The sequence below is a fragment of the Frigoribacterium sp. ACAM 257 genome (genome assembly GCF_007954365.1).
Classification (GTDB): domain Bacteria; phylum Actinomycetota; class Actinomycetes; order Actinomycetales; family Microbacteriaceae; genus Frigoribacterium.
In genome coordinates, this window is record NZ_VOLO01000003.1 from 398,530 (window position 1) to 455,158 (window position 56,629).

Annotated in this window: 54 protein-coding genes and 1 tRNA gene (2 of these 55 running past the window's edge); 31 read left to right on the top strand and 24 right to left on the bottom strand. The window is 72.9% G+C overall.

What is annotated here, in order from left to right; translation table 11 throughout:
* The 5 genes in view from ES689_RS15655 to ES689_RS11715 are tightly spaced (at most 58 nt apart) and all read left to right on the top strand, a layout consistent with a single transcriptional unit that may run on beyond the window.
* Positions 1-2,374: the 3' portion of an Rne/Rng family ribonuclease gene (locus ES689_RS15655; protein ID WP_223269580.1), read on the top strand. 596 nt of this gene lie to the left of the window's left edge; only the last 2,374 of its 2,970 coding nucleotides appear in the window; the start codon falls outside the window, past its left edge; its stop codon occupies positions 2,372-2,374.
* Positions 2,375-2,392: 18 nt separating this feature from the next.
* Positions 2,393-3,262 (top strand): hypothetical protein, encoded by an 870-nt coding sequence (locus tag ES689_RS15915; protein ID WP_223269563.1) that lies wholly within the window; start codon positions 2,393-2,395, stop codon positions 3,260-3,262.
* Positions 3,263-3,320: 58 nt separating this feature from the next.
* Positions 3,321-4,376, top strand: a complete 1,056-nt coding sequence (locus ES689_RS11705; RefSeq protein ID WP_223269564.1) for a permease — start codon at positions 3,321-3,323, stop codon at positions 4,374-4,376.
* Entirely contained in the window at positions 4,369-5,277 is a 909-nt protein-coding gene (locus tag ES689_RS16060) for a TIGR03943 family protein (protein WP_305038355.1), read from the top strand. Before ES689_RS11705 ends, ES689_RS16060 begins: the two co-directional genes overlap by 8 nt.
* Positions 5,258-6,664 (top strand): hypothetical protein, encoded by a 1,407-nt coding sequence (locus ES689_RS11715; protein WP_146904543.1) that lies wholly within the window; start codon positions 5,258-5,260, stop codon positions 6,662-6,664. The genes ES689_RS16060 and ES689_RS11715 overlap by 20 nt, the downstream gene beginning before the upstream one ends.
* A gap of 43 nt (positions 6,665-6,707) precedes the next feature.
* On the opposite strand, the gene ES689_RS11720 is transcribed toward ES689_RS11715, so the two are convergent.
* Complete coding sequence (locus tag ES689_RS11720; RefSeq protein WP_146904546.1) at positions 6,708-6,980, bottom strand: DUF4031 domain-containing protein; 273 nt, start codon at positions 6,978-6,980, stop codon at positions 6,708-6,710.
* Between the two features lie 252 nt (positions 6,981-7,232).
* Here ES689_RS11720 and obgE point away from each other — a divergent pair, with 252 nt between their 5' ends.
* From obgE to ES689_RS15920, 10 genes are all read left to right on the top strand, one after another.
* Entirely contained in the window at positions 7,233-8,768 is a 1,536-nt protein-coding gene (gene obgE / locus ES689_RS11725; protein WP_146904549.1) for a GTPase ObgE, read from the top strand.
* Positions 8,765-9,601 carry a glutamate 5-kinase gene (proB, locus tag ES689_RS11730; RefSeq protein ID WP_146904552.1) on the top strand — a complete coding sequence of 279 codons (837 nt, stop codon included), beginning with the start codon at positions 8,765-8,767 and terminating at the stop codon, positions 9,599-9,601. Before obgE ends, proB begins: the two co-directional genes overlap by 4 nt.
* A 35-nt stretch (positions 9,602-9,636) precedes the next feature.
* Positions 9,637-10,917 carry a glutamate-5-semialdehyde dehydrogenase gene (locus tag ES689_RS11735; RefSeq protein ID WP_146904555.1) on the top strand — a complete coding sequence of 427 codons (1,281 nt, stop codon included), beginning with the start codon at positions 9,637-9,639 and terminating at the stop codon, positions 10,915-10,917.
* A 34-nt stretch (positions 10,918-10,951) separates the two neighbouring features.
* Positions 10,952-11,170 (top strand): hypothetical protein, encoded by a 219-nt coding sequence (locus tag ES689_RS11740; RefSeq protein ID WP_146904558.1) that lies wholly within the window; start codon positions 10,952-10,954, stop codon positions 11,168-11,170.
* Positions 11,171-11,187: 17 nt separating this feature from the next.
* Positions 11,188-11,823 carry a nicotinate-nucleotide adenylyltransferase gene (gene nadD / locus ES689_RS11745; RefSeq protein WP_123548624.1) on the top strand — a complete coding sequence of 212 codons (636 nt, stop codon included), beginning with the start codon at positions 11,188-11,190 and terminating at the stop codon, positions 11,821-11,823.
* A complete protein-coding gene (locus ES689_RS11750; RefSeq protein WP_146904560.1) occupies positions 11,820-13,055 on the top strand; it encodes a hypothetical protein in 1,236 nt (411 codons plus the stop codon). The genes nadD and ES689_RS11750 overlap by 4 nt, the downstream gene beginning before the upstream one ends.
* Positions 13,056-13,100: 45 nt before the next feature.
* A complete protein-coding gene (gene rsfS, locus ES689_RS11755; RefSeq protein ID WP_146904563.1) occupies positions 13,101-13,508 on the top strand; it encodes a ribosome silencing factor in 408 nt (135 codons plus the stop codon).
* 57 nt (positions 13,509-13,565) lie between these two features.
* Positions 13,566-14,273 carry an AAA family ATPase gene (locus ES689_RS11760; RefSeq protein WP_146904566.1) on the top strand — a complete coding sequence of 236 codons (708 nt, stop codon included), beginning with the start codon at positions 13,566-13,568 and terminating at the stop codon, positions 14,271-14,273.
* 121 nt (positions 14,274-14,394) lie between these two features.
* Positions 14,395-14,467, top strand: a tRNA-Ala gene (locus ES689_RS11765).
* Positions 14,468-14,798: 331 nt separating this feature from the next.
* Positions 14,799-15,545: a general stress protein gene (locus ES689_RS15920; protein WP_223269565.1), complete on the top strand. Its 747-nt coding sequence runs from the start codon at positions 14,799-14,801 to the stop codon at positions 15,543-15,545.
* 105 nt (positions 15,546-15,650) lie between these two features.
* Here ES689_RS15920 and ES689_RS11775 read toward each other — a convergent pair whose 3' ends face one another.
* Entirely contained in the window at positions 15,651-16,550 is a 900-nt protein-coding gene (locus ES689_RS11775; RefSeq protein WP_146904569.1) for an SDR family oxidoreductase, read from the bottom strand.
* 115 nt (positions 16,551-16,665) lie between these two features.
* On the opposite strand from ES689_RS11775, the gene ES689_RS11780 reads away from it, so the two are divergent.
* Positions 16,666-16,929, top strand: a complete 264-nt coding sequence (locus ES689_RS11780) for a hypothetical protein (protein ID WP_146904572.1) — start codon at positions 16,666-16,668, stop codon at positions 16,927-16,929.
* On the top strand, positions 16,926-17,390 hold the full coding sequence (locus ES689_RS11785; RefSeq protein WP_146904574.1) for a MarR family winged helix-turn-helix transcriptional regulator: 465 nt from the start codon (positions 16,926-16,928) through the stop codon (positions 17,388-17,390). Before ES689_RS11780 ends, ES689_RS11785 begins: the two co-directional genes overlap by 4 nt.
* 33 nt (positions 17,391-17,423) lie before the next feature.
* Here the strand turns inward: ES689_RS11785 and ES689_RS11790 are convergent, their stop codons facing one another.
* Positions 17,424-17,735, bottom strand: a complete 312-nt coding sequence (locus ES689_RS11790; RefSeq protein WP_146904577.1) for a hypothetical protein — start codon at positions 17,733-17,735, stop codon at positions 17,424-17,426.
* Between the two features lie 385 nt (positions 17,736-18,120).
* On the opposite strand from ES689_RS11790, the gene ES689_RS11795 reads away from it, so the two are divergent.
* Positions 18,121-18,606, top strand: coding sequence for a gluconokinase (locus ES689_RS11795; protein ID WP_223269582.1), 486 nt, complete (start codon positions 18,121-18,123; stop codon positions 18,604-18,606).
* A gap of 65 nt (positions 18,607-18,671) precedes the next feature.
* On the opposite strand, the gene ES689_RS11800 is transcribed toward ES689_RS11795, so the two are convergent.
* Both ES689_RS11800 and ES689_RS11805 read right to left on the bottom strand, forming a co-directional pair.
* Positions 18,672-19,241, bottom strand: a complete 570-nt coding sequence (locus ES689_RS11800) for a GNAT family N-acetyltransferase (RefSeq protein ID WP_146904583.1) — start codon at positions 19,239-19,241, stop codon at positions 18,672-18,674.
* A 25-nt stretch (positions 19,242-19,266) separates the two neighbouring features.
* Positions 19,267-19,767, bottom strand: coding sequence for a DUF4188 domain-containing protein (locus ES689_RS11805; protein ID WP_146904586.1), 501 nt, complete (start codon positions 19,765-19,767; stop codon positions 19,267-19,269).
* Positions 19,768-19,880: 113 nt separating this feature from the next.
* On the opposite strand from ES689_RS11805, the gene ES689_RS11810 reads away from it, so the two are divergent.
* Positions 19,881-20,549 (top strand): MerR family transcriptional regulator, encoded by a 669-nt coding sequence (locus ES689_RS11810; protein WP_146904589.1) that lies wholly within the window; start codon positions 19,881-19,883, stop codon positions 20,547-20,549.
* On the opposite strand, the gene ES689_RS11815 is transcribed toward ES689_RS11810, so the two are convergent.
* From ES689_RS11815 to ES689_RS11825, 3 genes are all read right to left on the bottom strand, one after another.
* A complete protein-coding gene (locus ES689_RS11815) occupies positions 20,546-21,940 on the bottom strand; it encodes an MFS transporter (RefSeq protein ID WP_146904592.1) in 1,395 nt (464 codons plus the stop codon). The genes ES689_RS11810 and ES689_RS11815 overlap by 4 nt on opposite strands.
* Before the next feature lie 113 nt (positions 21,941-22,053).
* Positions 22,054-24,690, bottom strand: a complete 2,637-nt coding sequence (locus tag ES689_RS11820) for an ATP-dependent DNA ligase (RefSeq protein ID WP_146904595.1) — start codon at positions 24,688-24,690, stop codon at positions 22,054-22,056.
* A gap of 284 nt (positions 24,691-24,974) precedes the next feature.
* Entirely contained in the window at positions 24,975-25,862 is an 888-nt protein-coding gene (locus ES689_RS11825; RefSeq protein ID WP_146904598.1) for an SDR family oxidoreductase, read from the bottom strand.
* Positions 25,863-25,954: 92 nt separating this feature from the next.
* Between ES689_RS11825 and ES689_RS11830 the strand changes: the two genes are divergently transcribed.
* Complete coding sequence (locus ES689_RS11830; RefSeq protein ID WP_146904601.1) at positions 25,955-26,863, top strand: Ku protein; 909 nt, start codon at positions 25,955-25,957, stop codon at positions 26,861-26,863.
* A gap of 34 nt (positions 26,864-26,897) precedes the next feature.
* Here the strand turns inward: ES689_RS11830 and ES689_RS11835 are convergent, their stop codons facing one another.
* The 3 genes from ES689_RS11835 to ES689_RS11845 form a co-directional block, all read right to left on the bottom strand.
* Positions 26,898-27,173: an SAP domain-containing protein gene (locus ES689_RS11835; RefSeq protein ID WP_146904604.1), complete on the bottom strand. Its 276-nt coding sequence runs from the start codon at positions 27,171-27,173 to the stop codon at positions 26,898-26,900.
* Positions 27,174-27,250: 77 nt separating this feature from the next.
* A complete protein-coding gene (locus tag ES689_RS11840; protein WP_146904607.1) occupies positions 27,251-29,662 on the bottom strand; it encodes a phosphoketolase in 2,412 nt (803 codons plus the stop codon).
* Positions 29,662-31,614 (bottom strand): glycoside hydrolase family 15 protein, encoded by a 1,953-nt coding sequence (locus ES689_RS11845; RefSeq protein WP_146904610.1) that lies wholly within the window; start codon positions 31,612-31,614, stop codon positions 29,662-29,664. Before ES689_RS11845 ends, ES689_RS11840 begins: the two co-directional genes overlap by 1 nt.
* Before the next feature lie 123 nt (positions 31,615-31,737).
* Between ES689_RS11845 and ES689_RS11850 the strand changes: the two genes are divergently transcribed.
* On the top strand, positions 31,738-32,613 hold the full coding sequence (locus ES689_RS11850; protein ID WP_146904613.1) for an SMP-30/gluconolactonase/LRE family protein: 876 nt from the start codon (positions 31,738-31,740) through the stop codon (positions 32,611-32,613).
* A 113-nt stretch (positions 32,614-32,726) separates the two neighbouring features.
* Here ES689_RS11850 and ES689_RS11855 read toward each other — a convergent pair whose 3' ends face one another.
* Both ES689_RS11855 and ES689_RS11860 read right to left on the bottom strand, forming a co-directional pair.
* A complete protein-coding gene (locus ES689_RS11855; protein ID WP_146904616.1) occupies positions 32,727-33,941 on the bottom strand; it encodes an NAD(P)/FAD-dependent oxidoreductase in 1,215 nt (404 codons plus the stop codon).
* A 106-nt stretch (positions 33,942-34,047) separates the two neighbouring features.
* Positions 34,048-34,554 (bottom strand): Dps family protein, encoded by a 507-nt coding sequence (locus ES689_RS11860; protein WP_146904970.1) that lies wholly within the window; start codon positions 34,552-34,554, stop codon positions 34,048-34,050.
* Between the two features lie 287 nt (positions 34,555-34,841).
* Between ES689_RS11860 and ES689_RS11865 the strand changes: the two genes are divergently transcribed.
* Complete coding sequence (locus tag ES689_RS11865) at positions 34,842-35,204, top strand: hypothetical protein (protein WP_146904619.1); 363 nt, start codon at positions 34,842-34,844, stop codon at positions 35,202-35,204.
* 24 nt (positions 35,205-35,228) lie between these two features.
* A complete protein-coding gene (locus tag ES689_RS11870; RefSeq protein ID WP_146904622.1) occupies positions 35,229-35,996 on the top strand; it encodes a triacylglycerol lipase in 768 nt (255 codons plus the stop codon).
* On the opposite strand, the gene ES689_RS11875 is transcribed toward ES689_RS11870, so the two are convergent.
* Together ES689_RS11875 and ES689_RS11880 are read right to left on the bottom strand one after the other, a co-directional pair.
* Positions 35,971-36,939, bottom strand: a complete 969-nt coding sequence (locus ES689_RS11875; RefSeq protein ID WP_146904625.1) for an alpha/beta fold hydrolase — start codon at positions 36,937-36,939, stop codon at positions 35,971-35,973. The two genes, ES689_RS11870 and ES689_RS11875, sit on opposite strands and share 26 nt — an antisense overlap.
* Positions 36,936-38,054: an aromatic acid exporter family protein gene (locus tag ES689_RS11880; protein WP_146904628.1), complete on the bottom strand. Its 1,119-nt coding sequence runs from the start codon at positions 38,052-38,054 to the stop codon at positions 36,936-36,938. The genes ES689_RS11875 and ES689_RS11880 overlap by 4 nt, the downstream gene beginning before the upstream one ends.
* A 128-nt stretch (positions 38,055-38,182) precedes the next feature.
* On the opposite strand from ES689_RS11880, the gene ES689_RS11885 reads away from it, so the two are divergent.
* Positions 38,183-39,388, top strand: a complete 1,206-nt coding sequence (locus ES689_RS11885) for a phosphotransferase enzyme family protein (protein WP_191330393.1) — start codon at positions 38,183-38,185, stop codon at positions 39,386-39,388.
* Between the two features lie 369 nt (positions 39,389-39,757).
* The gene (locus ES689_RS11890) at positions 39,758-41,890 is read left to right on the top strand and encodes a DEAD/DEAH box helicase (protein ID WP_146904634.1); all 2,133 of its coding nucleotides are present in this window, start codon (positions 39,758-39,760) and stop codon (positions 41,888-41,890) included.
* Between the two features lie 63 nt (positions 41,891-41,953).
* On the opposite strand, the gene ES689_RS11895 is transcribed toward ES689_RS11890, so the two are convergent.
* A complete protein-coding gene (locus ES689_RS11895; protein ID WP_146904637.1) occupies positions 41,954-42,901 on the bottom strand; it encodes a hypothetical protein in 948 nt (315 codons plus the stop codon).
* 154 nt (positions 42,902-43,055) lie between these two features.
* Between ES689_RS11895 and ES689_RS11900 the strand changes: the two genes are divergently transcribed.
* On the top strand, positions 43,056-43,451 hold the full coding sequence (locus tag ES689_RS11900; RefSeq protein WP_146904640.1) for a VOC family protein: 396 nt from the start codon (positions 43,056-43,058) through the stop codon (positions 43,449-43,451).
* Positions 43,452-43,540: 89 nt separating this feature from the next.
* Here the strand turns inward: ES689_RS11900 and ES689_RS11905 are convergent, their stop codons facing one another.
* Positions 43,541-43,813 (bottom strand): mycoredoxin, encoded by a 273-nt coding sequence (locus ES689_RS11905; RefSeq protein ID WP_146904643.1) that lies wholly within the window; start codon positions 43,811-43,813, stop codon positions 43,541-43,543.
* Between the two features lie 126 nt (positions 43,814-43,939).
* On the opposite strand from ES689_RS11905, the gene ES689_RS11910 reads away from it, so the two are divergent.
* A complete protein-coding gene (locus tag ES689_RS11910; protein WP_146904646.1) occupies positions 43,940-45,697 on the top strand; it encodes a pyruvate dehydrogenase in 1,758 nt (585 codons plus the stop codon).
* Positions 45,698-45,811: 114 nt separating this feature from the next.
* On the opposite strand, the gene ES689_RS11915 is transcribed toward ES689_RS11910, so the two are convergent.
* The gene (locus tag ES689_RS11915) at positions 45,812-47,167 is read right to left on the bottom strand and encodes a phosphotransferase (RefSeq protein ID WP_146904649.1); all 1,356 of its coding nucleotides are present in this window, start codon (positions 47,165-47,167) and stop codon (positions 45,812-45,814) included.
* A gap of 88 nt (positions 47,168-47,255) precedes the next feature.
* Here ES689_RS11915 and ES689_RS15925 point away from each other — a divergent pair, with 88 nt between their 5' ends.
* A complete protein-coding gene (locus ES689_RS15925; RefSeq protein WP_223269566.1) occupies positions 47,256-48,038 on the top strand; it encodes a CYTH domain-containing protein in 783 nt (260 codons plus the stop codon).
* Positions 48,039-48,207: 169 nt separating this feature from the next.
* Here the strand turns inward: ES689_RS15925 and ES689_RS11925 are convergent, their stop codons facing one another.
* The 4 genes from ES689_RS11925 to ES689_RS11940 are packed head-to-tail and all read right to left on the bottom strand — an operon-like array spanning position 48,208 to position 52,194.
* Positions 48,208-48,789, bottom strand: a complete 582-nt coding sequence (locus tag ES689_RS11925; RefSeq protein ID WP_146904652.1) for a DUF1697 domain-containing protein — start codon at positions 48,787-48,789, stop codon at positions 48,208-48,210.
* A 6-nt stretch (positions 48,790-48,795) separates the two neighbouring features.
* Positions 48,796-50,904, bottom strand: coding sequence for a S9 family peptidase (locus tag ES689_RS11930; RefSeq protein ID WP_146904655.1), 2,109 nt, complete (start codon positions 50,902-50,904; stop codon positions 48,796-48,798).
* Between the two features lie 59 nt (positions 50,905-50,963).
* The gene (locus ES689_RS11935) at positions 50,964-51,791 is read right to left on the bottom strand and encodes a hypothetical protein (RefSeq protein ID WP_146904658.1); all 828 of its coding nucleotides are present in this window, start codon (positions 51,789-51,791) and stop codon (positions 50,964-50,966) included.
* A gap of 52 nt (positions 51,792-51,843) precedes the next feature.
* Entirely contained in the window at positions 51,844-52,194 is a 351-nt protein-coding gene (locus ES689_RS11940) for a hypothetical protein (protein WP_146904661.1), read from the bottom strand.
* On the opposite strand from ES689_RS11940, the gene ES689_RS11945 reads away from it, so the two are divergent.
* Positions 52,193-52,747: an 8-oxo-dGTP diphosphatase gene (locus tag ES689_RS11945; RefSeq protein ID WP_146904664.1), complete on the top strand. Its 555-nt coding sequence runs from the start codon at positions 52,193-52,195 to the stop codon at positions 52,745-52,747. The two genes, ES689_RS11940 and ES689_RS11945, sit on opposite strands and share 2 nt — an antisense overlap.
* 157 nt (positions 52,748-52,904) lie before the next feature.
* Positions 52,905-53,210, top strand: coding sequence for a hypothetical protein (locus ES689_RS11950; protein ID WP_146904667.1), 306 nt, complete (start codon positions 52,905-52,907; stop codon positions 53,208-53,210).
* 73 nt (positions 53,211-53,283) lie between these two features.
* On the opposite strand, the gene ES689_RS11955 is transcribed toward ES689_RS11950, so the two are convergent.
* Both ES689_RS11955 and ES689_RS11960 read right to left on the bottom strand, forming a co-directional pair.
* Positions 53,284-54,591 carry an ABC transporter permease gene (locus ES689_RS11955; RefSeq protein WP_146904670.1) on the bottom strand — a complete coding sequence of 436 codons (1,308 nt, stop codon included), beginning with the start codon at positions 54,589-54,591 and terminating at the stop codon, positions 53,284-53,286.
* A gap of 40 nt (positions 54,592-54,631) precedes the next feature.
* On the bottom strand, positions 54,632-56,344 hold the full coding sequence (locus tag ES689_RS11960; RefSeq protein ID WP_146904673.1) for a sodium:proton antiporter: 1,713 nt from the start codon (positions 56,342-56,344) through the stop codon (positions 54,632-54,634).
* A gap of 189 nt (positions 56,345-56,533) precedes the next feature.
* Between ES689_RS11960 and ES689_RS11965 the strand changes: the two genes are divergently transcribed.
* A protein-coding gene (locus tag ES689_RS11965) for a carboxylesterase/lipase family protein (RefSeq protein WP_146904676.1) crosses the window boundary here: on the top strand, positions 56,534-56,629 show its beginning. It continues 1,452 nt past the right edge of the window; only the first 96 of its 1,548 coding nucleotides appear in the window; its start codon is at positions 56,534-56,536; the stop codon falls past the right edge of the window.

Here is a 56,629-nt window from a genome sequence, read left to right on the forward strand (position 1 = left end):
CGACTCCGAGCAGCGCCAGGGCGGCGACCGCGGCGACCGTCGTGAGCGCCCGCAGCGCCAGGTCGAGCTCATCACCGAGCCGCAGCGCATCAAGGGGTCGACCCGTCTCGAGGCGAAGAAGCAGCGTCGCCGCGACGGCCGTGACGCCGGCCGCCGCCGCACCGTCATCACCGAGGCCGAGTTCCTCGCCCGCCGTGAGAGCGTCGACCGCAAGATGATCGTCCGCTCGTCGGGCGACCGCATCGAGATCGGCGTCATGGAGGACGGCACCCTCGCCGAGCACTACGTCGCCAAGGCGCAGAACGTCTCGCTGATCGGCAACGTCTACCTCGGGCGCGTCCAGAACGTGCTCCCCAGCATGGAGGCGGCCTTCGTCGACATCGGACGCGGCCGCAACGCGGTGCTCTACTCCGGCGAGGTCGACTGGGACTCGCTCTCGAACGGCAACCAGCCCCGCCGCATCGAGCTCGCCCTCAAGCCCGGCGACCGCGTGCTCGTCCAGGTCACGAAAGACCCGGTCGGCCACAAGGGCGCGCGCCTCACCAGCCAGATCTCGCTGCCCGGCCGCTACCTCGTCTACGTGCCCAACGGCTCGATGAACGGCATCAGCCGCAAGCTCCCCGACACCGAGCGCGCCCGCCTCAAGAAGATCCTGAAGGAGGCGCTCCCCGAGAACGCGGGAGTCATCGTCCGCACCGCGGCCGAGGGCACCACGGAGGAGCAGCTCACCCTCGACATCACGCGCCTGACGAACCAGTGGGCCGACATCAGCAGCAAGGTCGAGGCCGGCAACGCCCCCGCGCAGCTGCACTCGGAGCCCGACCTGCTGATCAAGATCGTCCGCGACGTCTTCAACGAGGACTTCCACGAGCTGGTCATCGACGGCGACGACGCCTACGACACCCTGCAGTCGTACCTGTCGGCCGTCGCTCCCGACCTGCTCGACCGCGTCAAGCGCTACGAGGGCGACCGCGACGCGTTCGACGAGCACCGCCTCAACGAGCAGATCGAGAAGGCGCTCGACCGCAAGGTCTGGCTGCCGTCCGGCGGTTCGCTCGTCATCGACCGCACCGAGGCCATGACGGTCGTCGACGTCAACACGGGCAAGTTCGTCGGCTCCGGGGGCAACCTCGAGGAGACGGTCACGAAGAACAACCTCGAGGCCGCGGAGGAGATCGTCCGCCAGCTGCGCCTGCGCGACATCGGCGGCATCATCGTCGTCGACTTCATCGACATGGTCCTCGAGTCGAACCGCGACCTCGTGCTCCGCCGCCTGGTCGAGTGCCTGAGCCGCGACCGCACCAAGCACCAGGTCGCCGAGGTCACCTCGCTCGGCCTCGTGCAGATGACGCGCAAGAAGCTCGGCCTCGGCCTGGCCGAGTCGTTCGCCGAGGCAGGCAGCGCCGCTCGCGTGCAGGAGCAGCAGCCCCGCAAGGGCCAGGAGCAGCGTCGCCGAGGCGGCGCCCAGGCAGGCAAGCAGGGCGGCTCGACCGGCACCTCCGGCGGTCAGGGGCGCGGCTCGGGCGGTCAGGGCGGCTCGTCGGCGCACCCGACGACCGGCACCCACGCCATCACCGACGACGTCAAGAACGCCCTGTCGCGCATCGCGGCGTCGACGATCGCCCACGCGGAGGACGGGACCCGGCCGGCCGACGGCGACAGCGCCGCCACGGCGGCGGCCGCGGTCGAGGCGGCCATCGACGCCGCCGCTGCCTCGGTGTCGTCCTCACGGCCCGACGAGGCCCAGGACGACACCTCCGACGAGCCGCGCCGCAGCCGTGGCGGCCGCAAGGGCCGTCGGGGCTCGCGCTCGCGCGACGCCGAGCACGGCGACCAGCAGGGCGGCCAGCAGGCCGAGCAGCAGGCCGACCAGCAGGGAGGCGGACGGCGCGGCGCGCAGACCGGCGACCAGCCCGGCCGCGGGTCGTCCCCGACCGCCGAGGCGCCGACGTCGGCACCCGTCGTCGAGGCGCCGGCTGCCGAGGCCGCTCCCGCGGCGGCTCAGCAGGCACCTGCCGCTGCGACTGCCCTGGCGCCCGCCGCTGACGAGCCCACGGCCCCGGTGAAGCGCGGCAGCCGCCGGGCGGCGTCGACGGCCACGGTCACCCCCGAGGCGTCCGTCGCGATCCTCGACATCCCGGTCGCGGCGACCCGACGCGAGCCCCGCAAGATGAGCACGCACGACGCCGAGCAGATCCTCGACAGCGTGCTCGGCGCGCTGCCGGAGCCGAAGCAGCCCGGACAGGGCCGGGGCCGCTCGCGCCGCGCCTCGAGCTCGGGCACGACGACGGCAGCCCCGTCGGCGGACTCGTCCGAGCAGGGCGACGGCGGGCCGTTCATCCTCGGCGTGGGTGTCAGCTCCGACGAACTGTGACTCGTCTAGGGTGACAGCGTGACTCCGACACCGCAGCCCGACGCGGCGACCGACCGGTCGTCCCGTCGGGCTGCGGTGTTCGTGCGCCGGGCGGTCGTCGGGGTCCGCGGCCTGCGGTCCGACCAGGGCAGGCAGCGCCTCCTCGCCGCCGCCACCGCCCTCGGCGTGCTGCTCGTGGCGCGCTTCGCGCTCGGCCTCGCGGCGCTCGTCGGGTCCGCGCTCGGCTTCTCGGTGACGCCCTGGCCGAGCGACTTCACGTCGACGCCGGTCGGGCAGTTCCTCGGCAGCTTCGTGCTGTACCCGTTCCCGTTCTACCTGGTCGCCTTCGTCGTGCTCCTCCTGGTGCGCCCCGTCGACCCCGCGCTGTCGCTGCCGCGCGTGCTGCGCCACGGCCTCGTCGCGGGCGCCGCCGGCACCGTGGCCCTGGCGGTCGTCGGCATCGTGCCCGGGGTGGCGGCGTCCCTGAGCGGCGGCACCTGGGTCAACCTGGCCCTCTACCTCACGACCATCCCGTTCGCCGCCGGAGTCGTCGACACGGCGCTGCTGCTCGTCGGCGTCGTGCTCGCGTGGCACGCGGCCCGTTCGGCGACGCCCGCCGTCGGCTCTGCCGCCGACGATGCCGTCGCCGACGAGTCCCTCGTCGACGCCGGCGCGATCGCCGAGGAGGCGCCCGCCGGCCTCGGGGACGCCGTCCCGCAGCCGGCACACGAGCCTGCCCCCGCGCGGCACGACGTCACGTCCGAGGACGGCCCCGCGGGGTCGGCCCGGCCGGCTGCGGTGCCGCCGCCGGCCCGCGCGACCCGGCCCACGCCTCCTCGAGGCACCTCCGCCGCCGACGACTGGTCGCGCTTCGCGCCCCCCGCCGCCGACGACGGGGACGACCGGTGAGGGCTCCGCTGCGCGAACGCGACGTCCTCCACCGCGCCGCCGACGACGGGGACGGGCGGTGAGCGCACCGCTCCGCGAGCGCGACGCGCTGCGCCGAGCCGCCCACGAGCACGCGCCTGCCCGGCGGTCCCGCCGAGGGCCGCTGCTCGCCGTGGGGATCGGCATCGCCGTGCTGCTGCTCGTGCTGCGGCTCGCCAGCCCGGCCCTCGGCTCCCAGCTGCTGCCGGACACCCTGCAGGACTTCGTCACCCTCACGATCAGCGTGATCGTCGAGTCGGTGCCGTTCGTGCTGCTCGGCATCGTGCTGTCGATCATCGTGCAGGTCTGGCTCCCGCAGGCCTTCTTCACCTCGTGGCTGCCCCGCCAGCCCCTGCTGCGTCGTGCCGTCATCTCGTTCCTCGGCATGTTCCTGCCGGTCTGCGAGTGCGGCAACGTGCCCCTGGCACGCGGGCTGGTGCTCAAGGGCTTCACGGTCTCCGAGTCGATGACGTTCCTGCTGGCCGCCCCGATCCTCAACCCGATCACGATCATCACGACGCACCAGGCCTTCGGCTGGAGCGACGGCATCCTCGTCGCCCGGCTGGCCGGCGGGTTCCTGATCGCGAACCTGATCGGCTGGCTCTACAGCCGTCACCCCGACCCCGAGAGCCTGCTCACCCGGTCGTTCGCGGCCGAGTGCGCGCTGCCGCAGGAGCACGGCCACAGCAGCGCCTCGAAGCTGCGCGAGAGCGTCGAGCTGTTCCGCCGCGAGATGTCGACGATGATGCCCGCCCTGTTCATCGGCGCGGCCGTGGCGGGCGGCATCCAGACCGCGGTGCCCCGCTCGGTCCTCGTCACGCTCGGCAGCAACCCGGTCTGGTCGGTGCTCGCGATGATGGTGCTGGCCTTCGTCATCTCGCTCTGCTCCAACGTCGACGCGTTCTTCGTGCTGCCGTTCGCGTCGACCTTCATGCCCGGCGGCATCGCCGCGTTCCTCGTCTTCGGGCCGATCATCGACGTCAAGATGCTCGCGCTGCTCCGCACGACGTACCGACCGCGCACCCTCGCGCAGCTGACCCTCGTGGTGGCGCTGACCAGCGCCGCCATCGGACTGGTGGTGAACTACTTTGCCTGACTCCTCCTCCCGCACGCCGTTCCGGCTCGACGCCGTCTCGCGCCTGGCGGACCGCTGGCAGGGCGTCCTGCTGACCCTCGTGGTCGGCATCTCGACGCTGTGGCTCTCGGCGACCGGGCAGCTCGTGCTCTACATCCACCCGCGCTACGTCGTGTTCACCGTGATCATGATCGCGATCGGCATGGTGCTGTCGCTCGGCGTGCTCGTCCTCGCGCCGTCGTCCCGCGACGGGAGCGACGCCCACGACCACGACGGGCAGGGCCACGACGGGCACGACCACGACGCGCACGCGCAGGCCGACCACGTCCACGGCGACGAGCTGCGCGCCCCTGCCGAGCGGCCCCGCCGTCGCCGTCGAGGCCGGGCCGTGGCCCGTACCTCAGCCGTGGCCGCAGGCGCCCTCGTGACCACCGCCGTCGCCGTGTCGCTCGTCGTCCTGCCTCCGGCGACGCTCACGAGCGCGACGGCCGGCCAGCGCGACGTGAACTCGTCCACCGCCTCCCTCGCGGGCACCAGCGTCGAGGACGCCGCGTCCGCCGACGCCGACGCCTACGCGGCGTTCTCCGTGCTCGACTGGGCCGGCCTGCTGCGCCAGACCAGCGACCTGTCGTTCTTCGAGGGCAAGACCGCCGACGTGGTCGGCTTCGTCGTCCCGGCCGGCGACGACCCCGACGTCTTCTACGTGTCGCGCTTCGTCGTCACCTGCTGCGCCGTCGACGCGCAGCCGGTCGGCGTGCCCGTGCACCTCGTCGACTGGCAGGGCCAGGTGTCGGCGGACGAGTGGCTCGACGTCTCGGGCGGCTTCCAGACGAACCCGAGCCGCACGTCGAGCGACCCGATCGCCCTGGTGCCCGACGAGCTCGAGAAGGTCGGCCAGCCGAGTGACCCCTACCTCTACTGATCTCTGGGCGGCTGACGGCGATCTCGACGAGGCGGACCGGCACGCCCGGCAGCGACGCCGCTTCGTCGCGCTCGTCGTCGTGCTCGCGCTCGTCTGCACGGTGTTCGGCGTGCTCACGCACCTGCAGGGGCCGAAGCTGACCGACGTGCAGGTCGACACGACGGCCGTCGTCGACCGGTCCGGCCAGCAGCTGCGCCTGTTCGCGAACCAGCCCGTGGCGCACGTCGACCCCGACCAGGTGTCGGTCTCGCCCGCCGCCGACTTCCGGGTGCAGACCTCGGGCGACGTCGTCGCCGTCGAGTTCGCGGACCGGCTTCGCTACGGCACCGACTACACCGTCACGGTGCAGGGCGTCTCGAGCGTCTACCAGCGCCAGGACTCGACGCTCAGCACGACGTTCAGCACGGACCCGGCCGTCACCTGGCGCGTCGTGCACGGTGCCGACGGAGCCGACGACGTGCTCGAACGGGCTCCCCTCCTCGGAGGCGGCGAGCGGACCCCGATCTGGTCGGCTCCCCGGATCCAGGCGTTCGAGGCCTTCGACACGGCAGTGGCCGTCGTGACCGACGACGGCGAGCAGTCGACCCTGAGCCTCGTCTCGGACGACGGCGTCGCGGCCGAGACCCTGCCGCTGCCCGAGGGCACGGGGCTGATCACGAAGCTGGGCGCCGACGCCGCCACGACCACCCTCGCGTTCTCCTGGCGGCCGCAGGGCTCCGAGCAGGAGCTGCTCTACACGCTGCCGCTGCAGGGCCAGCGCGCCGTCGCCCCCGTCCTCTCGCTCGCGGGCCAGCCCGTGTCCGTGCTCGACTGGGCGGTCGTCCCGGGCCAGGCGAGCCTCGTCGCCCAGGCAGGCGACGAGCAGGTGGCCCTGTACGACATGGCCGGCACCGCGCCTCCTCGTCCCCTCGGCACGTTCGTCGCCCTGCAGGGCGTCTCGCTCGACGGCCGCGGCATCGTGGCGGCCACGGCGCTCCAGGCGTTCCGCGTCGACCTGGCGACGGGGGAGCAGACGCCGATCCCGTTCTCGGCGGTCGAGGGCGGCACGCCCTACCGGGGCGACCTCGTCGCCGTCGCCGCGACCGACTACGTGCAGCAGGTGGCCGTGCCGGCCGACGGCGGGGCCAGCTTCACGAACCTGATCGTGTACGACGACGAACAGGAGGCGCGGGTCCTGTTCCGCCCCGCGGGCGAGTCGTCGCAGATCGAGGGATTCTCGGTCTCGCCCAACGGGCAGTACCTGGCCGTCGAGACCGCCTCGGCGGACGACACCACCGACTACAGCTACACGATCGACCCCGTGCCGCAGGGGACGACCACCACCGTCGTCGACGTCGAGACCGGGGCCGTCGTCGCGAGCTTCACGGGGCACGCGGCGGCCTGGTGACCCGCGGGCAGGACGGCGCGCTCGCGGGCGCCGCAGGGGGCGGTCAGAGGCCGCGCTTGACCCGCTGCGAGACGCGCAGGCCGCTGCGCTCGAGCCGGCGGGCGAGATCGAGGCCGGTGACGGGCTGGGCCCCGGCCGCGACGAGGTCGTGCCAGCGCGACTCCGGCACGTCGTAGTGGTCGTGGTCGAAGCCCCGGCGGGGGATGTCCTGGGCGGCGGCGAAGGCGTGCAGCTCGTCGTACGACGCGTCGCTGACCAGGTGGGCCCAGACGGTGTCGTGGGCGGGCCAGATCGGCTCGTCGATCAGGATGGTCACGCGCCGATGCTAGTCGGGCGGCCGTCGCGTTGACCGCCTCCGACCGGCCCTGTACCATCACAGGTTGGTGCTCACCCGGCCCAGGTGCGCCCGGCTCCGCGGGAGCCCGTGAGGCCACAGGGCCTGTCGGGACACCATGTCGCCTCCGTCCGCCGACGGCGAGGCACCACCGCACGGCCCGACACCGGTCGCCCGTGCGCGACAGACCCGGTGCAGCGCGCGCCGGCACCAGAGCTAGAAGAGACCGATTACATGGCCACATTCGTCGACCACGTGACCCTCCACCTGCGAGCAGGCAACGGGGGCAACGGCTGCGTCTCCGTCAAGCGCGAGAAGTTCAAGCCCCTCGCCGGCCCCGACGGGGGCAACGGCGGCAACGGCGGCGACATCGTGCTCGTCGCCGACGCTGGAGTGACCACGCTGCTCGGGTTCCACCGGGCGCCGCACCGCTCGAGCGACAACGGCGGCCCCGGCATGGGCGACCACCGCAGCGGCACCCAGGGCCAGGAACTGGAGCTCGCGGTCCCGCTCGGCACCGTCGTCAAGACGGTCGACGGCGACGAGCTGATCGACATGACCGAGCACGGCATGCGCTACGTCATCGCCGAGGCCGGCATCGGCGGGCTCGGCAACGCCGCGCTCTCGTCGACCAAGCGCAAGGCGCCCGGCTTCGCGCTGCTCGGCACGCCCGGCTGGCAGGGCGACGTGCTGCTCGAGCTCAAGGTCGTCGCGGACATCGCGCTCGTCGGCTACCCGTCGGCCGGCAAGTCGAGCCTCGTCGCCGCGCTCTCGGCCGCGAAGCCGAAGATCGCCGACTACCCCTTCACGACCCTCCACCCGAACCTCGGCGTCGTCGAGTCGGGCGAGACCCGGTACACCGTCGCCGACGTGCCCGGCCTGATCGAGGGCGCGAGCGAGGGCAAGGGCCTCGGCCTCGAGTTCCTCCGCCACGTCGAGCGATGCTCGGCGCTGCTGCACGTGCTCGACTGCGCCACGCTCGAGCCCGGCCGCGACCCGCTGACCGACCTCGAGATCATCCGTCGCGAGCTCGAGGCGTACCCGGTGCCCGAGGGGCAGACGCCCCTCCTCGAGCGCCCCCAGCTGATCGCCCTCAACAAGGTCGACGTGCCCGACGGCCGCGAGCTCGCCGACTTCGTGACGCCCGAGCTCGAGGCCCGCGGCTACCGCGTGTTCGAGATCTCGGCCGTCAGCCACGAGGGCCTCCGCAACCTCTCGTTCGCCCTCGCCGAGGTCGTCGAGCAGAGCCGCGCCGAGATCGCGGCCCGGCCCGCGCCTCCTCGTCTGGTCATGCGCCCCCGCGCCGTCAACGAGAAGCCCTTCGTCATCAAGGTCGAGGGCGGCACGTACGGCAACGTCTACCGGATTCTCGGCCAGAAGCCCGAGCGCTGGGTCGTGCAGACCCAGTTCAACAACGAGGAGGCGGTGGGCTACCTCGCCGACCGGCTCAACGCCATCGGCATCGAGGACGCCTTGTTCAAGGCAGGTGCGCAGGCCGGCTCGACCGTCGTCATCGGCCCCGAGGGCGGCATCGTCTTCGACTGGGAGCCGACGCTGACCTCGACCGCCGAGCTGATGACCTCGGCCCGCGGCACCGACCCGCGCCTGATCAAGAACGACCGCCCGACCCGCAACCAGCGCCGCGAGGACTACTTCGAGCGCATGGACGCCAAGGCCGAGGCCCGTGCCGAGCTGCAGCGCGAGCGCGCCGCCGGTCTCTGGACAGACGACGAGGGCTTCCTCGTCAAGGAGGGCGACGAAGAACGATGAGCGCCGAGGGCCCCGCCGAGACCCTGCTGCGCCCCGGCGGCGAGCCGGTCGTCGCCGCCAGGGCGGACATCGCCCGGGCGCGGCGCATCGTCGTCAAGGTGGGGTCGTCGTCGATCAGCGGCGACGCCGCCCACCAGATCGAGCCGCTCGTCGACGCCCTGGCAGGCGCGCACGCCCGCGGCGCCGAGGTGGTGCTCGTCTCGTCGGGCGCGATCGCGACCGGCATGCCGCACCTGCGGCTCGACTCGCGGCCGACCGACCTCGCGACGCAGCAGGCGGCCGCGGCGGTGGGCCAGAACGTGCTCATCTTCCGGTACCAGCAGAGCCTCCGCCGGCACGACATCGTCGCTGGCCAGGTGCTGCTCACGGCCGGCGACATGGCCGACCCGACTCCGCGCAGCAACGCACAGCGCGCGATGGGGCGCCTGCTCGAGCTGGGGATCCTGCCGATCGTCAACGAGAACGACACGGTCGCGACCCAGGAGATCCGGTTCGGCGACAACGACCGGCTGGCCGCCCTCGTCTCGGAGCTGATCGGGGCAGACGTGCTCGTGTTGCTCAGCGACGTGGACGCGCTCTACACGCGCCCGCCGCACGAGCCCGGCGCCGTGCGCATCGACGACGTGACCCAGGGCGACGACCTGGCCGGGGTGACGTTCGGCGAGGCGAGCTCGACGGGGGTCGGCACCGGGGGAGCAGGCACGAAGGTGGCCGCCGCGCGCTACGCCGCAGCGGCCGGCACGCCCGTGCTCGTCACCTCGGCGGCGAACGTCGCCGAGGCGCTGGCCGGCGCCCCGGTGGGCACCTTCTTCGCGGCGGCGCCCCGCAGCTGACGCTGCTGCTGCCGCCGTCGCCGTAGGCTCCAGGGATGTCGTCGACCGTCGCCCCGTCGTTCACCGAGACCCTGCGCTCCGCGAAGGCCGCGTCCGTCCGGCTCGCGACCCTGACCGCCGCCGAGAAGGACGCCGCGCTGCACGCGATCGCCGCGGCGCTGGTCGCCGAGGGGCCGCGCATCGTGGCCGCGAACGAGCTCGACCTGGCTCGTGCGCGCGACGAGGGGGCCAGCGACGCCCTGCGTGACCGCCTGCGTCTCGACGCGGCCCGGCTGGAGTCGCTGGCGGACGCCGTGCGTCTCGTCGCCGGGCTCGTCGATCCGGTGGGGGAGAGCCTGCGGGGCCGTGTCCTGCCGAACGGCCTGAGGCTCGACCAGGTCCGCGTCCCGTTCGGCGTCGTCGGCGTCATCTACGAGGCCCGGCCGAACGTCACGGTCGACATCGCCGCCCTGGCCCTGAAGAGCGGCAACGCGGCCGTGCTGCGCGGCGGCAGCGCGGCACGTGCGACGAACCAGGTGCTCGTCGAGGTCCTGCAGGAGGCGCTGGTCGGGTCGGGCCTGCCCGCCGACGCGGTCGTCACGATCGACGAGCACGGCCGGGCCGGGGCCGCCGAGCTGATGCGGGCACGGGGCCTGGTCGACGTGCTCGTGCCGCGCGGCAGCGCCGAGCTGATCGAGACCGTCGTGCGTGAGTCGACCGTGCCCGTGATCGAGACCGGGGCCGGCGTCGTCCACGTCTTCCTCGACGCGTCCGCCGACGAGGCGATGGCCGTCGACGTCGTCCTCGACGCCAAGGTCAGCCGGCCGAGCGTCTGCAACGCGCTCGAGACCCTGCTCGTGCACGCGGACGCGGCCGACCGCCTGCTGCCGCCGGTGCTGGGCGCCCTCCGCGCCTCCGGCGTGACGGTGCACGGCGACGAGCGCGTCGTGCGCGACTTCCCCGACACGGTGGCGGCGACCGACGCCGACTGGGCCGCCGAGTACATGAGCCTCGACCTGGCCGTGCGCGTCGTGGCCGACGTGGACGAGGCGATGGCGCACATCGCGCGGTGGTCCACGCACCACACCGAGTCGATCCTCACGAACGACCACGCCGTCGCCGAGCGGTTCCTCAAGGAGGTCGACAGCGCCGTGGTCATGGTCAACGCCTCGACCCGCTTCACCGACGGGGGAGAGTTCGGCTTCGGCGCCGAGGTCGGCATCTCGACCCAGAAGCTGCACGCACGGGGCCCGATGGGGCTGCCGGAGCTCACGAGCACCAAGTGGGTCGTTCGAGGGCAAGGCCAGGTGCGCGGGCCGGCCCGACCTCGCGGCTAGACTGTCGGGGATCGCCCCTCGGAACGGAGAACCCATGCTCGACGTCGCCCTCCTGGCCGCAGCCCACGAAGACCTCGCGCCGCTGATCGCGCCTCCCGTCGTCATCGCCGCCACGTTCGGCCTGTTCTTCCTGTTCCTCGGCTACGTCGTGTGGAGCTACCGCGACGTCGCGAACCGCTCGCCGCGCAAGGCGAAGACGCAGGCGCACCACGACGGCCCCATCGACGAGTTCGGCCACCCCGAGCAGCACTGACCGGGCGGCACCGCACCATGGTCGGCACGACGCCCGCGACGAGCACCCCCGGGGCGTTCGTCACGGGCCGCCGACCCCGCGTGGGGATCATGGGCGGCACCTTCGACCCGATCCACCACGGGCACCTCGTCGCCGCGAGCGAGGTCGCGCAGTCGTTCCACCTCGACGAGGTCCTCTTCGTCCCGACGGGCCAGCCGTACATGAAGTCCGGCGTCAGCGACAGCGAGCACCGGTACCTCATGACGGTCGTGGCCACCGCCTCCAACCCGATGTTCACCGTCAGCCGGGTCGACATCGACCGTGACGGCCCGACCTACACGATCGACACCCTCCGGGACATCCGGGCGCAGAGGCCCGACTCCGAGCTGTTCTTCATCACGGGCGCCGACGCCGTCGCGCAGATCCTCGACTGGAAAGACGTGCGCGAGCTCTGGGACCTCGCGCACTTCGTCGCGGTGACCCGACCGGGCCACGACCTCAGCGTCGGCGGCCTGCCGGAGAGCGACGTAAGCTTGCTCGAGGTCCCGGCCCTCGCCATCTCGTCGACCGACTGCCGCGCTCGGGTGGGCCGTGGGTTCCCGGTGTGGTACCTGGTTCCTGACGGGGTCGTCCAGTACATCTCCAAGCACCACCTGTATCGGAGCAACGCATGAGCACGTCCGACGAGCAGCCGCTGACCCGGCGCCAGATCCGTGAGCGCGAACGTGCCCGCGAGGCAGGCCGCGCCGTCGCCGAGGGCACCGCAGGAGGCGCGCCCGTCGAGGGCTCGACGCCAGGGTCCGCCGCTGCCCCGGTCGCCGCGTCCGTGCCCGCCTCGGCCCCGCAGGCCGACGCCGCGCCCGTCCCGACGGCGGCGCCCGTCCCGGCGTCTGCGCCGACCCCTCCTCCTGCCTCGGTCGCCGGCCCCGACGGTCTGACCCGTCGGCAGATGCGCGCCCAGCGCGCCGAGCAGACGGGGCCGTCCGCACCGGTCCCGCTGCAGACGCCCGGCCCCGAGCCCCGTCGTCGCCTGGTCGACGCGCTGAGCACGGTCGACGAGATCGTCGCGCCCCTGGACGAGAGCGCCCCGGCCAGCGCGCGGCAGTCGGTCGGCGACCACTCGTCCGGCGTGCCGAGCGCGACTGCCGAGAGCGGTGCAGGCGCCGTGTCCGACGCCGATGCCGAAGGTCGTGCGCCCGGCCCGCGTCGCACGGGGCAGCCGTCCCCGACGCCTACCCCGACGTCGGCCGAGCCTGCCGCGGCGCCCACCTCGGCGCCGTCCGTGTTCCCCCTCGACCTCGCCGAGTCCCGTCCGGCCTCGGCCTCGACCCCCGTCGACGGCGACCCGGGCGTCAGCTCCTCGCCGACCGCGTCGTCGGCGTCCGGCTCGGTCGCCGAGCCCGCACCGGCGTCCGCCCCCGAGCCGAGCGGCTTCGTGCCGCCCGTCGGCCACTGGACGACGCAGTCGGACGAGCCCGACGGCGACACGGCTCCCGGCCGCGCCCTCGGCACCCACACGGGCCAGACGAACGCGCTGATCCTCACCGACCAGCAGGTCGCCGACGTGACCGGGGCGCTCAACGCGACCGGCGAGATCATCATCACGGGCTCGATCGACCTGCCCCGCAGCCTGGGCGCCACGGGCTCCCAGGCCCGCATCGACAACTCCGACATCGACCGCCTGCTCGAGCAGGGCGACGCCGAGAGCGCCGAGACCGACGCGGCGCCCGTGCGGGCCAGCCGGGCCATCAGCACCCACACCTCGACCCGGTCGGTGGTCCTCGCCGCCTCGCAGCCCGCCTCCAGCAAGGTGCCCCTGATCCTGGGGATCGGCGGGGGCATCCTCGGAGCAGGTATCATCGGTGTCGTCATCGCCGGGTTCGCCACGGGCATCCTCGGCGGCTGACGCCGCCGTCGTCCCGTCCCGGGGCGACCCACCCCGAAGGAATCCGTGACAGCCACCCCTCGTGCCATCGAGCTCCTGCAGATCGCAGCCCGCGCCGCCGACGACAAGCAGGCCGAGGACCTCGTCGCGCTCGACGTCTCCGAGCCGCTGGCCCTCACCGACGTGTTCCTCCTGGCCTCCGGCCGCAACGAGCGGAACGTCGTCGCCATCGCCAGCGAGATCGAGGACAAGATGCTCGAGGCCGGCGCCCGCACCCTGCGTCGCGAGGGGCGCGCCGAGGGCCGCTGGATCCTGCTCGATTTCGGCGACGTCGTCGTCCACGTCTTCCACGACGAAGACCGCCAGTACTACTCGCTCGAGCGCCTGTGGAGCGACTGCCCGGCGATCCCGCTCGACGTCGTGACCGCCTCTTCCGCCGAGGCTGCCTCGGCTCCCGCGTCCACCGAGGCCTGAGCCCGCGCGTCCTCGACGCGTCGCGGCGGCGTCGGTGGTGCGTGCGAGCCTGACGTCATGATCATCGACCGGGTCCGCGTGCCCCAGGCGCTCGTCGCCGACCCCGTCGAGTGGCCGTTCACCGTCCCGGCCGTCGCTGCGCTGGTGGGAGCGGGCGTGTCCCTCGACGCGCCCGTGACGTTCCTCGTCGGCGAGAACGGCAGCGGCAAGTCGACGATCGTCGAGGCCCTCGCCGAGGCGTGGGGCGCAGACGTGCGTGGTGGTCGGTCGCACGGCACGTACTCGTCCGAGCTGGAGCCGTCCGAGCTGGGTGCCGTGCTCGAGCTCGGACGCACGCCGACGGGCAGCCGCATGGTCGGACGCCGGGCCCGGGGGTACTTCCTCCGGTCCGAGACGGCGCTCGACATGTTCTCGAGGTACGAGAAGCGCGACCCGGGGTTCCACGACGTGAGCCACGGCGAGAGCTTCCTGCACGCCTTCGACGCCCGCCTCGCCGAGAAGGGGCTGTACCTGCTCGACGAGCCCGAGGCGGCGCTCTCGTTCAGTGCGTGCCTGCAGCTGATGGGCACGCTCGCCGACGTGGTCGACTCCGGCGGGCAGGTCGTCTGCGCCACCCACTCGCCGGTGCTCACGGCCCTGCCGGGCGCCTCGGTGCTGCAGCTCGGCGAGCGGGGGATCGAGCGGACGACGTGGGGCGAGCTCGACCTCGTGCAGCACTGGCGGGCGTTCCTCGGCGACCCGGGGCGGTACCTGCGGCACCTCTGAGCCGCGGGGCGGGGCGGGGCGGCGGGCCCTGCCGGCAGGTGTACTTGCGACCTCGAATTCTGTAGTAAGGTTGACGAGTTGCTTCGGCAGCGGAAACACGAGCAACACAGCAACACGATCTGGGTCTGTGGCGCAGCTGGTAGCGCACCTGCATGGCATGCAGGGGGTCAGGGGTTCGAGTCCCCTCAGATCCACCGAGAAGCAACACGACACGGCGTCGACGCGAATGGCCTCACCTCAGGGTGGGGCCATTCGTCGTTCGCCCCTCCTTGACGCCTGCGCCCCGGTCCTGCCCCTCGGCCCTCTCCTCATTCAGGAACATGGGTCCTGAGCCGGTGCTGTGCAGGACCGGGAGTCCTGCACCGTGCACGATTCGGGAGCCGCCCGGGCCGAGTTCCTGAATCGTGACGAGCAGACCAGGCGGCTCGCAGGAGGCGCGGGTCGGCACGCGCCGGGAGCCGCGTCGGCCTGGACGTGCGCTGTGCATCGGCTCCACGCGGGAGGCGGACGCGGTAGACATCAAGCATGAGCAACGAGCAGCCTGGCCAGACCCCCGTCCCCGACGACGACGCGACCCGCGCCTCCGGGACGCCGACGGGCGCGGACCGTCCCCGTCCTGCGTACGGCGAGTACGCGCCGACTCAGGCAGGAGGCGCCGCGGCGCCGACCGAGCAGCCTCCCGTCGGTCGGGGTGCGTCGGACGGTGCGCCGTACGGCGCACCGCAGCAGGGTGCGCCGTACGGCGCACCGCAGCAGGGCTCCCCGGCCTCGACCCCCACCACCGGCACACCCGGTCCGAAGGGCATCGGCGCCTTCGCCGGCGAGGGGCACCCGCAGACGCTCGCGACGTTCACGCGCTACGAGGACGCGCAGTCCGCCGTCGACCTGCTCAGCGACGAGGGCTTCCCCGTCGAGAGCGTGTCGATCGTCGGCCACGACATCCGGACCGTCGAGAACGTCGCCGGTCGCCTGACGACCGGCAAGGCCGCAGCACGCGGTGCGGCCGGCGGTGCGTGGTTCGGGCTCTTGCTCGGCCTGCTCTTCAGCATCTTCGCCCCGGGCGTCGCGTTCATCGGCGTGCTGCTGATCGCCCTCGGCGCCGGAGCCCTGTGGGGTGCGCTCTGGGGGGCGGTCGGCCACGCCGCCACCCGCGGTCGTCGCGACTTCGCCTCGGTCAAGACGATGGAGGCGGGTCGCTACGAGGTCCTCGTGCGCGGCGAGCTCTCCGCCCGCGCGCACCAGGTGCTCGCTCAGGGCCGCAAGGTCGCCTGACGGCTGTCTCGAGAAGCGAGGCCAGCTCCAGCGCCGGCACGACGAAGGGCCCCGCACCAGCGGGGCCCTTCGTCGTGCCGGGGCCGAGCCCGTCGGCTCGGCGCCTCACGGCGTGACCATGCCGCCGTTCACGTTCAGCGTCTCGCCCGCGACGAAGCTCGACTCGGCGCTGGTGAGGAACACGTACGCCGGGGCCTGCTCGGCGGGCTGGGCTGCGCGCCCCATCGGAGACTCGCTCGAGCCGAACTCGGGCAGCGTCTCGGGGTCGACTCCCTGCGTCACCTGCAGCACGGACCAGGTCGGCCCGGGAGCGACGACGTTGACGCGGATGCCCTTGCCGACCAGCTGCTGGGCGAGTCCCTTCGAGAAGTTGTTGATCGCGCCCTTGGTCGTCGCGTAGTCGAGCCGGTCCGGGGCGGGCGTGTAGGCCTCCAGCGACGCCGTGTTGACGATGGTCGACCCGGGCTGCAGGTGCGGCAGCGCGGCCTTGATGATCCAGAACGGCGCGTAGACGTTGGTCTTGAAGGTGCGGTCGAACTGCTCGTCGGTGATCTGGTCGATCGACTCCTGCCAGACCTGGACGCCGGCGACGTTCACGATCGCGTCGAGACCGCCCATGCCGTCGACGGCCCGCTGCACGAGCTCGCGACAGAAGGAGGCGCTGGTCAGGTCGCCGGGGACGGCCACGGCCTTCTGCCCGGCCGCCTCGATCAGCGACACGACGTGGCGCGCGTCCTCCTCCTCCTCGGGCAGGTAGGAGAGCGTGACGTCCGCCCCCTCGCGGGCGAAGGCGATGGCCACGGCTGCGCCGATGCCGGAGTCGGCGCCGGTGATCAGCGCCCTGCGACCGGTCAGGCGTCCCGTGCCGCGGTAGGTGTCCTCGCCGAGGTCGGGGACGGGCGTCATGCGCGACTGGAGCCCGGGCTCCGGCTGCTGCTGCACCTCCGGCCTGATCACGGGGTAGAGGGTGCGGGGGTCGTCGAAGGTGTACTGATCGCGGGTCATGCACCCGTGATACGCCGTGGGGCTGGCCGCCTGCTCAGCGCGGGCGGGTGCCGGGGTACGCGAGGACGCCTCCTCGATCGACGTGTGGGGCACCAATCGTTGGTACGCTAACGGCATGGCATCCAAGAGATCCTCCCGCGCCGGGCGCGAGCCCGGACACGAGCACGGCAGCTGGTTCGGCGACGCCGTCGAGCGGATGAACGGGCGGCTGCGTCCCTACATCGGCGGGGCTCAGCTGGGCATCCGCGACGAGGCGCCGGTCGTGGTGCCGGCGCACGGGGGCGCGTGCCCCCTCTGCGGCCGCCCGATGGACGAGCACGTCGTCGACCGCTCCGGCCCGCGCACGATGCTGCACTGCCCGCGGGACGCAGGCGAGTGAGCGCCTCGGCCCGCGCCTCCGTGTCGGACGACCCGCTCGCCCTCGAGAGCCAGATCTGCTTCGCGCTGTCGGTCGCCTCCCGAAGCGTGGTGTCCGCGTACCGCCCCGTGCTCGAACCGATGGGCCTCACGCACCCGCAGTACCTCGTGATGCTCGCCCTGTGGGAGCAGCAGCCCCTGGCGCTCCGCGACCTCGCCCGGCTGCTGCGGCTCGACCCGGGCACCCTGTCTCCGCTGGTGAAGCGGCTCGAGGCGCAGGGCATGGTCACCCGCGGGCGCAGCACGGACGACGAACGCGCGTTGTCGATCGAGCTGACGGCGGCCGGCGTCGCCCTCCGCGAGCAGGCCGAGTCGATCCCCGAGCGCATGACGGCCAGGCTGGACGTCACCCGCGACGAACTGGTGCTGCTGCACCGCACGATGTCGAAGCTGATCGCCGCCGCCGAGGCCGCCGAAGCCTGAGCGGACGGCAGGGCCCGTGTTCCGCCGCCGCGGTCAGCGCAGGGGCTGCGGCGCCACGGCGGGGCGCGACCACCGGACGTCGACGGGCCGCCCGACCACGCGCGCCTCGATCTCGCTCCGGAACGACTCGACGAAGTGCGCGGCCGAGCGCTCGTCCGAGACGACGACGTCGAGGCGCAGCGAGCGGAGCTCGTCGGTCACGAGCACGGGGCCGTCGCAGAAGCGCAGCAGGTACTGGTGGGACTTCACCGGGATGCTCTCCCAGTGCCGCCGGAGGCTCGTCTCGAGCTGGCGCACGGAGTCGATGCCGTCGGCCTGCCGCACCTCGGCGCTGATCGCGATCATGCGGGCATCGTGCACACCGCGAGCGACGCGCACGTGAACGCGAGGTGACGGCCTGCTGTGCGGCCGACCAGCGCCGCGTCCCGTCGGTCGCCCGGCACCCGCCACCCGGCACCCGGCACCCGATTCGTATTACCATTGGCCCGAGAGCGGCGCCGACGCCTCTGCGTCGTCGGCCGGCCCGCAGCCCCATCCGACGACGAGATCGCACGGTCGCGACCTCGAGAGGACACGACATGACCACCCCGAGCCCCGCGCCCTTCCCCTCCGCCCCGGACGAGGTCCGCTGATGGCGAGCCTCGAGAACGCGGGCGCCGCCTCCTCGGCGCCGCTCGTGCCGGGGTCGGCCCGCCACCCCGCGCACGACTCCGACCCGGTGCTCGTCGTCATGGGCGTGTCGGGGTCGGGCAAGTCGACCGTCGCCGCACTCGTCGCCGGTCGCCTCGGCTGGGACCTCGCCGAGGGCGACGACCTGCACCCCGACGAGAACGTCGCCAAGATGGCCGCGGGCCAGCCGCTCGACGACGACGACCGAGCGCCCTGGCTCGACACGGTGTCGTCGTGGATCGTCGAGCACGCCATGCAGGGCGTGCCCGGCGTCATCACCTGCTCGGCCCTGAAGCGGAAGTACCGCGACGTGCTGCGCGAGCACAACGTCGTCTTCGTCTACCTGCAGGGCAGCGGCGACCTGATCGGCGGCCGCATGGCCGAGCGCTCCGGCCACTTCATGCCGACGACGCTGCTCGACTCGCAGGTCGCGACGCTCGAGCCGCCGCAGGCCGACGAGCGGCACATCGTGGTCGACGCCACCCGCACCCCGGAGGAGGAGGCGGACGACGTCCTCCGCCTGCTCGGCCTGACGCCCGTCGCCTGAAGCGTCAGAGGAGGTCCTTCCCGTACTCGGGGAGGACCTTCCCCGTCGGTTCGCGCGCCTGCCGATCAGGCGCGGGAGTCGCCGGAGGCGCGGGTCGCACGGGAGAGGACGTGCGGCCGGAGGCGGTGGCCGGGCGGCAGGGCCGGGTGCTCGAAGTCGTCGGCCGGGTCGCGGAGGAGGCCGAGCCGCTCCATCAGCGCTCGGGAACGGACGTTGGTCGCGGCGGTGAAGCTGACGACCTCGGGCAGGTCGAGCCCGTCGGGGTCGAGGGCCGTGCGGAGCACCTCGTGTGCGGCCTCGGTCGCGAAGCCCTGGCCCCATGCGTCGCGGCGCAGGCGCCAGCCGATCTCGACCTGGTCGGACAAGGGGCGTCCGCCGACGACCACGTCGACCGCAGGCCGCGACAGCCCGACGAAGCCGAGCAGCTCGTGGTCGGCTTGCCGCTCGACCGCCCAGAGGCCGAATCCGTTCGCCTCGAAGCCCTGCTCGACGCGGTCGATCATCGCGTCGGACTCGGCGCGCGTCCGCGTCGACGGGAAGAACTCCATCACGACGGGGTCGGCGTTCAGCGCCGCGAACGGCTCGCGGTCGGCGTCGCGCCAGCGGCGGAGGAGGAGGCGGTCGGTGGTGAGCACGCGTCGACGGTAGCGGAGCGGCGGTTCACGGCGTCGCCGGGCCGGCGGCTGTGCGGCCGGCAGCGGCGCGGGCACGGGCGGTGTCGGCGCGCGGGCCGACGGGAACGGCCTCCGTCGCCAGGGCGAGGCCGGAGGTGGGCATCCCGACGTACATGCTCTCGGCCCGTTCGACGACGAACGTCTCGTGCCAGATCCCGACCGCGCCCGGCGCCTTGCGGGCCCGGCGGTTGAAAGCGCTCCACGCGGGACGGTGGGCCTGGTCGGCCGAGCCGGCGTAGGCGTAGAGCTTCTCGAGCGAGTCCCAGTACTGCACCAGGACCGGCCCCCGCGAGCCCATGGTCGTGCGGAGGCCGCGCAGGCCCGACTCCTTGTCCCTGAACAGCTCGACGATCATCGGGGTCATCGCGGCGAACACGGGCAGCCACTGGTCCGGCCGCCAGATCTTGTTCACGCGCATGCCGATCAGGAAGACGACGAGCTCGCCCTCGTGCCGGTGGGTCGTCCTGTCGGGGATGACTCTGGTCATGATCTCGCTCCTTCGACGCGTCTGCCGCGGTGGGTGCCCGACCATTGGATAGTGTTGCTCTCCAGTGCGCTCCCATCTTGGAGAGTGCAGCTATCCAATGTCAAGGGGGACCCGTGCGCATCTCCGAGCTCGCCGACGTCAGCGGCGTCCCGATCGCGACCATCAAGTACTACCTGCGCGAGGGGCTGCTGCCCGAGGGCGAGCGCACCTCGGCCACCCAGGCCCGCTACGGGGACGAGCACGTGCGACGGCTGCGGCTGGTCCGCGCACTGGTCGGCCCCGGCGGGCTGAGCGTGGCGCGGGCTCGTGGCGTGCTGGAGTTCCTCGACCTCGAGCACGACTCGGTGGGGGAGGTGCTCGGCGTCGCCCAGCACGCGGTCACGCCCGACGCGCCCGAGGGGGTCGACCACGCCAGGGCCCGCGGCCTCGTCGAGCGCTGGGGCTGGACCGTCGACCCCGGCGACGGTCCGGTGCTGGCCGCGCTCGAGGTCGCCGTCGACGGCCTCGAGGCCGCCGGCTTCGACCTGCCGCCCGAGCGCCTCGACGGCTACGCGCGCGCCATGCACGACGTCGCGGACGCCGAGATCGCGGGGGTCCCGCTCGAGAGCGTCGACGCGGCCGTGCAGTACGTGGTGCTCGGGACGGTGCTGGTCGAGCCGCTGCTGCTGGCCCTCCGGCGGCTCGCACAGCAGGACTCGTCGTGGCGGCGCTTCGGCGACCTCGTCGGCGGGCTGCCGGTGCCGCCTCCTGCGCCGCCTCTTGCGCCGTTTCCTCCGCACTAGGAGGCGCGGCGCGTGCCCCGCAGGCCGACGAACGACACGAGCGAGCTCCCGACGAGCAGCACCGCGACCGCGACGACGACGCGGTGGAACCCGTCGACCGTGAGGGCGCCTCCGGCGATGACCCCCAGGAAGGCGACCGCGACCAGCCCGGCCACTCGCGAGATCGCGTTGTTGACCGCCGACGCGATGCCCGACCTGGCCGGCGAGATGCCGGACAGGACGGCCGAGGTGAGCGGGGCGACCGTCACGGCGAGGCCGAAGCCGAAGAGGACGACCCCGGGCACGACCTGCCACCAGACGTCGATCGGGTCACGGACGAGCAGCATCCAGAGGAATCCGCTCGCGGTGATCAGGGGCCCGATCGTCATGAAGAGGCGCGGGCCGTGCGTCGCGGCGAGCGTGCCGAACATCGTCGAGAAGAGCAGCGAGACGATCGTCGTCGGCAGGGTCACGAGGCCGGCGAGGGTCGCCGTGAGGCCGGCGAGCTCCTGCACGACGAGGGGGATGGTCAGCGTGCCGAGGCTGATCGCGGCGTAGAGCCCGACCGTCGCGAGGTTGCCGACGGCGAACTCGCGGGTGCGGAACAGGTCGAGCGGCATCATCGGCTGCGGCGCACGTCGCTCCCACCAGACGAAGGCGACGAGAGCGGCGACGCCGACGACGAGCGGCACCACGACGAACGAGGCACCGAAGCCGACGCGCTGGCCCTCGATCAGCGCGAAGACCGGGCCGGCGAGGCCGACCGCGGCGAGCACGGCGCCGACGACGTCGACGCGGGCCGGCTGGTCGGGACCGCCGCGGTGCGCGTCGCCGGGGAGGCGCGTCATCAGCACGAGCGTCAGCACCACCGGCACGACGACCACCGCGAAGACCCACCGCCAGCCGAGGGTGTCGACGAGGGCGCCGCCCGCGAGGGGGCCGATGAGGAACGCGACGCCCGTCCAGGCGGTCCACGAGCCGATCGCCCGGCCCTGCGCCGGCCCGGTGAACGTCGACGTGATGAGGGCGAGGCTCGACGGCACGAGCAGGGCCGCCGCGACGCCCTGCAGCGCGCGCGCCGTGATGAGCAGGCCAGGGTCGGGCGCGAGCGCGGCGAGGAGGCTCGTGACCGCGAAGGCGACGAGGCCCGCGCGCAGCACGCGCACGCGGCCGAACGTGTCGCTGAGCGAGCCCGCGACGAGCATCAACGAGCCGAGCGCGAGCAGGTACGCGTCGACGACCCACTGCTGCAGGGTCAGGTCGGCTCCGCTCGCCGGCCCCGCGCCTCCGTCGCCCAGGCCCCGAGCGATCGCCGGGAGCGCGACGGTCACGATCGACCCGTCGAGGAACGCCACGAAGGAGGCGAGGACCGCGACCACGAGGACGATGCGCTGGCCTCGGGCGTCTGTCATCCCCCGAGTCTCCTCCCTGCCGGTGTCGGCCGCGGTCTCGCTCTCACAGCCTGCAGTGGACGATGCACCCCGCAACGACGGGGTGCATCGTCCACTCCGGGGTGTTCGACGGGTCAGCTCTCGCGGACGACGTCGTCCGGCGACTTGTCGGGGCGCCAGCCGCGCCACGAGGGCTGGCGGAGGCGGCCGGTCGACGTCCACTCGGCGAACGACACCTCGCCGACCCGCGACGGCGTGATCCAGTGCGCGTCGCGCGCGTCGGCGGCGGGCACGCCGACGAGCGGGCTTGTCTTCCGCCCGACCTTGCCGAACTCGGTCAGCAGCTCGTCGAGGTCCCGGTCGCGGAACCCGGTGCCGACCCGTCCGACGTAGACCAGCCCCTCGTCGCCGGGCACGCCCATCAGCAGCGAGCCGACGCCGGAGGCGCGACGCCCGTTCCCGGGACGCCAGCCCGCGATCACCACCTCCTGCGTCGCATGGTGCTTCAGCTTGATCCAGGAGCGCGAGCGTCTGCCGGCGCTGTAGGTCACGTCGCGGCGCTTGGCGACCACCCCCTCCAGCCGGAGGCGCTGCGAGGTCCGCATCGCCTCCTCCAGGTCGCCGTCGAAGGCGACGGGCACGTCGATCGGGCCCTCGGAGGTCACGATCCGCTCGAGCACCTCCCGACGCTCGTCGTAGGACTTCCTGAGGAGCGAGTGCCCCTCGGCGTGCAGCACGTCGAAGAGGAGGTAGCGGATCGGCGCGGCCTTGGCGGCCTGCTCGACCTCGCGGGGCTTCGTCAGGCCCATCCGCGTCTGCAGCAGCCCGAAGTCGGGGCGGCCGGACTCGTCGACGGCCACGACCTCGCCGTCGAGCACCGCGCCTCCTTCGCTCTCGACCTGGTCGGCGAGCACCTGCAGCTCGGGGTAGGCAGGGGTCAGGTCGTGGCCGTTGCGGCTGGTCAGGGTCACCCGGTCGCCCTGGACGACGGCGATCGCGCGGATGCCGTCCCACTTCATCTCGATCGCCCAGCCGTCGTCGACGTCGGCGGCGGTGCCCGCGACGGCGAGCATGGGGGAGACGGGGTCGAGTGTCGACAACTCCTGCTCGGTGCCTCCGCGTGAGGAGGCGCGGCCCGGATCGCCCGGGGAGCGGCCGCCCGAGCGCGACGCCGTTCCGGAGTTGCCGACGACGGTCCTGCCGCGCTTGCGTCGCTCGCCCCGGGGCGACCCGCCCTCGGCGGGATCGTCCGCCATGCGGTGGATCAGCCAGTTCTGGTCGGCCTTGCCGCCGCCGTGGCCGGTGTGGATCAGGGCGATCCGCCGGGTGCCGCGCTGCTCACCGTGCAGCACCGCGATCACCTCCTTGCCGTCGCGCCACTTCTCGACGTCGTACGTGCCCGAGTCCCAGATGGTGACCTCGCCGGCGCCGTACTCGCCCTTCGCGATGGTGCCCTCGAAGGTGCCGTACTCGAGCGGGTGGTCCTCGGTCATCACGGCGAGGTGGTTCGTGCCGGGGTCGTCGGGCTCGCCCTTGGGCAGCGCCCAGCTGACGAGGACGCCGTCGTGCTCGAGCCGGAAGTCCCAGTGCAGGCGGCTGGCGTGGTGCTCCTGGATGACGAAGCTGCGGCCGTCGCTCGTCGGCGGGGCGGCGGCAGGGACGGGCTCGGCTGTCTTCGACGCGTCGCGCATCGAACGGTACTTGGCGAGGCGGTCGCGCCCCTCGCGCGCCTCGCCCGCGCCGTCGCCGTCGTGGGACGGGTCGTGCTCGGGCGACTCGGTGTTGCGCATGTCGTCGTGCTCATCGTCCGAGCTCGCTTCGCTCCCTCGGCGCTGGCGTCGCGGGATCGCTTCGCGACCCTCTGAGCTCCAGCGCGCAGACGGCACCGGCGTGCCGCTCGACACGTCCGCCAGGGGATCCCCGCGTCGCCTCAGCCTGGACAGCACCTCGGTGTACTCGAGCTGCCTCAGCTGCTTCGAGGCCAGCTCGCGCCAGGTGCGCGGCATCGCGACCGTCGGGCGCTCGCGGCCGCGCAGCGAGTACGGCGCGACGGTCGTCTTGTTCCCGTTGTTCTGCGACCAGTCGAGCAGCACCTTGCCCCGGCGGTCGGCCTTGCCCATCGTGCTCAGCACGAGGTCGGGGTGGTCGGCCTCGACGGCCCGGGCCAGCTCGTGGGCGACGTCGCTCACCTGCGCGCTCGTCTGGTTCCCGTCGAGCCGTGCGTAGAGGTGCACGCCCTTGCTGCCGCTCGTCACCGGCACGAGCTCGAGGCCCATGCCGTCGAGCAGGGGCCGCAGCAACTGGGCGACCTCGACGCACTCGGCCAGGCCCACGCCCTCGCCCGGGTCGAGGTCGAGCACGAGGCGGTCGGGGTTCCGCTGGGCGCCGCGCGGCCCGAAGCGCCACTGGGGCACGTGCACCTCGAGGGCGGCGACCTGGGCCAGCCAGGTGAGCGTCGCGAGGTCGTTGACCAGCGGGTAGACGTTCGCGTGGTCCTTGTGCTCGATCTCGTGTCGGGCGACCCAGTCGGGCGCGGAGTCGGGCAGGTTCTTCTCGAAGAAGACCTCGCCGTCGACTCCGTTCACCCAGCGCTTGCGCGTCGCCGGACGCCCCTCGACGTGCGGCAGCATCCACTCCGCGACGGCGGCGTAGTAGCCGAGCACGTCAGCTTTGGTCGTGCCGCTCGCGGGGTACAGCACCTTGTCGAGGTTGGTGAGCTGCAGGGTGTGCCCGCCGACCTGCACGCGCTCGCCGCGTCCTTTGCTGGCCATCCGGCGCCTCCTCGTGTCGTCTGCCTGCCTGCGCCTCTGTCTGTGCCTCTTCCGTCGAGGGCGGGTCTGTTGGGCCGAGGGCGGGTCGTGGGGAACCCGCCCTCGACCCGGAATACCCGCCCTCGACGAATTGCGCGTGCCTCGATCATGCTCGCGCCGTGCGCCGTGCGCCGTGCGCCGTGCGTAGCGCAGCGTTGGGAGCGCGGCCACGGACTGCGGCGGCCCGCCTCCCCGCGTGGACGGGGGAGCGGGCCGCGAGCAGAGCCGAGGAGGCGCGGTGGCGGTCAGACCGCTGGCATGGCTCCCGCGATCGTGATGGTCGCCCCCGAGGTGTAGCTCGACTCGGGGCTCACGAGGTGCACGTAGGCGGCGGCGAGCTCGGCCGGCTGGCCGGGGCGACCGAACGGCGCCTGGCCGCCGAACTCCGAGACGGTCTCGGCGTCGTCCGAGCCGGGCTGCAGCGGGGTCCAGACCGGCCCGGGCGAGACCTGGTTGACGCGGATGCCCTTGGGTGCGAGCTGCTGCGCGAGGCCCGACGTGAAGACGCCGATGGCGCCCTTCGTCAGCGCGTAGTCGATCTTGTCCGGACTCGGCTGCGTTCCCTGCACCGAGCCGGTCGTGACGATCGACGAGCCGGGCTCGAGGTGCGGGATGACCGCCTGCGACAGCCAGAACAGCGAGTAGACGTTGGTCTTGATGGTCGAGTCGATGTCCTCGGTGGTGAGCGTGAGGATGTCGTCGTTGCTCTTCATCCGACCGGCGACCATGACGAGCGTGTCGAGCCCGCCGAGCTCCTCGACGGCCTTGGCGACGAGATCCCTGCAGTACTGCTCGTCGGAGATGTCGCCGGGAACCAGGACGACGCGGCGGCCCTCGCCCTCGAGCAGGTCGCGCACCTCCTCGGCGTCCGTCTGCTCGCTCGGCAGGTAGCTCAGCACGAGGTCGGCGCCCTCGCGGCTGAGGGCGATGGCGGCGGCGCGGCCGATGCCGGAGTCGCCGCCGGTGACGATGCCGCGGAAGCCGACGAGGCGCTCCTTGCCGACGTAGCTGGTCTCGCCGTGGTCGGGCTTCGGGTCCATCTTCCAGGCCTCGCCCGGCAGCGACTGCTCCTGCTTCGGGAACGGCGGCGCGGGGTACAGGTCGACCGGGTTCTTCTTGTCGTATTGGCTCATGCGGTCCACGGTGCCCGCGAGCCGGGGGACGTGCCCGCTGCTTGTACCCGTGCGCTGGCCATTCGGAGGGCATGCGGAGGAACATGACCGTCATGCGATCGATCTGGAAGGGCGCGATCACGTTCGGGCTCGTCAACGTGCCCGTGAAGCTCTACAGCGCCACCGAGGACCACGACGTCTCGCTTCACCAGGTGCACGACGCCGACGGCGGTCGCATCCGGTACCAGCGCAAGTGCGAGATCTGCGGCAAGGTCGTCGACTACGAGCACATCGACAAGGCGTTCGACGACGGCGACCGCACGGTGGTGCTGACGGCCGACGACCTGAAGTCGCTGCCCGAGGAGCGCTCGCGCGAGATCGACGTCCTGGAGTTCGTCCCGAGCGACCAGCTCGACCCGCTGATGTTCGACCGCAGCTACTTCCTCGAGCCGGACTCGTCGTCGCCGAAGGCCTACGTGCTGCTGCGACGCACCCTGGAGGAGACCGACCGGACGGCCATCGTGCACTTCTCGCTGCGGCAGAAGACCCGGCTCGCCGCGCTGCGCGTGCGGGGCGACGTGCTCGTGCTCCAGACGCTGCTCTGGGACGACGAGGTGCGCGAGGCGCGGTTCCCCGTGCTCGACGAGAAGGTGCGGATCAGCGGCAAGGAGCTCGACATGTCGGGCTCGCTCGTCGAGTCGCTCGGCGACGACTTCGACCCGTCGCAGTTCGGCGACGACTACCAGGAGGAGCTGCGCAAGCTCATCGACGCGAAGCTCGAGGAGGGCGAGTCGCTCGACACGGACGCGACCTTCGGCCGCTCAGGGGACGACGACGAGGACGGCGACGGGTCCGGCGACGGCGAGGTGATCGACCTGATGGAGGCGCTCCGCCAGTCGGTGGAGCGCAGCCGGTCGGGCACCAAGAAGGCCCCGGCCAAGAAGCCCGCCGCGAAGAAGCCAGAAGCCGAGAAGAAGCCCGCCGCGAAGAAGAAGCCCGCCGGGGAGAAGAAGGCGAGCTGACGCCGCCCGCCCGCCTCGGCGAGACGACGCGACCTCAATGGTCGCGGAGCATCTCGATCAGGTCGGCCTTCTTCGCGTCGCTGTAGCCGCTGAGCCCCAGCTCCTTCGCGCGGCCGCGCAGGTCGTCGACGGTCCAGTCGTCGTACGACCCCGCCCGACCGCCCTTCGCCGCGACCTTCTCCTCGCTGTTGCCCTTCTGAGCCGCGGCGTTGGAGATCCGCGCCGACTTCTCCTCAGAGTTGCCCTCGTCGCGGAGCGCCTCGTACATCTCGGGGTTCTTCAGCTGCGGGGGTGTGTCGTCCTTCGGCATGCCCGAGACCGTACTCCGCGACGGAGGCGCACGACCGGTCCGCAGGACCAGTGCACGCCCCCGGTGCAGAAGGCGATCTATCGGCCGAACTCCCACTCGACGACCTCGGGCAGGTCCTCGCCGTGCTCGTACGCGTAGGCCCGCGCCTCCTCCCGCTTGGCCTCGAACTCGGTGACGAGCTCGGGGTGCGCGTCGGCGAGGCCGGGAACGCGGTGCAGCACGTCGAGCACGAGCCGGTACCGGTCGATGTCGTTGAGCATCGCCATGTCGAAGGGCGTGGTGGTCGTGCCCTTCTCCTGGAAGCCGCGGACGTGCAGGCTGTCGTGGTTCGTGCGGCGGTAGGTGAGCTGGTGCATCAGCGACGGGTAGCCGTGGAAGTCGAAGATCACCGGCCGCGACGTCGTGAACAGCGCGTCGAAGTCGTCGCCGGCGAGGCCGTGCGAGTGCTCGTCGGCGTCCTGCAGGCGCATCAGGTCGACGACGTTGACGACGCGCGTCACGAGGTCGGGGAGGCGCTGGCGGAGGATGTCCGCGGCGGCGACCGTCTCGAGGGTCGGCACGTCGCCGGCACAGGCCAGCACGACGTCGGGGTCGACGCCCGCGACCGGCGTGCCCTCGGTGCCCGCCCACTCCCAGATGCCCGCGCCGGCCGCGACGTGCGCCTCCGCCTCGGGCAGGGAGAGCCAGGCCGGCGACTCCTGCTTGCCGGCGACGATCACGTTCACCGTGTCCGTCGTGCGCAGTGCGTGGTCGGCGACCGCGAGCAGCGTGTTCGCGTCGGGCGCGAGGTAGATCCGCACGAGGTGCGCCTGCTTGTTGACGACGACGTCGAGGAACCCCGGGTCCTGGTGCGAGAAGCCGTTGTGGTCCTGCCGCCAGACGTGCGACGACAGCAGGTACGTGAACGACGAGATCGGCTCGCGCCAGGCGATGTCGTCGGCGCTCTCGAGCCACTTCGCGTGCTGGTTGAACATCGAGTCGACGATGTGCACGAACGCCTCGTAGGTGTTGAGCAGGCCGTGGCGACCCGTGAGCAGGTAGCCCTCCATCAGGCCCTGCAGCAGGTGCTCGCTCAGCACCTCCATCACCCGGCCGCTGTGGGCGACGTGCTCGTCCTCCTCCTCGATGCGGGCGGCCCACACGCGGTCGGTCACGTCGAAGACCGGGTCGAGGCGGTTCGAGACGGTCTCGTCCGGGCCGAAGAGCCGGAACGTCGACGGGTTGTCGCGCACGACGTCGGCGAGCCATCGACCGAGCACCCGGGTCGCCTCCGCCGTCGTGCGGCGGTCGTCGCTGGTCTCGACGGCGTGCGAGCGGTAGTCGGTCAGCGAGAGCGGGCGACGCACGAGCCCGCCGTTCGAGGCGGGGATCGCGCTCATCCGCTTCTCGCCGCGGGGGCGCAGCTCGTCGAGGAACGCGGCGGGCGCACCGGTCTCGTCGAACAGCTCGTCCGCACCGTACGAGCGCATCCAGGCGTCGAGCTGCTCGCGGTGCTCGTCGTTCTCGCGGACGCCGCTCAGCGGCACCTGGTGGGCACGCCAGGTGCCCTCGACCTTCTTGCCGTCGACCACCTTCGGGCCGGTCCAGCCCTTGGGGGTGCGGAGCACGATCATCGGCCAGCGGGGTCGCTCCGTGCTCTCGCCCGAGCGCGCCTCCTGCTGGATCTGGTCGATGCGGCCGAAGGCCTCGTCCAGCGCCGCAGCCATCTGGGCGTGGACCACCATCAGGTCCTCGCCCTCGAAGCCGCCGGACACGACGATCGGCTGGTACCCGTAGCCGCGGAACAGCTCGAGCAGCTCGCCCTCGGGGATGCGCGCGAGGATCGTCGGGTTCGCGATCTTGTAGCCGTTGAGGTTGAGGATCGGCAGCACGGCACCGTCGTGGACGGCGTCGAGCAGCTTGTTCGCGTGCCAGCTGGTCGCGAGCGGGCCGGTCTCGGCTTCGCCGTCGCCGATCACGCAGACCGCGACGAGGTCGGGGTCGTCCAGCACCGCGCCGTAGGCGTGGCTGAGCGAGTAGCCGAGCTCGCCGCCCTCGTTGATCGAGCCCGGCGTCTCGGGGGCCGCGTGCGACGGGATGCCGCCCGGGAACGAGAACTGCCGGAACAGTTCCTGCATGCCGTCGCGGTCGAGCGGCACCTGCGGGAAGAGCTCGGAGTAGGTGCGCTCGAGCCAGGTGTTCGCCACCATGGCCGGTCCGCCGTGCCCAGGGCCGCAGACGTAGAGCAGGTCGCGATCGTCGCGGCGGATCACCCGGTTGAGGTGCGAGTAGACGAGGCTCAGCGCCGGCGACGTGCCCCAGTGGCCGAGCAGGCGGGGCTTGATGTCGTCCCGGGCGATCGGGCGGTCGAGCATCGGGTTGTCGCGCAGGTAGATCTGGCCGACCGTCAGGTAGTTGGCCGCGCGCCACCAGGCGTCGACGAGCCGGAGGTCGTCCGGCGTCGCCGGGACGGCAGGAGCGGCGGGCGAGGAGGCGGCAGCGTCGGTCATCAGTTCTCCTGTCGGTCGTTCGAGTCGTCGCCGTCGCCGTCGCCGTCGCGTCGGTCGTCCGGCTGGGCGCCGAGCTCGGTGCGCATCTCGTCGATGGTGATCGCGGCGTTCACGAGGGCGAGGTGGCTGAGGCCCTGCGGCATGTTGCCGAGGAACTGCCCGTCGTCGGCGCTGATCATCTCGGTGAACAGCCCGACGTCGTTCGACTGCACGACGAGCTCGTCCATGAGGTCGACGGCCTCGTCGATGCGTCCGACACAGGCCAGGGCGGAGGCCAGCCAGAACGCGCAGGCGACGAAGGTGCCCTCCTCGGCGTCGACGCCGCTGTAGCGGAACACGAGGGGGCCGGCGCCGAGCTCGGCTCGGATGGTGTCGATCGTGCGCGACATGCGCTCGCCGCGGTCGAAGCCGCTCGGGGCGTGCAGCAGCACCGAGGCGTCGAGGGCGTCGCTGTCGGGGTGCATCAGGTACGCACCGCGCTCTTCCGACCAGCCGTGCTCGTCGATCCACTCGACGATGAGGTCGCGGTTCTTCTTCCAGTGCTCGAGGTCGTCGTCGGTGGGGTGCAGCTGGCCGATCTCGGCCAGGCCGAGCGCGGCGTCGATGGCCTGCCAGCAGCCCATCTTGCTGCTGACGTAGTGCTGCTCGTCGCCGAGCTCCCAGATGCCGCTGTCCTTCTCCTGCCAGCGACGGCACGCGTCGTCCGCGAAGCCGGCCAGCAGATCTTGCGTGGAGGCGTCGAGCATGTTGCCGCCGTGGGCGTACTGGCTCATCACCGCGATGATGTCCGCGAAGACGCCGAGCTGCAGCTGACCGCCGGCGGGGTTGCCGGCGTAGACGGGGCCGACGCCCCGCCAGCCCTCCGACTGCGTCTCGCGTGTGCCGCCGGGGACGCTGCCGTTGAGCTCGAGGAAGATGTGCATCTCGTGGCCGTTGGCCTTGAGCGCCGAGAGCAGCCACGACACGGCCGCGTGCGGCTCCTCGCGCAGCCCGAAGCGCAGCAGTGCGTTCACCGTGTAGGCGAGGTCGCGGACCCACGCGAAGCGGTAGTCCCAGTTCTTCTGCCCGGTGAAGTTCTCGGGCAGGGCGGTGGTCGCCGCGGCGGCGATGGCGCCGGTGGGGCTGTAGATGAGCAGCTTGAGGGCGAGCGCGCTGCGGTGCACGGCGTCGGCCCAGGGGCCGTCCCAGCTGAACTCCGTCGACCAGCCTTCCCAGTTCTCGATGGTGCGGTCGACGCCCTGGTCGACGACGTGCGGGTCGGGCAGGTGCAGCGGCTCGTCCTCGGTGCCGCACAGGCAGATCAGCGACCGAGAGCCCGGCGACGTCGTGAACGTGCCCCGGAACTCGAGCGGCCCCTCCGCGTCGCCGTCGCCGGGCTCCGTCGGGTCGGTGCGGCCGTGCTCGAAGCCGACCAGCGCGAGGTTGATGTCCGCGGCGCGGAGCACGGGGCCGTGCACCGTGTCGACGCGGGTGACGGGATGCGTGCCGAAGGCGTTGCCCGGCACGACGGCCCAGCGCATCTCGACCGAGCCCTCGAGGCCGTCGACGCGACGCGCGAGCTCGCCCCAGGGGAGTCGGCCGGCCACGCCGGTCACGAGCGCGTCGGTGACCTCGACGCTGCCGGCGGAGGTGCGGAACCGAGTGCGCAGCACGTTCGTGCCGGGCACGTACGCGCGCTGGACCTCGAAGTCGTCGTCGACCGGCCGCAGCTCGACGCGGCCCCCGTCGGCGGAGTCGACGATGCCGGAGAAGACCGGGTCGCTCGGCATCGACGGGAACGGCAGCCAGTCGATCTGGCCGTCGCGCGCGATCAGCGCGACGGTGCGGCCGTCGCCGATCGCCCCGTACGAGCGCAGGGCGACGTAGCCGTCCTCCCGGGGGTCGGGCGCCGACCACGCGTCGTCGTGGAAGTCGTCGGTGTCGGCGGGGGCGTTCTGGAGGGTGTCGGTCACGCGTCCTACGGTGCTCTCCCGCGCCTCCTCGTGCTCGCTGCTGCCAGGGGTCTGTGCGGTACGGGACGGCTCCGTACCCCTGGGGAGGAGGCGGCGGCCAGGCCGGACGCGTAGACGGGACGGATGACCGACACCGGCACGCCCCGTCCCCGCCTGTTCCTCGACGCCCGGGCGACCCTCGGCGAGAGCCCCGTCTGGGACGTCGACGCCCAGGAGCTCTTCTGGACGGACATCACGCCCGGGCTGCTGCACCGCACCTCGGCGGACGGCCTCCGCGACCGGTCCCTGCCGGTCGACCCGCCCCTCCCGAGCTTCCAGCGACGACGAGGCGGAGGTCTCGTCGCCGCTCTCGAGGACCAGGTCGTCCTGACCGACGACGACGGCGGCTCGCTGCAGGTCCTCGCGACGATCGAGCTCGCCAAGGAGGGCATGCGGCTCAACGAGGGCAAGTGCGACCCGTTCGGCGCGTTCGTCGTCGGCGCGATGGACCCGGACGGTGCCCCGGTCGCCGGCCTCTGGCGGGTCGGGCCCGACGGCGACGTCACGATGCTGCGCGACGACTTCACGACGACCAACGGCTTCGAGTGGAACGACGACGGCTCGGAGATCTACCTCACCGACACCGATCGGGAGACCATCTACCGCGCGTCGTGGGATGCCGACGGCAGGCTCGGCGAGCTCGTCCCCTTCTCGTCGGGCGGGTCGCACGACGGCCTCGCCCGGGACGAGCTCGGCGAGTTCTGGGGAGCCGTCCACGGCGAGAGCGTCGTCGTCCACCTCGACCGCGACGGCGACGTCGTCGAGCGGATCGAGTTCCCCGTTCCGTTGCTCACCGGCATCGGGTTCGGCGGAGCCGACCTGCGCACGCTCTTCGTGCTGTCGGCCCGCGAGGGCCTCGACGACGACCAGCTCGCCGCGCACCCGCTCAGCGGCGGCGTGTTCGCGCTCGACCTCGACCGTGCCGGCCGGGCGCCGTTCCTGTTCGGCCCGCAGGCCTGAGCGTCTGACGGCCTGGGCGCCTGAGCACGGCACTCCCGAGGCCGCCCACGACGAAGGGCCCCGAGGAGGCGCGTTGCGCGTCCCCGGGGCCCCTCGTCCGGTCTCGTCCCGGCTCAGATCCGTCCGACGAGCCCGTCGCGCGACACGTCCGTACCCTCGGCCAGGACAGCGCGGGCGGCGTCGCGGGCGTCCTCGACGTTCCAGAGCAGGACGCCGGCCACCGCGCCGTCCGACAGGTAGTACGCCACGGCCGACCCGTCGCCCTTGTCGTCGACCACGGTCTCGAGCGACGCGTCGAGCGTGCCGACCGCCTCGTACGAGATGTCGAAGACCTTCGAGTAGTAGTACGGCGTGTGCCCGTACGTCTCGTCGGCCCCGGCCATCACGCGCCCGACGAACGCGCCCTGTTCCTTCGCGTTGTCGACGTGCTCGACGCGGCGACGACCGAGGATGCGGTCGGGGTAGGAGGCGACGTCGCCGGCCGCGAAGACCCCAGGGTCCGAGGTGCGCAGCGAGGCGTCGACCACGATGCCGTCCGACACCTCGAGGCCGGCCGCCTCCGCCAGCTCGGTCGACGGTGTGATGCCGAGGCCGACGGCCACGGCGTCGGCCCCGAGCGAGGACCCGTCGTCGAGCACGACCTGCACCCCGGCGTCGGAGGCCGAGCCGCTCTCGACGCGACGGCCCTTCACGAGCGTGACGCCCGCCTCCTCGAAGGCGGCCTCGAAGCGCGCGGCGATCTCGGTCGGGAACACCGACCCGCCGAGCACGTCGTCGGGAGTGACGAGAGTCACGCGCGTGTCGTTCTGCACGAGCGCCGCGGCGAGCTCGGTGCCGATGTAGCTGCCGCCGACGACGACGGCCCGGCGTCCCCCGCCCGAGAGCTCGCGCAGCCGCCGGTAGTCGGCCGCGGTGCGGAAGTGCACGACGCGGTCGTCCTCGGGCAGGTCGAGCCTGGTCGGCGTCCCGCCGGTCGCCAGCAGGAGGCGCCCCCACGACACGGTCCGCCCGTCGTCGGTCGTCACGGTGCGGGCCTCACGGTCGATCGCGGTGACCGAGGTGCGCAGGCGGATCTCGGCCCCCGACGCGTCGCGGGTGCCCAGGTCGTTGTCCGACTCGGTGTAGTCGGGGTCGATCCAGAGCTTCTTCGAGAGCGCGGGACGCGTGTAGGGCTCGTCGACGTCGTCGCTGACGATCAGGACGGTCGCGGACGGGTCGGCCTCGCGGATGGCCTTGGCCGCGCCGTCGGCGGTCATGCCGCCGCCGACGACGACGTGGTCGAAGGAGTCGGGGGCGGTGTCGGTGGTAGGGCTGCTCGTGTCCGTCATGGTGGTGCCTCCAGGTCGTGGGAAGGGCACCGCACCGGAGGTCGCGTAGGGGATCTCCGGGGCGGTGCCCAGTCGGTGGTGCCCGCCGCAGCGAGCGGAGGGGTCGCTAGTTGGCGACGGCGCCGACGCGGTCCTGGCCCTCGGCCATGGCGTCCTCGTCGCGACCACGCGTGTCGGACGACGAGGCGTCCTGCTCCGGGTGGCGGTTCTCGGCGCCGGTCATCCAGGCGAGCTGCTCGAGGCGCTCGAGGATGCTGTGCAGCACGTCGGCCGTCGTCGGGTCCTCGTCGTCGACGTCGTCGTGCACGGTGCGCATGGTGTCGACGACGGCGTACATCCGGTCGACGATCAGGTCCACGACCGAGGTGGTCTCGACCGGGCCGGCGGGGAACTGCACGAGGCTGGTCTCGGTGGCGACCGTGTTCGAACGGCCGTCGGGCACGAGGTAGACGGCGCGCATGCGCTCCGCGACCTCGTCGCTGAACTCGCGGGCGGCGTCGACGATCTCGTCGAGCTGCAGGTGCAGGTCGCGGAAGTTGCTGCCGAGCAGGTTCCAGTGCGCCTGCTTGCCCTGGATGTGGAGCTCGATGAGGTCGACGAGGACCTTCTGCATGGACTCGCGCAGGGCGGGGGATCCTTGGAACACGGGGACTCCTTCAGTCGTGGGGGCGTGCGGCCGTCGAGCCGCTGCGTCGCACCGGTCAGGGTGCGTCGTGGACGGTAGTCCCGCCCCGCCGGGCGGTGGTCCAGCTTCCGGGGGACACCCAGGTGAGGAGGCGCGGCTCACGACCGCGAGACCGCCCTTCGTCCCTAAACCGGTGGCGTGGTATCTTCTCGATCGGCGACCGACCGGTCGCCGATCGACGGGCACCGGCGCCCGTCCGGCTCTGAGGGGGGCACATGGGCGAGGGATCGCAGGGCTTCGAGTCCGTCGAGGTGACGCGGCTGCGCCGCGAGATCGAGAGCGCCTGGGGCGCTTTCGACGACATCGACCAGATGGCGTGGGACCATCGCGTCCTCGTCGTCCGCTACGTGATCGGCGCGCTGCCCGACGCGGCCAGCGCCGCAGCCCGTGCCGGCCACGCCGGCCTGGCCCTCCGCCTCCTCGACGACGCGGCCCAGTTCCCGCCGCCGTGGGCGTCGATCTGCACCGGCTGGGTGCGCGCGCTCGCCGCGTCCCGCGCCGCCGTCGAGTTCCGGGACGCCCCCGTCTGGGTCGACGACGAGCCCGCCGGCACGCCCCGGGCGCACAGCGTCGCCTGAGCCCCTCGGCCTAGCGTCGGGGCCATGACCTCCGCACCGTCCCGGGGCCGTGGCCGCCGTCGCGTCGGCCTGGTCCGCTTCGCCGCGACCGTGGTGACCGACTACGCCTTCGTCTGGCGCGTGCACCTCGTGCCGCGGTCGGGCCGGGTCGTCCCCGCACGCTGGCGGCACGGCGACCGCGCCCCCGTGCTGCTGCTGCCCGGCGTCTACGAGACCTGGCGGCACCTCCGCGTCATCGGCGAGCGTCTGTCCGACCTCGGGCACCCGGTCGTCGTGGTTCCGGGCATGCGCCACAACCGGCAGCCGATCCCGGCGACCGCGGAGGCAGCGCAGCGCATCCTCGACGCGCACGACCTGCGCGGGGTCGTCGTCGTCGCCCACAGCAAGGGCGGACTCGTCGGCAAGTCGATGATGGTCGGCACCGACGTCGAGCGTCGCATCGACCGGATGGTGGCGATCAACAGCCCGTTCTCGGGCACGCGCTGGTCGCGCGTGCTGCCGAACCCCGCCCTTCGCGCCTTCTCTCCGCGGGACGCCGCGCTGCTGCAACTGGCCGACCAGCTCGAGGCGAACGAGCGCGTCACCTCGATGGCGTCCCGCTTCGACGCGCACGTCACCGAGGGCAGCGTCCTGCCGGGGGCCGTCAACGTGACGTTCCCCGTCGACGGGCACTTCCGGCCCCTGGGGAACCCCGCGTGCGTCGACATGGTCGTGGCCGCGGTCGAGGGCGGAGACCTCGGCGAGGTCGGCTCCGACGGCGACGCCCTCAGCGCCGGGGGCTCAGCGCCCTGACCGCCTCGCGCGGTCGCTCGACGTGCGCGAAGTGCCCGCAGCCGACCAGCACGGTCGTCCGCGCCCCCGGCAGCAGGTCGCGCAGGCGCATCAGGTCGTCCGGCCGCGCGAACGCGTCCTCCGCCCCGGCGACGACCGCCACCGGACAGGTGATCCCGGCCCAGGCGAGCGTGTCGTAGCCCACGCCCGACGCGACGGCGGCGACGAACGCCCGCGGCCGGATCTCGGCGACGAACGCCTCGAGCACCGACCGCGGCACGCGGCGCACGTGCCGGAACACGGGGGCGGACAGCGCCCGCAGCAGCCCGAACCTGGCGGCGCCGGCGAGCAGGGGGCCGGAGGCGCGGGGCAGCACCCGGAACACCACCCGCAGCAGCACGAGGGCCGGCACCGTCCGCAGCCCGTGCCACGGGCGCGACGCGGCCTCGAGCGCGGAGAACGTCGTGGGGGAGACGAGCCCCAGCGACCGCACGCGACCGGGCGTCTGCGCGGCGACGTGCAGCGCGACCAGGGCGCCGAGCGAGTGGCCGACGAGGTCGAAGCGGTCGAGCCCGCAGGCGTCGGCCACGGCGTGCACGACCCGGGACGCCGCGTGCACGTCGAGGGCGACGGCGGGCGCCGGGCTGGCGCCCCAGCCCGGCAGGTCGATCAGCACGAGCGGGCCGGCGAGGGCCGCCGAGGCGTCCGCGCCGGCCTCGCGCACGGCACGGCGGAGCGGCAGCCACGTCGTCCACGAGCCCGCCGCCCCGTGCAGCATCACCGTCGCGGAGGCGCGGGCCGCGTCGCCCGCAGCACCCGCGTCGCCGAGCACAGCGGACCGGTGCAGCACGACCCGGCCGTCGGCGGTGTCGACGACGTCCTCGACCAGGTCGCGCGCCTCCTCGGGGTCCAGTCCGAACGGCGCGTAGGCGCCGTCGGGAGCCGCCTCGGCGTCGTCGGTCACTCGTCGATGATCTCTTCGCGCACCCGACGGATGTCCTCGAGCAGCGACCCGACGAGCACCCAGTGCTCCGGGTCCGGCCTCAGCACCCGCACCGGCGCCGTGAGGGCCGGGGCCTCGGGCGCGGCGTCGCCGCCGAGCGGTCGCTCGTCCGCGAGCGGGGGCTCGCCGCGCAGCCGACGCTCGTCGGGCGAGGTCCCCGGCCGTGCCGAGGAGGCGGGCGCCGAGTCGGCCTCGGCCTCGCGTCCCCGCAACCGCAGGTCGTGCGCCGCCCGGTGCAGCTCCTCCGCGATCTGCCCCACCGCCGGGTCGTCGACCAGCCCGACGTCGTAGTTGTCGTGCACCGAGCGCGTCATGCCCACCGCGCGGTGGACGAGCGCCGTGAGGCGGACCAGCAGGGCGGCGTCCGCCTCGAGCACGGTCCGCTGGCGACTCGCGCGGGGGTTGAGCATGAGGCTCTCCTCGCCCGCGGCCACCGCGGCTGCGGCCTTCGCCTGCAGGTCGCGCAGGCCCCGCGCCTGCACGAGCACAGCGCCGAGGCGCTCGCGGTCGCTCGGCGTCGACAAGACGGCGCCGAGCTCGTCCAGCACGGCGGCGAGGTCCCTGGTGAGGCGGCCGACGGCGAGGTGCGCCGGCGCGAGGAGCACCGGAGGGACCACGAGCGCGTTGATCGCGAGGGCGACCACGGCGCCGATGATCGTCTCGAGCACCCGGTCGAGGGCGTAGTCGGGCGTCTGCGCGCCGATCGCCAGCACGAGCATCGCCGAGATCGGCACCTGGTTCGCGCTGCTCGGCGTGAGGCGGAGCGCCCACGAGACCAGCAAGCTGACGACGACGATGCCGAGCACGATCCAGGTGGAGGCGCCGAACAGCTGGCCCGCCGCGAACGCGATCAGCACCCCGGCGACCACGCCCACGCTGCGCTCGAGGCCGCGCACCAGCGACTGGTTGACGCTCGGCAGCACGACGAGCAGGGCCGCGATGGCGGCGAATATCGGCAGGGGCTGCTGCAGCAGGGCGACCGACGCGAACCACGCGACCACGACCGCGGCCGAGGTCTTCACGACCTGGAGCAGGGGCGTCCGCCGGGTCTGCCGGATCCGCGAGACGAGGTGCACGCCCCGAGGCTACCGGCGAGGGCACGAGGAGGTGCCCCTGGCATCGCGAGGACCGCTCGCATCACGATTCGGTCACCGTGCAGCTCCGTCGGCCCCGTGCCGCTGCTCACAGCAGGTTCAATGGACGTGTGTGGCCGAACTCAGCAGAGGTGCTCCCCGCGGCGTTCGCCGGCTCGGGGCTCGCCGTCGTCGCATTCCGGCCGCACTCGGTCGAGCCCTCCGGCCACGGGTTCCTCTACGGGTACGAGGTCGACACCGTCGACGCGACCGGGACGACCGACACCGTCCTCACCTTCATCGACACCGACGTCACGTCCGCCGCCCCCACGAGCGTCCTCACCACCGACCCGTCGACGGGCCAGCAGCTCGCCGTCTGGGCCTACCCGGCCGACCCGCTCCTCCCTGCGCTCGCCGGGGTGACCTACCCCGACCGGGTGGCGGAGTCGCTCGCCGCCCTCGGCATCGAGGTCACCTCGCCTGCCCTCAGCGTGGCCGCCTACCGCCCCGGCAAGCGGGCCGTCATCCGGCTCGACTCCGCCGAGGCGACGCTCTTCCTCAAGGTGATCCGACCCGACAGGGTCGCCCCGATCGTCGCGCAGCACGAGGCGTTCCGGGCACGGGGCCTCCCGGTGCCCCGCGTCCTCGCCTCCCGCCCCGACGGGCTGCTCGTGCTCGAGCGGGTGCCCGGCGTCCCCGCGGGGCAGCGGGTCGCCGACCTCGCCGACGACCCGCGCTTCGTCGGGCAGATCGTCGAGCTCGGCCGTCTCACCACGACCGTGGACATCGCCGGTCGGGCGCAGCCGGACGCCCTCGACCACGCGGAGTGGCACCGGGGCACCCTCTCGTCCGCGCTGCCCGACCGCGCGGCGGAGATCGACGGGCTCTACGCCGAGATCGACCGTCGACGGGCGACGTGGGCCGGCGATCCGCTCACGGTGATCCACGGCGACCTTCACCTCGAGCAGCTCTTCGTCCACCCCGACGAGCCGTGGCGGGTCACGGGACTGCTCGACATCGACACCGCCGGCCTCGGCCACCCGGCTCGTGACGCGGCCGCGCTGATCGCCCACCTCGTCGTCACGGGCCAGTGGCACCGAGGCAACGGAGACGAGTCGGAGGCCCGAGCCTGCGAGCGGCTCGCCGACGAGCTGTCGCGCACCTGGGCGCGAGCGGCCCCGGCTCTCGCCGACCGACTCGCGCCCGCCGTCGCGTCGCAGCTGCTCGCCCACGCGGGCGGGCAGGCGACGCTCGGCACCGACACGGGACGGCGCAAGGCCGTGCAGCTGCTCGGCGCGGCGGGCGGGGCGCTCGGCGGGGCCGACCTCCTCCCCTGACGACAGGTCGCGACACGACGACCCTCCCGGTGGCGTGGCCGGCCGCGAAGCGCGTAAAGTGTGGCGGAGCACCGTCCGTGTCGTCGTCCGACACGGTGGTCCGACCCGGCCGGGTCCGGCCGTCACGGCGGCGTTCCCGGTCGCGACCCGACCGGCGTCCGTCCACAGCTGCCCGCCGTCCGACCCGAAGTCGTCCGACCGTGTCCGTCTCGCCCCGGTGCCCGCACCGCGGCGGTCCGTCGCGTCGGGCAGCACGAGGGGCACGGTCCCGGGCCGCGTCGCCGCACCGAAGCACCGCACCGCAGCACCACTCGTCGTCGCTCGACGACACAGCACCGTCGACCACCGCGTCGACCACGAGGAGGAGCCTTGGCTCGACCAGGCCAGCGTCAGCAGGGCGGCACCCGCACCGCCCCCCAGAAGCACCGCCGCCGCGAGGTGGACAACGACGGGCTCATCCCCGTCCTCGCCCGGGCCGTGCGCGAGGTGGAGGCGGCCGCCCAGCGCGGGCAGGTGAAGCCCTCCAGCCGCACGAAGTTCCAGGTCATCGCCCTGCTGATGCGCGAGGAGCGCGCCCGCGTCAAGGTCGACAAGGCCGTCAGCGACTCCGAGCGCGCCGAGCAGATGAAGCGCCTCGACGGCGTCGCGCAGATCCTCGCGAAGACCGCCGCTCGCGACACCTCGCTCATCGCCCTGCTCGGCGAGGACGCCGTCGTCTCCGAGAGCGCCAAGACGCTCAGGCGCGACATGCAGATGTCCGCCGGGATGGAACTCGCCCCCGAGGAGCAGGTCGTCGTCCGAGAGGCCGCGCCCGTCGCGCCCGTCTCCGAGCGCCAGGTCGTGCCGCAGTCGGTCGTCTCGCGCCAGCTCGCCAACCCGTTCCTGCCGCCGGACTTCTCGCTCGCCGAGGTCACCCGCGAGGTGCACCCGGTGCGCCTCGCGAACTGGGAGCTCTTCGGCCCGCTCTTCAAGTCGTTCGAGTACGGCGCCGGCGGTGGCTCAGCCTGCATGCCCCTGCCCGAGCCGACGACCGTCGACGCCCCGGCCGGCGCGACCCTGATGCACCACCAGGCGCAGCTCGTCGAGTCGGCCCGTCAGGGCCACCGCACCTACCTGCTCGCCGACGAGCCGGGCCTCGGCAAGACGGCCCAGTCGCTGCTCGCCGCCCAGGCCGCCGGCGCGTACCCGCTGCTCGTCGTCGTCCCGAACGTCGTGAAGACGAACTGGGCCCGCGAAGTGCAGCTCTGGACGCCGACCCGCACCGCCACGGTGATCCACGGCGACGGCGACACCCTGGACGCCTTCGCCGACGTCGTGATCGTCAACTACGAGGTGCTCGACCGCCACGTCGGCTGGCTCGGCGACCTCGGCTTCAAGGGAATGATCGTCGACGAGGCGCACTTCATCAAGAACAAGGAGTCCCAGCGCTCGCGGCACGTGCTGCAGCTGTCGGAGCGCATCCGCTCGCGGACGGCCCACCCGCTGCTCATGGCACTCACCGGCACGCCGCTGATCAACGACATCGAAGATTTCCGGGCCATCTGGGAGTTCCTCGGCTGGATCGGCGACAAGAAGCCCGCCGCCGAGCTCATGGAACAGCTCGAGGAGGCGGGCCTCACGCCGGCCGATCCCGGCTTCTTCTCGTCCGCCCGCGAGATCGTCATCGACCTCGGCATCGTCCGACGCCGCAAGGTCGACGTCGCCGCCGACATCCCGGCCCGCCGCATCGCCGACCTCCCCGTCGAGCTCGACGACGAGGCCGGTCGCTCGATCCGCGAGGCCGAGCGCGAGCTGGCCCGCCGCCTCGTCTCCCGCTACCGGTCCGCGCTCGCGGCTCGCACCTCCGGCGTGAGGGTCGAGGGGATCGACCACGACCTGGTCCGCCAGGTCGCCAAATGGGAGCTGGAGGACACGACGACCGCGAAGAGCGGCGAGAACGTCTTCAGCATGGTGCGCCGCATCGGCCAGGCGAAGGCCGGGCTCGCCGCGGACTACACCGCGCAGCTCGCCCGCAACGTCGGCAAGGTCGTGTTCTTCGCCAAGCACATCGACGTGATGGACGTCGCCGAGCAGACCTTCGCCAAGCGGGGCATCAAGTACTCGTCGATCCGCGGCGACCAGACGCCGGCCGTGCGCCAGCGTCAGATCGACGCGTTCGTGAACGACCCCGAGGTCGAGGTCGTCGTCTGCTCGCTCACCGCGGCGGGCGTCGGGCTGAACCTGCAGGTCGCCTCGAACGTCGTGCTCGCCGAGCTGTCGTGGACGGACGCCGAGCAGACGCAGGCGATCGACCGCGTGCACCGCATCGGCCAGGAGGAGCCGGTCACCGCCTGGCGCGTCATCGCGGCCCAGACGATCGACACGAAGATCGCCGAGCTGATCGACAGCAAGGCGGGCCTCGCGGCGCGCGCCCTCGACGGCGACGACAGCGAGGTGGTCGACTCGGGCGACATCCAGCTCAGCGCGCTGGTCGCCCTCCTCACGGAGGCCCTCGCCGAGTAGCTGCGCGGCTCGTGCCGGGCTGCCGTCTCGACACTGCACCGGGCTTCGTACACTGCACCGCGTCTAGTCCCGGTGCAGTGTACGAAACCCGGTGCGTTGTCGATGAAGGCCCGCGCGAGCTAGCGCGGCCGCCACTTCCGCGGGGCGGTAGAGGTCGCGCCACACTGTCCGGACGACGCCGCGCACCTCGGGCAGCGCGCGCAGGCGGTCTTCGCGCAGCTTCTCGCGCACGACGACGTCCTCGACGCTGAGACCGCCTCGGTACTCGGCAGCGCGGTACTTCTTCAGGCCGTCGAACTCGTCCAGCAGCCCGATGTGGTCCCACCAGAAGTCGCCGTAGCCGATCAGGCCCACCTCGTCGCGGAACGGCCGTTGGAGCTGCGGAGGAGGGAAGCCCAGCCCGTCGAGAGCCACGCGCAGCACGGACTCGCCTGCCGACTCGGCCAGGGGAGACCCGAAGGCGCCGACCCACACGACCCGCGAGGTGCCCCGCCGACGGTCACGTCGGTCCAGGGCCGCCCAGTACTCGTCGAGGGTGCAGAGCCGGGCCCGCAGGCAGTGATCGAGAACGGCCACGGCCTGACTTCGGGAGGCGGTGAGAGCGATGTCGACGGCCGTCCGGGCCGGCGTCGTCAGGGTCATGTGCTCGACCGTCGTGAGGTCGACGTCCGAGAGGGCCGCCGCGTGCTTGGTCACGTGGTCGCCGGTGTGCGTGCGGCCGCGGTCGGGATCCGTGATGCTCGTCGTCGACGGGGGGACGCCCACGAGCGGCATGCCCCACATCGCGCCTGCGGCGACGTGCGAGACGACGGCTGTCCGCCCGAGGCGATCCAGCGTCGCGACGGCACGGAGGACCACGCGGTCCTCGGGGCTGAGCGGCGCCCAGTCCGCCGCGCGGACGTAGCGGCCGGGCGCGACGCGGACGAGCTCGCCGCGGGCGTGCGCCCGACGCTCGGCGGGGTCGTCGTGACGGGACCGGATCAGCAGGCCGGAGGCGCGGGAGGGGAGCACGCGGCCAGCGTGGCGTCCACGGGTCGGGGCCCGCGCCTCCTCGCGTCGGTCCTGTGGACGATGAGCGAGTGCGGGCGACGGGGGAGGGACGCCTCCCAGGAGGCGGGAGTTGGGTCGGGAGATCACCGCACGCACGCACCCGAAGGAGCACACCATGCCCGAGATCCAGGGCTACGCCCACGTCGCCATCACCGTGTCCGACCTCGACGCGAGCCTCGCGTTCTACGAGTCGCTGCTCGGCGCCCCGCCCGTCGGGCAGATCGTGCTGGACGGCCTCGACCGCCGCCTCTTCTCGGTCGGCAACGGCCAGATCCTCGGCGTGACCGCCTACACGGACGGCAAGGCGGTCCCGTTCGACCCGACCGTGCCCGGCCTCGACCACATCGGCTTCGCCGTCGCCGACCGCGACGCCGTCGTCGCCTGGCAGGAGCACGCCGCCTCGGTCGGCATCGAGTCCGACCTCGAGGACCCCGACTTCGGCACGACCCTCATGGTCAAGGACCCCGACGGCAACCAGATCGAGTTCTTCGCGGCCGCACCGCAGGGCTGACACGACCCGCTGCGCCAGAACGCCCCGCGCCTCCTGACGGAGGGGCGGGGCGTTCTCGTGTCGTAGGCGCCGGTCGCAGGCGCGGGGCGCTACAGCCCGAGCTTCGCCTTCACGTCGGCGAGCGACGGGTTCGTCGCGGTCGAGCCGTCGGGGAAGATCACGGTCGGCACGGTCTGGTTGCCGCCGTTCACGCTCTCGACGATCTCGGCGGTGCCCGCGACCTCCTCGATGTTGACCTCGGTGAAGCCGATGCCCTGCTTGCCCAGCTGCTGCTTCAGGCGGGCGCAGTAGCCGCACCACGACGTGCTGAACATCGTGACGGAGCCGGCTTCGGGGACGTAGGAGGTGGCGGTGTCGGTCATGCGACAAGGCTATGCCCGGTCGACGGTGAGGGACGGGGGAGTTGGCTGGGAGGACACGGGTCGAGGAGGCGCGGGTGAGGACGCCTGCACCGCTCGCCCGACACCATCGCGCACCAGGAGGACCCCGTGGCAGACACCGTCGCCGACCAGATCATCGCCCAGCTCGTGGCCGCAGGGGTACGGCGCATCTACGGGATCGTCGGCGACAGCCTCAACCCGATCGTCGACGCGGTGCGCCGCACCGGTGGCTCGGCGAAGGGCGGCATCGACTGGATCCACGTGCGCAACGAGGAGGCCGCCGCGTTCATGGCCTCCGGCGACGCCCAGATGAGCGGTGAGCTCGCCGTCTGCGCAGGCTCGTGCGGCCCCGGCAACCTGCACCTCATCAACGGCCTCTACGACGCGCACCGGAGCCGCGCGAAGGTGCTCGCGATCGCGAGCCACATCCCGAGCGCGATGATCGGCACCGACTACTTCCAGGAGACGCACCCCGACCGGCTCTTCGTCGAGTGCTCGGGCTACTCGGAGATGATCTCGACGGCCGTGCAGTCGCCGTCGGTCGTCGCCTCCGCCATCCGGCACGCGGTGGCCGGCCACGGCGTCAGCGTCGTCACGCTGCCCGGCGACGTCGCCGAGCTGGAGGCGCAGGGCGCGACCCCGCCCCACCTCACGACCCGTGCACCCGAGCTCGTCCCCGCGCAGGAGGACGTGCAGGCCCTCGCCGACGCGATCAACGCCGCCGGCACCGTCGCGTTCTTCGTCGGCGAGGGCGGTCGCGGCGCACACGACGAGATCATCGAGCTCGCCGGGGTGGTCGGCGCGCCGATCGGCCACAGCCTGCGCGGCAAGGACGTCATCCAGCACGACAACCCCTACGACGTCGGCATGACCGGCCTGCTCGGCTACGGGGCAGCTCACGCAGGCATCCACGACGCGGACCTGCTCGTGCTGCTCGGCACCGACTTCCCGTACCCCCAGTTCCTGCCCGACGGCGACCAGGTGCAGATCGCCCAGGTCGACGTCGAGGCGGCCGTGATCGGTCGTCGCGCGACGGTGCACGTGCCGGTGCACGGCGCCGTGCTGCCGACCCTGCGGATGCTGCAGCCGCTGGTGAAGCCCAAGAAGAGCCGCCGGTTCCTCGACAAGACGCTGAAGAAGCACGAGAAGCTGATGGGCAGCGTCGTCGGCGCTTACACGAAGAAGGCCGAGACGCTGGTGCCGATCCACCCCGAGTACGCGGCGTCGATCCTCGACGAGATCGCCGCCGACGACGCGATCTTCACCGCCGACACGGGCATGGCCAACGTCTGGGCCGCCCGGTACATCACGCCGACGGTCGGCCGTCGCGTCTTCGGCTCGTACCTGCACGGCTCGATGGCGAACGCCCTGCCGCACGCGCTCGGCGCCCAGCTCGCGTTCCCCGGTCGTCAGGTCGTCTCGATGTCGGGCGACGGCGGGCTCTCGATGCTGATGGGAGAGCTGATCACCGCGAAGATGTACGAGATCCCCGTCAAGATCGTCGTCTTCAACAACTCGACCCTGGGTCTCGTCAAGCTCGAGATGCTCGTCGACGGCTACCCCGACTTCGGCGTCGACGTGCCCTACGTCGACTACGCCGCCGTCGCCCGCTCCATCGGGATCCACGCCGTGCACGTCGACCATCCGGGCGACCTCCGCGACGGCTTCGAGGCCGTGTTCGAGCACGACGGACCGGCGCTGATCGACATCGCGACCGACCCTCAGGCGCTCTCGCTGCCGCCCGCGATCACCGGGGCGCAGGTGAAGGGCTTCTCGCTCGCCATGTCGAAGATCGTGATGAACGGAGGTGCGGGCGAGGTCGTGTCGATGGCGCGCTCGAACCTGCGCAACGTGCCGCGGCCGTAGGGGGCTGTGCCCAGAGCGGAGGAGGCGCGGCGCCGGTCCCCGGGGACCGGCGCCGCGCCTCCTCCGCTCTGCCACCAGCGCGCGTGGCCCGAGGGCAGAGGCGGCGGTGCAGGCTCAGCCCGCGCGGCGGCCCGAGCGCGCGACGAGCCGCGCGACCGCGGCGAGCGGGATGCCGATCCAGTCGGGCCGGTTCCGCTTCTCGTAGATGGCCTCGTACACGGCCTTGTCGATCTCGAACGCGTCGAGCAGGGCGCGCTGGGCGCGCACGTCGACCCCCGAGGAGGCGATGTACCCGTCGACGAAGGCCACCCGGGAGTCGTGTGCCCACGCCGCGGCGTCGACCGGCGGGGTCTGCTGTGCGAGCGAGCCCGCGACGTAGTCGAACGAGCGCAGCATGCCCGCGATGTCGCGCAGCACGAGGTCGGCACGAGAGCGCTCGGGCATCGGCCGCAGCGGCTCGCCCTCGAAGTCGAGCAGCGTCCAGCCGCGGCTGGGCGACTTGAGCGCCTGGCCGAGGTGCAGATCGCCGTGGATCCGCTGGAGGCGCGGCCACGTCAGCGACTCGGCCGCGTCGTAGACGGCGAGGACCGCCTCCTCGTGCTCGGCGATCTCGGGCACCTCGCGGGCCGCGATCGAGATGCGGCGTCGCATGCTGGTCAGGGCCTCGGCGACGGCGGAGTTGTCGGCGTCGACCGTGCCGAGCTGCTCCGCCAGGGTGGCGTGCACCTCGGCGACGGCGGTGCCGAGCTCACGGGCGGACACGGTGAAGTCCTCGCCGGCACCGGCGGCGTCGAGGGCGACGCGCCAGGCGTCCTCGGCCCCGGCGAGGAACTCCTGTGAGAAGGCGAGGTGCCCGCGCGCCTCGCCGTGGTCGCGGCCCGGGTCGGGCCAGGTGGCGTGCAGCGAGCCGAACGTCGTCGGGACCCGCGTCGAGCCGCCCTCGGTCAGGGCTGCCTGGGTCGTGACATCGGGGTTGTCGCCGTGGTGCAGCACCCGGAACACCTTCGCGATGGCGTGCTCGACGGGCCCGCCCTCGAGGTCGTAGATGATCGAGGTGTTGGACTGCTCGCCCTTCAGCACGCGCGACCTGCGCACCCGGCCGGCCTCGACGAGCGGCGTGCCGTCGACCACGACGTCGGACCCGTCCACGTGGGCACGGCTCGACATCAGCTCGAAGAGGTGCTTCGCATACGCGGGGTCGTGCGGGGCGTCGTAGAGGTAAAGGTCGTCGGCCGAGCCGATGAACGCCGCGTCGCCGCCGGGCAGCGGGGTGCGCCGCGCGACGACGGGCACCTGGTAGAGCACGGGCAGCTCGGGCGCCTCGTCGATCACGAGCAGCGTCATCGCGAGGACGCCGTCGAGATCGGCCTCGAACGAGCCGATCACCCGGATCGCGGGCGCGCTGCCCTTCGTGGCGTACCAGCGCTGTCGCGCCATCCATCCGGCAAGGGTCGGGGCGACGTCGCTCATCCCCCGACCCTACGCCCGCGGACGGCTTCGGAGACCGGCGGACTCGGAGCCCGGCAGGCTCGGAGACCGGCCGACTAGAACGGTGTGCATGAGCACCCGCGAGCAGACCGAGATCGAGCGCAAGTACGACGTCGGCGCGGAGGCGGTCGTCCCCGACCTCGACGGCGTCACGAGCAGGGCCGACCTCGCGGGAGGTGCCGGCCCTGTCCTCGAGGTCGCCCGCGTCGAGCGCGACGCCCCCGCGCACCTGCGGGCCGTCTACCACGACACGGAGGACCACCTCCTGCTGGCTGCTCACATCACGCTGCGGCGACGGACGGGCGGTCACGACGAGGGCTGGCACCTCAAGCTGCCGCCCGTGGCCGCCGGCTCGGCCTCGAGCGGTCAGAAAACGTCGTCGGAGCGTACGGGAGCAACCGGAACCGACCACTCGGCGGCGGACTCGTCCGCCGGCGAGCCCGGCGGCAGCACCCGGGGGAGGCGCGAGGTGCACGCGCCCCTCGGCTCGGAGGGCGAGGGAGTCCCCGCCGAGCTGCTCGCCCGCGTCGCGGAGCAGATCGGCGGCCGGTCGGTCGCGCCCGTGATCGTGCTCGAGACGACTCGCACGGCGACGACGCTGCTCGACGTCGCCGGTGCGGCCCTGGCCGAGCTCGCCGACGACGTCGTCACGGCGACGGTGTCGAGTCGAGAGGGCACCGAGCCTGTCGTCCGTCGCTGGCGCGAGTGGGAGGCGGAGCTCGCCCCGGGCGTCGACGGCCCGTCGGGAGACGCCCTGCTCGACGCGATCGAGGAACGTCTGCTCGCGGCCGGCGCGGTCCCGTCGGCATCGCGCTCCAAGCTCGCGCGCGGCCTCGGCGCCGAGCCCGCCTGACCCTGCCCGTTCCCGGCCTTGCCCGCTGGTCGGTGCTCCCGCAGCCACGGAACGGTCGAGGGCGGGTATTCCGGGTCGAGGGCGGGTGAGCGACGACCCGCCCCCGGCCCGGAATACGCGCCCTCAAGGTCGGGAGGCGGCGGCAGGTCTCCGGCGGCGGCGGCGGGCCTCAGGAGGAGGAGGGGACGCGGCGCGACGCCAGCAGGGCCTCGATCTTGCGCACGGTCGCGTCGTTGCGGACAGTGACCGGCACGGCGAGCGACCGCCACCACGCGGCGGGCACGCGACTGGCGAGGACGCCGTCGGGCAGCCACTGGTAGACGGCCTCGCCCGTCACGACCATCAGCTCGGGGGCGAGGTCGGACGCAGGAGGCGCCTCCTCGACCACGGGGCGCCCCGCCTGGGCGAACGCGACCGACAGCAGCTTCGCCTCGCGAGACCCGTCGCGCAGCGGGTTCGCCGCCGCGATCCGTGCGAACGCGTCTCCGCCGAGCACGACGAGGTCGGCGTCGACGCCCGTGCGCTCCCGGACGGCTGCCCGGAGGGCGTCGGCGTCCTCGGCCCCGAGCGGACGATCGGCGGCGAACACGAGGTTGCCGCTGTTCAGCAGCGTGGCGGCGCGCTCGTGTCCGAGCTGTTCGGCGGCCGCTCGCAGCTCGACCATGGGCACGCGCTTCGCCGTCCCGACGTTGATGCCGCGCAGCAGCGCGACGTGGTCCGGCCTGCCCGGGTCCCGCACGTCGTCGTCCACGTCGGCCTACGCGCGACCCAGCACGTCGAGCAGCCAGGCGAGCTCGAACGCCCGTTCGCGCCACGACTCGTAGCGTCCGCTGACGCCGCCGTGGCCCGCCGACATCTCTGTCTTGAGCAGCACGGGAGCGCCGACGTCGCGCAGCCGCGCCGTCCACTTCGCGGGCTCGACGTAGAGCACCCGGGTGTCGTTCAGCGAGGTGACCGCGAGGATGCGCGGGTACGTCGCCCCCTCGCGCACGTTCTCGTACGGCGTGTAGCTCGCCATGTACTCGTACACCTCGGGGTCGTGCAGGGGGTCGCCCCACTCGTCCCACTCGATCACGGTGAGGGGCAGCGACGGGTCGAGGATGCTCGTCAGCGCGTCGACGAACGGCACCGCCGCGACGATGCCGGCGAAGCGCTCGGGCGCGATGTTGGCCACGGCGCCCATCAGCAGGCCGCCGGCGCTGCCGCCCTCGGCGACCAGCAGCTCGGGGCTGGTGCGGCCCTCGGCGATCAGGTGGTCGGCGACGTCGACGAAGTCGGTGAAGGTGTTCTTCTTCGACAGGGTCTTGCCCTGTTCGTACCAGGCGCGGCCCATCTCACCGCCGCCGCGCACGTGCGCGACCGCGAAGACCACGCCGCGGTCGAGCAGCGAGAGGCGGGCGACGCTGAAGCCCGGGTCGATGCTGTGCTCGTACGAGCCGTAGCCGTAGAGGTGCAGCGGGGCGGGCTCGCCGACCCGGACGGCGTCGCGACGCCAGACGAGCGAGATCGGGATGCGGGTGCCGTCCGCGGCCGTCGCCCACTCGCGGGCCTGCTGGTAGTCGGCGGGGTCGTAGTCGCCGAGCACGACCTGGCGCTTGAGCACACGGCGCTCGCCGTTGCGGACGTCGAGGTCGACGACGGTCGAGGGGGTCGTGAACGAGGTGTGGACGAACCGCACGGTCGGCTGGGCGAACTCCGGGCCGCCCGAGGCCCCTGCCGAGAACAGCGGCTCGTCGAACTCGACCTCGACCGGCTCTCCGATGCCGTCCGGCCCGAGGGGGACGACCGAGAACCGGGGCAGCGCCTCGCGCCGGTACTCGACGACGAGGTGGCCGGCGAAGGCGTCGACCGACTCCAGCCGGACGGAGGAGCTCTGCGGCACGACGACCTGGCGGTCGGTCGTCGAGGTCGGGTCGTCGGCCGGCACGTCGACGAGCTCGAAGTTCTCGGCACCGTCGTTGTGGACGACGAGGAGGCGGTCGCTGCCCGCGATCACGGCGTGCTCCACCTCGTACTCGACGCCCTCTCGGCGGGGCCAGACGACCCGGAACTCGCCGGTCGGGTGGGTCGCGTCCAGGAGCCAGGTCTCGCTCGTGATCTTCGAGCCCATCTCGATCAACAGGTACTGGCGGCTGCGGGTGAGGCCGACGCCGATCCAGTAGCGCTCGTCGGGCTCGGTCATCACGACGACGTCGTCGCCCGTCGTGCCGACGCGGTGACGCCAGATCGTGTCGGGACGCCACGCCTCGTCGACGGTCGGGTAGAAGATCCACTCGCCGGTCGCGTCGAACACGGCGCCCGGCGCGGTGTCCTCGACACGGTCGTCGAGGTCGCGGCCGGTCTCGAGGTCACGGACGCGCAGCAGGTAGCGCTCGTCTCCCGTCGTGTCGACGGCCCAGGCCAGGCGGGTGCCGTCGGCGGAGACGTCGAAGCTGCCGAGCGAGAAGAAGTCGTGCCCCTCGGCCTCGACGTTGCCGTCGAGCAGCACCTGCTCGCCCTCGGCGGGGCGGTCGGCGGCGATCGCCGGGGGAGTCCAGTCGTCCGGCCCGGAGATCGGTGCGCGGCAGTGGATGCCGTACTGCTCGCCCTCGGCGGTGCGCGAGTAGTACCACCAGGAGCCTTCGCGGACAGGAACGCCGAGGTCGGTCTCCTGCACGCGCCCCTTGATCTCCTCGAAGATCGTCTCGCGAAGGGCTGCCAAGTGGTCGGTCTGCTCGGCCGTGTAGGCGTTCTCGGCCTCGAGGTGGGCGATCACCTCGGGGTCCTCCTTGTCGCGCAGCCACTCGTAGGCGTCCACGACGTCGTGGCCGTGGTGGCTCCGGACGACGGGCTTCTGCGGGGCACGGGGAGGGGTGAGGGAGGCCATCGGGCCAGCCTAGCCAGGCTGCAGCGTCGTGCTCCGGCTCCCGGCTCCCGGCTCCCGGCTCAGACCCTGCGGTCGGACCCCGTGAGGCCGTCCTGCTCGGGCACGTCGGGGTATTCGTCGGAGGCGACGTGGCTGTCGGCCGGGTCGGGAGCCGCCTCCTGTCGGCGGATCTCCGACGCCGCCTCCGGGGTGCCGGCCTTCTCGGCACCGCCGGCGGTCCGGACGCCGGGCAGCGTGGCGAGGCCGTCGAGGTCGTCGTCCGGCACCTCGGCCGGGTCGGGCAGGTCGGCGGGGTCGGGCTGGTCGGCGTGCGCGTCGCTGGTCATGCGGGCGACGGTACCCGCGCCTCCGGGCCGCAGTCCGTCGTCAGCCAGCAGGGTCGTCGGGGCCCGCAGCCCCGCGACGGTCGGGGCGAGGTGCGCCTCGCCCGGCTCGAGGTCGGCGATGGCCCGACGCGGGTCGCGGAGGCGCCGGACGCTCTCGTTGAGCCGGGCGTGCAGCTGCATGAGGTGGAGGCGGTAGAGGTCGGGTGCGTCTTCGCTGTCGTCGAGGAACGTGTTGCAGGCCAGCGTCATCTCGTTGAGCACCGGCAACGCGGTCGAGCGCGGCCGCGTGCGACGACGGGCGGCACGGATGACGCCCCGCAGCGCGCCGATCGACCGCCGGGCGTGCTGCCAGTCGGGGTCGCGCGTCGCCGCGTCGGGGCTGCGCGTCGCCGAGACGCGGCGCAGGACGCGCCGGAAGTGGATCTCGGTCACCAGCTCGTTGAGGGCCGAGGCCTCGGCCCGACGCGACTCCAGAAGGCGCACGAGCAGGTTCGACCCGAAGGCCGCCCCGGCGCCGAGGAACGCGCCGAGCGTCACGGTGAGGACGTCGCTCCAGATCATGCGGCCACGCTAGCCGCGACCCCCGACAGCGCTTCACCGACACCGCGACCGGTCAGTGCGACGCCGCGTCGATCCGCCCCATCAGCGACCACACGGCCCGCGACAGCTCCGGGTGCCACAGGGCCACCCCGCGGAGGAACCTCAGCTCGTCCTCCGCCCCGAGCCCGCCGGCGACGGGCACGCCCTCGACGCCACGGGCGTCCGCGCGGATCCCGATCACGACCTGCTCGTCGACGGTCGGCAGCGACGGCACGACGTCCCACGGGTCCTCGCCGCCCCGGCAGCGCAGCTCGATGAGGGCGGCCAGTTCGTCGTGCGCCTCGGCCCGCAGCACCTCGAGGCTCCGACCGGCGCCGCGGAACTCCGGCACGCCGCCGCGGGGTGCGTCGGGCGTCTCGGGCATGACGACGACCCTACGCGGCGCCTCCCGCACGACTCCTCGGCGCCTCCTCGGCCTCGCTACCCTGGGCGCCATGCCCTACCGCGTCTGCGTCACGTACCTGCTCCGCGAGCGCGACGGGGTCGTCCAGGTGCTGCTCGGCCGAAAGAAGACCGGCCTCGGCGTCGGGTACCACGTCGGCCTCGGCGGCAAGCTGGAGCCCGGCGAGACGGCCCTCGAGGCCGCCGTCCGCGGGATCGCCGAGGAGGCGGGGGTGACGGTCGACCCTGCCGACCTCGACCCCCGGGGCGAGCTGCTCTACCTCTTCCCCCACCGCGAGTCGTGGAGCCAGCGGTCGTCCGTCTTCGTCACGACGCGCTGGCGGGGCGAGCCGGTCGAGAGCGACGAGCTCGTGCCCGCGTGGCACGACGTCGTCGACCTGCCTCTCGGGGAGATGTGGGACGACGCGCGTCGCTGGCTGCCCGCGGTGCTCTCCGGGGGACACGTGGCGCGCGAGTTCACCTTCGGCGACGACCTCGCGACGGTGGTCTCCGACCGGCCGCTGCCCGCCTCCTGACGGCCCGCCGGGTCCGCAGAACGGAGGACTCCGGCGCGTTCTGCCCCCTCTCGGGTGCCCCCGCAAGAGGGGGACGCACGCCGGGGGCGGGATCCCTACAGTCGATCGAGACGAGTCATTCGGGTGACAGATCAACACGATCAGGAGAGAGTGCGACATGAGCGGACACCAGGCCGTCACGATCCGTGCGACACGCACGACGGGTGATGCGCGACGGTGGGCCGAGTTGTCCCTGACGACACCGCGATGGGTGGTGGCCCTCGGGTGGGCCACAGCCGTCGCCGCGGTCGTCGTGGGCGCCGTGCTGGGGAGCACGGGACTCGCACTCTCCCTGATCGGCACCGCCGCGGTGCTCCTGCGCTTCGCGGTCGTCGCCGTCCGCTTCGCGCGCTCGGACCGGGCCGCCGAACAGGCCCTGCTCGCCAGGCGCGAAGCGGCTGCGGTCGCTGCCGGGAGCCGCTGACCAGGCGATCGACGGCCGACCGCGACGCGGGCCCGTGTGCGCTGCACACGGGCCCGTCGTCGTTCCCGGCCGGCTAGCGCGACCCGCCGTCGCCGTCGTCCGCCCGCGGCACCACCCGCACCGGTCGTGTGTCGAGCCCGGTGTCCTCCAGGCCGCCCGGCGCCCCGAGGAACATGTCGCCGTGCACGTCGCCGTCGACGTCCGAGCCGTCGTCCGCACCGGCCTCGTACCGTCGCCGCTCGTCGTCCGGCACCGTGTCGATGCTGCCCGTGTCCGTGGCGACGAGTCCGTGCCGCGCGAGGACGTCGTCGCGTTCGCCGATGAGGAACTCGCGGTTCGCGGCCTGGGCGTCGGCGAACATCGTCGTGCGGCCGGTCACGATCCGCCGGATGCGCCGCCGCTCCCACCACGCCTTGCCGATGATCATCAGCACGATCCCGGCGACGGCGTAGCTGACCAGCATCGTCAGGCCGCGGCCGTAGCCCGGCCCGACGTCGTAGAGCACGCGCTTGAGCATCTCGGTGATGCCGCTGCCGACCACCACGGCATTCAGCCAGGCGAACGGCTGCGGCATGAACCACGAGGGGTAGGCGCCGCCCGAGGCGGGCATCGACAGGAAGACGAACACGATCATCGCGGGCAGCGCGACGAAGCGCCCCGCGAAGTAGCTGATCCCGTTCACCGTGAGGCCGATGGCCGTGATCCAGGCCCAGCCGAGCAGCACCAGCTCGCCCCAGTGCCCCTGCACCGCGCCGATCACCGGCCCGGCGAGCGTGTTCGTGATGAGCGAGATCAGCATCGCGCCGACGACGATCACCGACACCCGGGTGCGGTGCCGGAGCGGCGCCCCCATCAGGCCGATGAACATCGCGACCATGTAGCCGCCGATGCACCAGGCCAGCATGAGGTAGAGCGACACCGTGCCGTACTCGTCGTAGGCGGGCAGGGGCGCGAGGTCCTCGACGACGGGCGTCGCACCTCCGGCCTGGAGCACCGGCGTGAGCATCGCGGGGATCAGCGCCGACACCTGGTACTGGTGGGCGCTCGCCTTGTAGATCGTGGAGTCGGCCGGGTCCCAGGCGACCGCCGCGTGACCGGTGCGCACGGCCTCGCGCGCCTCCTCGACGGTGCTCTCGCCCCGGACGACGAAGACGCCGGGGTCGGCCGCGTCGAGTGACCGCTGCAGCTCGGACGACGACCCGACGACCGCGATCGGCACGTCGTGCGGGTGCGGGGCGTGGAACGCGGCGATGTAGCAGAGGCAGAACCCGACGATGAAGAACAGCGGCAGCCAGAGCTGCAGGCCGATCAGCTGGAGCGACGGGTGCAGGGTCGAGTACCAGAGGCGGAAGCGGCCGGTCTCGGGCTTCGTCGACGTCACGCGTCCTCCTTCTCGCTCGCCGTCACGATACGCCCGCCCCTCACGACCGCGTGCTCGACATCGCGTTGGTGTCCATGGCGAGCTCCTCCGCGTCGATGCCGAGCAGCACGTGGCGCATGACCTCCTCGTCGAGGGCGCCCGCGTCGCGCTCGCGGAGCACCACCTCGCGCCGCTTGTCGAGCAGCTCACGCCGGATCCTGCTGATCGCCCGCGGCACCTCGCGTCGGCGGTCGCGCTCGGCGCCCGTGACGGTGCGGTCGGAGGCGTCCTCGACGGCACCGCGCCGGAGGGCGTCGTTCTGTCGCACCAGCCGTGCGGTCGCGGCCTGGATCGCTCGCTCGGTCAGCTCAGGTCCGTACTGCGCCGTCCACGCCGCCCGCCGCGCCTCGACGTGCTCGAGCGTCTCGGCCGTGCTCGTCGCGAAGAGCGCGAGCTCGGCGGCGAGGTCGCGGTCGCGCTGGCTGGCGTCCTGCACGCCGAGCCGGCGGATCAGCGCGGGCAGGGTCAGCCCCTGCAGCAGCAGCGTGCCGACGGTCACGACGAACGCGATCAGGAACATCGTGTCGCGGGCCGGCACGGGGACGCCGCTCTCGGTCACCGCGGGGATCGACACGACGGCGGCGAGCGTCACCACCCCGCGCATGCCCGTCCACGAGATCACGGTCAGCTGCCGCCAGTCCAGCCGCGGCTGCGGGTGGTACCGCACGCGCCGCAGCGCCGGCACCCGCCGCATGCCCCGCAGGAGGCGCGACAACAGCAGGTAGCGGAGCACACGGGCCGCGTAGTAGCTGGCGAAGACGAACGCGGGCCGGACGAGCACGACCACCGCGAGGACGACGAACGCGACCCCGACGCTCTGGGCGAGTCCTCGGTCGCTCTCGGCCACCTCCTGGACGACCGTCCGCAGCTGCAGCCCGATCAGGGCGAAGACGAAGCCCTCCAGCAGCACGTCGGCGGCGGCCCAGAACGGGCGCTCCTGCAGCCGGGTCGCGTAGCCGGTGCGCGGTGAGTTGAACCCGACGAAGAGACCGGCGGCGACGACGGCGAGCACGCCGGAGCCGCTGAGCTCCTCGGCCGTGATGTAGGCGATGAACGGCAGCAGCAGCCCGATGACGTTCTCGATCACGGGGTCGTCGATGCGCATCCGCACGCGGTGCGCGACGAAGCCGAGCACGAGGCCGACCGCGACGCCCACCCCGATGGCGAGGCCGAAGATGCCGAGGTCCTCCCACAGGGTCAAGGAGGCGCCCCCCACGATCGCGAGGAACACCTTCACCAGCGTCAGCGACGCCGCGTCGTTGATCAGGCTCTCGCCTGACAGCACGGTCATGACCTTGCGGGGGAGGCCGAGCTTGCGGCCGATCGCCGCGGCCGAGACCGCGTCGGGCGGGGCGACGACGGCGCCGACGAGCACCGCGGCCGGCCAGGTCATGTCGGGGATCAGCACGTAGGCGACCCCGCCCACGACGAACGCGGTCACGACGACCGCGCCGATGCCCAGCCGCTGGATCTGCACCCGGCTCTCGCGGAAGTTCAGCAACGACACGTCGAGCGACGCCGAGTAGAGCAGCGGCGGAAGCACGACGGTGAGGATGACCTCGCTGTCGATCTGGATGTCGGGGACCCCGGGGATGAACGACACGGCGAGCGCCACCGCGACGGTGAGCAGCGGGGCAGGCAGGCCCTTCCAGCGCGCGAAGCCCGTGACGAGGAGCGAGCCCGAGAGGATGATCAGCACTTCGGCGAGTTCCATGCGGCGTGAGTCCCCGTTCCGTCGGTGCAGAAGTGCAGCGTGTGAAGTCGTTCACCAGTCTCTCAGGCGGCACCTCGGAGAACTCCGGATGAACGACGGTCGTCGGGCGGACGGCCGGTGCGCGACAGCCTCGCGAGGTGTCCCTGACCGGTGCCCGCGGCGTCCGCCTCCTGCTCGTAGAGTCGGGTCGTGACCCCTGCCCCCGACGACGACGCCCTGCTGCGCGAGACCACGGGGGGACTCGTCCGCGGGGTGCCTCGGAGGGGCGTGCTCGCCTGGCGAGGC

Coding starts and splice junctions, on each gene's coding strand:
- ES689_RS11860 (WP_146904970.1), bottom strand. CDS start 34,554: ATGCAGAAGGTCCTCGTCGACCTCATCGAGCTCCACATCCAGGGCAAG.
- ES689_RS11870 (WP_146904622.1), top strand. CDS start 35,229: ATGACCTCCGCACCGTCCCGGGGCCGTGGCCGCCGTCGCGTCGGCCTG.
- ES689_RS11945 (WP_146904664.1), top strand. CDS start 52,193: ATGACGACGACCCTACGCGGCGCCTCCCGCACGACTCCTCGGCGCCTC.
- ES689_RS11820 (WP_146904595.1), bottom strand. CDS start 24,690: ATGGCCAGCAAAGGACGCGGCGAGCGCGTGCAGGTCGGCGGGCACACC.
- ES689_RS11940 (WP_146904661.1), bottom strand. CDS start 52,194: ATGCCCGAGACGCCCGACGCACCCCGCGGCGGCGTGCCGGAGTTCCGC.
- ES689_RS11775 (WP_146904569.1), bottom strand. CDS start 16,550: ATGACCCGCGATCAGTACACCTTCGACGACCCCCGCACCCTCTACCCC.
- ES689_RS11735 (WP_146904555.1), top strand. CDS start 9,637: ATGTCGTCGACCGTCGCCCCGTCGTTCACCGAGACCCTGCGCTCCGCG.
- proB (WP_146904552.1), top strand. CDS start 8,765: ATGAGCGCCGAGGGCCCCGCCGAGACCCTGCTGCGCCCCGGCGGCGAG.
- ES689_RS11865 (WP_146904619.1), top strand. CDS start 34,842: ATGGGCGAGGGATCGCAGGGCTTCGAGTCCGTCGAGGTGACGCGGCTG.
- ES689_RS11760 (WP_146904566.1), top strand. CDS start 13,566: ATGATCATCGACCGGGTCCGCGTGCCCCAGGCGCTCGTCGCCGACCCC.
- ES689_RS11905 (WP_146904643.1), bottom strand. CDS start 43,813: ATGACCGACACCGCCACCTCCTACGTCCCCGAAGCCGGCTCCGTCACG.
- ES689_RS11930 (WP_146904655.1), bottom strand. CDS start 50,904: ATGGCCTCCCTCACCCCTCCCCGTGCCCCGCAGAAGCCCGTCGTCCGG.
- ES689_RS11830 (WP_146904601.1), top strand. CDS start 25,955: ATGCGATCGATCTGGAAGGGCGCGATCACGTTCGGGCTCGTCAACGTG.
- ES689_RS11805 (WP_146904586.1), bottom strand. CDS start 19,767: ATGACCAGAGTCATCCCCGACAGGACGACCCACCGGCACGAGGGCGAG.
- nadD (WP_123548624.1), top strand. CDS start 11,188: ATGGTCGGCACGACGCCCGCGACGAGCACCCCCGGGGCGTTCGTCACG.
- obgE (WP_146904549.1), top strand. CDS start 7,233: ATGGCCACATTCGTCGACCACGTGACCCTCCACCTGCGAGCAGGCAAC.
- ES689_RS11795 (WP_223269582.1), top strand. CDS start 18,121: ATGGGCGTGTCGGGGTCGGGCAAGTCGACCGTCGCCGCACTCGTCGCC.
- ES689_RS11855 (WP_146904616.1), bottom strand. CDS start 33,941: ATGACGGACACGAGCAGCCCTACCACCGACACCGCCCCCGACTCCTTC.
- ES689_RS11850 (WP_146904613.1), top strand. CDS start 31,738: ATGACCGACACCGGCACGCCCCGTCCCCGCCTGTTCCTCGACGCCCGG.
- ES689_RS11960 (WP_146904673.1), bottom strand. CDS start 56,344: ATGGAACTCGCCGAAGTGCTGATCATCCTCTCGGGCTCGCTCCTCGTC.
- ES689_RS15925 (WP_223269566.1), top strand. CDS start 47,256: ATGAGCACCCGCGAGCAGACCGAGATCGAGCGCAAGTACGACGTCGGC.
- ES689_RS11750 (WP_146904560.1), top strand. CDS start 11,820: ATGAGCACGTCCGACGAGCAGCCGCTGACCCGGCGCCAGATCCGTGAG.
- ES689_RS11825 (WP_146904598.1), bottom strand. CDS start 25,862: ATGAGCCAATACGACAAGAAGAACCCGGTCGACCTGTACCCCGCGCCG.
- ES689_RS11935 (WP_146904658.1), bottom strand. CDS start 51,791: ATGATCTGGAGCGACGTCCTCACCGTGACGCTCGGCGCGTTCCTCGGC.
- ES689_RS11835 (WP_146904604.1), bottom strand. CDS start 27,173: ATGCCGAAGGACGACACACCCCCGCAGCTGAAGAACCCCGAGATGTAC.
- ES689_RS15920 (WP_223269565.1), top strand. CDS start 14,799: ATGAGCAACGAGCAGCCTGGCCAGACCCCCGTCCCCGACGACGACGCG.
- ES689_RS11915 (WP_146904649.1), bottom strand. CDS start 47,167: ATGAGCGACGTCGCCCCGACCCTTGCCGGATGGATGGCGCGACAGCGC.
- ES689_RS11840 (WP_146904607.1), bottom strand. CDS start 29,662: ATGACCGACGCTGCCGCCTCCTCGCCCGCCGCTCCTGCCGTCCCGGCG.
- ES689_RS11780 (WP_146904572.1), top strand. CDS start 16,666: ATGGCATCCAAGAGATCCTCCCGCGCCGGGCGCGAGCCCGGACACGAG.
- ES689_RS11815 (WP_146904592.1), bottom strand. CDS start 21,940: ATGACAGACGCCCGAGGCCAGCGCATCGTCCTCGTGGTCGCGGTCCTC.
- ES689_RS11900 (WP_146904640.1), top strand. CDS start 43,056: ATGCCCGAGATCCAGGGCTACGCCCACGTCGCCATCACCGTGTCCGAC.
- ES689_RS11950 (WP_146904667.1), top strand. CDS start 52,905: ATGAGCGGACACCAGGCCGTCACGATCCGTGCGACACGCACGACGGGT.
- ES689_RS11790 (WP_146904577.1), bottom strand. CDS start 17,735: ATGATCGCGATCAGCGCCGAGGTGCGGCAGGCCGACGGCATCGACTCC.
- ES689_RS11740 (WP_146904558.1), top strand. CDS start 10,952: ATGCTCGACGTCGCCCTCCTGGCCGCAGCCCACGAAGACCTCGCGCCG.